Annotated in this window: 56 protein-coding genes and 1 tRNA gene (2 of these 57 only partly in view); 37 read left to right on the forward strand and 20 right to left on the reverse strand. The window is 71.4% G+C overall.

Annotation, left to right across the window (positions count from 1 at the left end):
* From Q9R26_RS06555 to Q9R26_RS06580, 6 genes are all read left to right on the forward strand, one after another.
* Window positions 1–451 carry the final stretch of a sugar ABC transporter substrate-binding protein gene (locus tag Q9R26_RS06555; RefSeq protein ID WP_311226836.1) on the forward strand. The gene continues 785 nt to the left of window position 1, outside the view, so only the last 451 of its 1236 coding nucleotides appear in the window; the start codon falls outside the window, past its left edge; the stop codon is at window positions 449–451.
* A 166-nt stretch (window positions 452–617) separates the two neighbouring features.
* Window positions 618–1592: a sugar ABC transporter permease gene (locus Q9R26_RS06560; RefSeq protein WP_311226837.1), complete on the forward strand. Its 975-nt coding sequence runs from the start codon at window positions 618–620 to the stop codon at window positions 1590–1592.
* Window positions 1585–2487: a carbohydrate ABC transporter permease gene (locus tag Q9R26_RS06565; RefSeq protein WP_311226838.1), complete on the forward strand. Its 903-nt coding sequence runs from the start codon at window positions 1585–1587 to the stop codon at window positions 2485–2487. Before Q9R26_RS06560 ends, Q9R26_RS06565 begins: the two co-directional genes overlap by 8 nt.
* 121 nt (window positions 2488–2608) lie before the next feature.
* Window positions 2609–3934, forward strand: a complete 1326-nt coding sequence (locus Q9R26_RS06570; RefSeq protein ID WP_311226839.1) for an alpha-L-fucosidase — start codon at window positions 2609–2611, stop codon at window positions 3932–3934.
* Window positions 3934–4254, forward strand: a complete 321-nt coding sequence (locus Q9R26_RS06575) for an L-rhamnose mutarotase (protein WP_311226840.1) — start codon at window positions 3934–3936, stop codon at window positions 4252–4254. The genes Q9R26_RS06570 and Q9R26_RS06575 overlap by 1 nt, the downstream gene beginning before the upstream one ends.
* On the forward strand, window positions 4251–5213 hold the full coding sequence (locus Q9R26_RS06580; RefSeq protein WP_311226841.1) for an aldo/keto reductase: 963 nt from the start codon (window positions 4251–4253) through the stop codon (window positions 5211–5213). Before Q9R26_RS06575 ends, Q9R26_RS06580 begins: the two co-directional genes overlap by 4 nt.
* Before the next feature lie 90 nt (window positions 5214–5303).
* Here the strand turns inward: Q9R26_RS06580 and Q9R26_RS06585 are convergent, their stop codons facing one another.
* The 6 genes from Q9R26_RS06585 to Q9R26_RS06610 form a co-directional block, all read right to left on the reverse strand.
* Window positions 5304–5579: a GlsB/YeaQ/YmgE family stress response membrane protein gene (locus tag Q9R26_RS06585; protein WP_027466577.1), complete on the reverse strand. Its 276-nt coding sequence runs from the start codon at window positions 5577–5579 to the stop codon at window positions 5304–5306.
* A gap of 96 nt (window positions 5580–5675) precedes the next feature.
* Window positions 5676–6353, reverse strand: a complete 678-nt coding sequence (locus Q9R26_RS06590) for a FadR/GntR family transcriptional regulator (RefSeq protein ID WP_110862381.1) — start codon at window positions 6351–6353, stop codon at window positions 5676–5678.
* Between the two features lie 100 nt (window positions 6354–6453).
* Window positions 6454–7239, reverse strand: coding sequence for an SDR family oxidoreductase (locus Q9R26_RS06595; protein ID WP_311226842.1), 786 nt, complete (start codon window positions 7237–7239; stop codon window positions 6454–6456).
* Window positions 7239–8087 (reverse strand): fumarylacetoacetate hydrolase family protein, encoded by an 849-nt coding sequence (locus Q9R26_RS06600; protein ID WP_311226843.1) that lies wholly within the window; start codon window positions 8085–8087, stop codon window positions 7239–7241. The genes Q9R26_RS06595 and Q9R26_RS06600 overlap by 1 nt, the downstream gene beginning before the upstream one ends.
* Before the next feature lie 42 nt (window positions 8088–8129).
* Complete coding sequence (locus tag Q9R26_RS06605; protein WP_311226844.1) at window positions 8130–9014, reverse strand: amidohydrolase family protein; 885 nt, start codon at window positions 9012–9014, stop codon at window positions 8130–8132.
* A gap of 138 nt (window positions 9015–9152) precedes the next feature.
* Window positions 9153–9422 carry a glutaredoxin family protein gene (locus tag Q9R26_RS06610; protein WP_017888006.1) on the reverse strand — a complete coding sequence of 90 codons (270 nt, stop codon included), beginning with the start codon at window positions 9420–9422 and terminating at the stop codon, window positions 9153–9155.
* Window positions 9423–9528: 106 nt separating this feature from the next.
* On the opposite strand from Q9R26_RS06610, the gene Q9R26_RS06615 reads away from it, so the two are divergent.
* The 6 genes from Q9R26_RS06615 (at window position 9529) to Q9R26_RS06640 (ending at window position 15711) form a co-directional block, all read left to right on the forward strand.
* The gene (locus tag Q9R26_RS06615; protein ID WP_311226845.1) at window positions 9529–11235 is read left to right on the forward strand and encodes an adenosylhomocysteinase; all 1707 of its coding nucleotides are present in this window, start codon (window positions 9529–9531) and stop codon (window positions 11233–11235) included.
* Complete coding sequence (locus tag Q9R26_RS06620) at window positions 11232–12635, forward strand: amidohydrolase family protein (protein WP_311226846.1); 1404 nt, start codon at window positions 11232–11234, stop codon at window positions 12633–12635. Before Q9R26_RS06615 ends, Q9R26_RS06620 begins: the two co-directional genes overlap by 4 nt.
* Window positions 12632–13150, forward strand: coding sequence for a cupin domain-containing protein (locus Q9R26_RS06625; protein ID WP_247737982.1), 519 nt, complete (start codon window positions 12632–12634; stop codon window positions 13148–13150). The genes Q9R26_RS06620 and Q9R26_RS06625 overlap by 4 nt, the downstream gene beginning before the upstream one ends.
* 83 nt (window positions 13151–13233) lie before the next feature.
* Window positions 13234–14055, forward strand: coding sequence for an ABC transporter substrate-binding protein (locus tag Q9R26_RS06630; RefSeq protein ID WP_311226847.1), 822 nt, complete (start codon window positions 13234–13236; stop codon window positions 14053–14055).
* A gap of 4 nt (window positions 14056–14059) precedes the next feature.
* Entirely contained in the window at window positions 14060–14938 is an 879-nt protein-coding gene (locus tag Q9R26_RS06635) for an amino acid ABC transporter permease (RefSeq protein WP_262139169.1), read from the forward strand.
* Window positions 14935–15711, forward strand: coding sequence for an amino acid ABC transporter ATP-binding protein (locus Q9R26_RS06640; RefSeq protein WP_209135236.1), 777 nt, complete (start codon window positions 14935–14937; stop codon window positions 15709–15711). The genes Q9R26_RS06635 and Q9R26_RS06640 overlap by 4 nt, the downstream gene beginning before the upstream one ends.
* On the opposite strand, the gene Q9R26_RS06645 is transcribed toward Q9R26_RS06640, so the two are convergent.
* The gene (locus Q9R26_RS06645; RefSeq protein ID WP_311226848.1) at window positions 15708–16673 is read right to left on the reverse strand and encodes an NAD(P)H-quinone oxidoreductase; all 966 of its coding nucleotides are present in this window, start codon (window positions 16671–16673) and stop codon (window positions 15708–15710) included. The two genes, Q9R26_RS06640 and Q9R26_RS06645, sit on opposite strands and share 4 nt — an antisense overlap.
* A 148-nt stretch (window positions 16674–16821) precedes the next feature.
* Here Q9R26_RS06645 and Q9R26_RS06650 point away from each other — a divergent pair, with 148 nt between their 5' ends.
* Both Q9R26_RS06650 and Q9R26_RS06655 read left to right on the forward strand, forming a co-directional pair.
* Window positions 16822–17229 carry a hypothetical protein gene (locus tag Q9R26_RS06650; protein ID WP_071404030.1) on the forward strand — a complete coding sequence of 136 codons (408 nt, stop codon included), beginning with the start codon at window positions 16822–16824 and terminating at the stop codon, window positions 17227–17229.
* Complete coding sequence (locus tag Q9R26_RS06655) at window positions 17229–17717, forward strand: hypothetical protein (RefSeq protein ID WP_311226849.1); 489 nt, start codon at window positions 17229–17231, stop codon at window positions 17715–17717. Before Q9R26_RS06650 ends, Q9R26_RS06655 begins: the two co-directional genes overlap by 1 nt.
* 93 nt (window positions 17718–17810) lie before the next feature.
* On the opposite strand, the gene Q9R26_RS06660 is transcribed toward Q9R26_RS06655, so the two are convergent.
* From Q9R26_RS06660 to Q9R26_RS06675, 4 genes are all read right to left on the reverse strand, one after another.
* On the reverse strand, window positions 17811–18689 hold the full coding sequence (locus Q9R26_RS06660) for an aldo/keto reductase (RefSeq protein ID WP_182065293.1): 879 nt from the start codon (window positions 18687–18689) through the stop codon (window positions 17811–17813).
* 67 nt (window positions 18690–18756) lie between these two features.
* Window positions 18757–20004, reverse strand: coding sequence for an FAD-dependent oxidoreductase (locus tag Q9R26_RS06665; RefSeq protein WP_259579190.1), 1248 nt, complete (start codon window positions 20002–20004; stop codon window positions 18757–18759).
* 141 nt (window positions 20005–20145) lie between these two features.
* Window positions 20146–20613, reverse strand: coding sequence for a DUF6264 family protein (locus tag Q9R26_RS06670; protein WP_311226850.1), 468 nt, complete (start codon window positions 20611–20613; stop codon window positions 20146–20148).
* A 10-nt stretch (window positions 20614–20623) separates the two neighbouring features.
* Entirely contained in the window at window positions 20624–21496 is an 873-nt protein-coding gene (locus tag Q9R26_RS06675; RefSeq protein ID WP_182065290.1) for a CoA ester lyase, read from the reverse strand.
* 206 nt (window positions 21497–21702) lie between these two features.
* Here Q9R26_RS06675 and Q9R26_RS06680 point away from each other — a divergent pair, with 206 nt between their 5' ends.
* Both Q9R26_RS06680 and Q9R26_RS06685 read left to right on the forward strand, forming a co-directional pair.
* Entirely contained in the window at window positions 21703–25527 is a 3825-nt protein-coding gene (locus Q9R26_RS06680) for an ATP-binding protein (RefSeq protein WP_182065289.1), read from the forward strand.
* A gap of 302 nt (window positions 25528–25829) precedes the next feature.
* Window positions 25830–26414, forward strand: a complete 585-nt coding sequence (locus Q9R26_RS06685; RefSeq protein WP_259579194.1) for a CDP-alcohol phosphatidyltransferase family protein — start codon at window positions 25830–25832, stop codon at window positions 26412–26414.
* 94 nt (window positions 26415–26508) lie between these two features.
* Here Q9R26_RS06685 and mscL read toward each other — a convergent pair whose 3' ends face one another.
* From mscL to Q9R26_RS06700, 3 genes are all read right to left on the reverse strand, one after another.
* Window positions 26509–27003 (reverse strand): large conductance mechanosensitive channel protein MscL, encoded by a 495-nt coding sequence (gene mscL, locus Q9R26_RS06690; protein ID WP_259579196.1) that lies wholly within the window; start codon window positions 27001–27003, stop codon window positions 26509–26511.
* Window positions 27004–27079: 76 nt separating this feature from the next.
* Entirely contained in the window at window positions 27080–27370 is a 291-nt protein-coding gene (locus Q9R26_RS06695) for an FmdB family zinc ribbon protein (RefSeq protein ID WP_209135225.1), read from the reverse strand.
* A gap of 1 nt (window position 27371) precedes the next feature.
* On the reverse strand, window positions 27372–27956 hold the full coding sequence (locus tag Q9R26_RS06700) for a 5-formyltetrahydrofolate cyclo-ligase (protein WP_209135223.1): 585 nt from the start codon (window positions 27954–27956) through the stop codon (window positions 27372–27374).
* A 114-nt stretch (window positions 27957–28070) separates the two neighbouring features.
* Between Q9R26_RS06700 and galU the strand changes: the two genes are divergently transcribed.
* The 5 genes from galU to Q9R26_RS06725 all read left to right on the forward strand — a co-directional run bounded on the left by galU (window position 28071) and on the right by Q9R26_RS06725 (window position 32148).
* Complete coding sequence (gene galU, locus Q9R26_RS06705) at window positions 28071–28961, forward strand: UTP--glucose-1-phosphate uridylyltransferase GalU (RefSeq protein WP_311226851.1); 891 nt, start codon at window positions 28071–28073, stop codon at window positions 28959–28961.
* 88 nt (window positions 28962–29049) lie between these two features.
* Window positions 29050–29709 carry a GNAT family N-acetyltransferase gene (locus Q9R26_RS06710; RefSeq protein WP_182065285.1) on the forward strand — a complete coding sequence of 220 codons (660 nt, stop codon included), beginning with the start codon at window positions 29050–29052 and terminating at the stop codon, window positions 29707–29709.
* A gap of 118 nt (window positions 29710–29827) precedes the next feature.
* Entirely contained in the window at window positions 29828–30961 is a 1134-nt protein-coding gene (locus tag Q9R26_RS06715) for a hypothetical protein (protein ID WP_311226852.1), read from the forward strand.
* A gap of 73 nt (window positions 30962–31034) precedes the next feature.
* Window positions 31035–31110 (forward strand) — tRNA-Ala (locus Q9R26_RS06720).
* A gap of 210 nt (window positions 31111–31320) precedes the next feature.
* Window positions 31321–32148, forward strand: coding sequence for a hypothetical protein (locus Q9R26_RS06725; RefSeq protein ID WP_209135219.1), 828 nt, complete (start codon window positions 31321–31323; stop codon window positions 32146–32148).
* Between the two features lie 105 nt (window positions 32149–32253).
* On the opposite strand, the gene Q9R26_RS06730 is transcribed toward Q9R26_RS06725, so the two are convergent.
* Window positions 32254–32637 (reverse strand): hypothetical protein, encoded by a 384-nt coding sequence (locus Q9R26_RS06730; RefSeq protein WP_182065282.1) that lies wholly within the window; start codon window positions 32635–32637, stop codon window positions 32254–32256.
* Between the two features lie 105 nt (window positions 32638–32742).
* Between Q9R26_RS06730 and Q9R26_RS06735 the strand changes: the two genes are divergently transcribed.
* Entirely contained in the window at window positions 32743–33807 is a 1065-nt protein-coding gene (locus Q9R26_RS06735) for an amidase domain-containing protein (RefSeq protein WP_311226853.1), read from the forward strand.
* 99 nt (window positions 33808–33906) lie between these two features.
* Here Q9R26_RS06735 and Q9R26_RS06740 read toward each other — a convergent pair whose 3' ends face one another.
* From Q9R26_RS06740 to Q9R26_RS06755, 4 genes are all read right to left on the reverse strand, one after another.
* A complete protein-coding gene (locus Q9R26_RS06740) occupies window positions 33907–35127 on the reverse strand; it encodes a hypothetical protein (RefSeq protein WP_311226854.1) in 1221 nt (406 codons plus the stop codon).
* A gap of 150 nt (window positions 35128–35277) precedes the next feature.
* Window positions 35278–37164, reverse strand: a complete 1887-nt coding sequence (locus Q9R26_RS06745) for a glycoside hydrolase family 2 TIM barrel-domain containing protein (RefSeq protein ID WP_311226855.1) — start codon at window positions 37162–37164, stop codon at window positions 35278–35280.
* An 89-nt stretch (window positions 37165–37253) separates the two neighbouring features.
* Window positions 37254–37709: a MaoC/PaaZ C-terminal domain-containing protein gene (locus Q9R26_RS06750; RefSeq protein WP_182065278.1), complete on the reverse strand. Its 456-nt coding sequence runs from the start codon at window positions 37707–37709 to the stop codon at window positions 37254–37256.
* Between the two features lie 20 nt (window positions 37710–37729).
* Window positions 37730–39202: a CHAD domain-containing protein gene (locus Q9R26_RS06755; protein WP_311226856.1), complete on the reverse strand. Its 1473-nt coding sequence runs from the start codon at window positions 39200–39202 to the stop codon at window positions 37730–37732.
* A 128-nt stretch (window positions 39203–39330) separates the two neighbouring features.
* Between Q9R26_RS06755 and Q9R26_RS06760 the strand changes: the two genes are divergently transcribed.
* On the forward strand, window positions 39331–40668 hold the full coding sequence (locus Q9R26_RS06760) for a phosphotransferase (RefSeq protein WP_311226857.1): 1338 nt from the start codon (window positions 39331–39333) through the stop codon (window positions 40666–40668).
* A 75-nt stretch (window positions 40669–40743) separates the two neighbouring features.
* On the opposite strand, the gene Q9R26_RS06765 is transcribed toward Q9R26_RS06760, so the two are convergent.
* A complete protein-coding gene (locus Q9R26_RS06765; RefSeq protein ID WP_182065275.1) occupies window positions 40744–41100 on the reverse strand; it encodes a DUF1844 domain-containing protein in 357 nt (118 codons plus the stop codon).
* A gap of 285 nt (window positions 41101–41385) precedes the next feature.
* On the opposite strand from Q9R26_RS06765, the gene infC reads away from it, so the two are divergent.
* From infC to Q9R26_RS06835, 14 genes are all read left to right on the forward strand, one after another.
* Window positions 41386–42060, forward strand: coding sequence for a translation initiation factor IF-3 (gene infC, locus Q9R26_RS06770; protein ID WP_311226858.1), 675 nt, complete (start codon window positions 41386–41388; stop codon window positions 42058–42060).
* A gap of 60 nt (window positions 42061–42120) precedes the next feature.
* Window positions 42121–42315, forward strand: a complete 195-nt coding sequence (rpmI, locus tag Q9R26_RS06775; RefSeq protein WP_056120818.1) for a 50S ribosomal protein L35 — start codon at window positions 42121–42123, stop codon at window positions 42313–42315.
* 27 nt (window positions 42316–42342) lie between these two features.
* The gene (gene rplT, locus Q9R26_RS06780) at window positions 42343–42726 is read left to right on the forward strand and encodes a 50S ribosomal protein L20 (protein WP_017887975.1); all 384 of its coding nucleotides are present in this window, start codon (window positions 42343–42345) and stop codon (window positions 42724–42726) included.
* A 65-nt stretch (window positions 42727–42791) separates the two neighbouring features.
* Window positions 42792–43643, forward strand: coding sequence for an RNA methyltransferase (locus Q9R26_RS06785; protein ID WP_311226859.1), 852 nt, complete (start codon window positions 42792–42794; stop codon window positions 43641–43643).
* A gap of 92 nt (window positions 43644–43735) precedes the next feature.
* Window positions 43736–44776 carry a phenylalanine--tRNA ligase subunit alpha gene (gene pheS / locus Q9R26_RS06790; protein ID WP_262139146.1) on the forward strand — a complete coding sequence of 347 codons (1041 nt, stop codon included), beginning with the start codon at window positions 43736–43738 and terminating at the stop codon, window positions 44774–44776.
* Window positions 44776–47268, forward strand: coding sequence for a phenylalanine--tRNA ligase subunit beta (gene pheT, locus Q9R26_RS06795; protein ID WP_311226860.1), 2493 nt, complete (start codon window positions 44776–44778; stop codon window positions 47266–47268). Before pheS ends, pheT begins: the two co-directional genes overlap by 1 nt.
* Window positions 47269–47345: 77 nt before the next feature.
* Window positions 47346–48443: an N-acetyl-gamma-glutamyl-phosphate reductase gene (locus tag Q9R26_RS06800; RefSeq protein WP_182065270.1), complete on the forward strand. Its 1098-nt coding sequence runs from the start codon at window positions 47346–47348 to the stop codon at window positions 48441–48443.
* On the forward strand, window positions 48440–49639 hold the full coding sequence (gene argJ, locus Q9R26_RS06805) for a bifunctional glutamate N-acetyltransferase/amino-acid acetyltransferase ArgJ (protein WP_262139143.1): 1200 nt from the start codon (window positions 48440–48442) through the stop codon (window positions 49637–49639). Before Q9R26_RS06800 ends, argJ begins: the two co-directional genes overlap by 4 nt.
* A complete protein-coding gene (argB, locus tag Q9R26_RS06810; RefSeq protein WP_182065268.1) occupies window positions 49639–50691 on the forward strand; it encodes an acetylglutamate kinase in 1053 nt (350 codons plus the stop codon). Before argJ ends, argB begins: the two co-directional genes overlap by 1 nt.
* Window positions 50688–51911, forward strand: coding sequence for an acetylornithine transaminase (locus Q9R26_RS06815; RefSeq protein WP_311226861.1), 1224 nt, complete (start codon window positions 50688–50690; stop codon window positions 51909–51911). Before argB ends, Q9R26_RS06815 begins: the two co-directional genes overlap by 4 nt.
* Window positions 51908–52831 carry an ornithine carbamoyltransferase gene (gene argF / locus Q9R26_RS06820; RefSeq protein WP_182065266.1) on the forward strand — a complete coding sequence of 308 codons (924 nt, stop codon included), beginning with the start codon at window positions 51908–51910 and terminating at the stop codon, window positions 52829–52831. The genes Q9R26_RS06815 and argF overlap by 4 nt, the downstream gene beginning before the upstream one ends.
* 18 nt (window positions 52832–52849) lie before the next feature.
* Entirely contained in the window at window positions 52850–54046 is a 1197-nt protein-coding gene (locus Q9R26_RS06825) for an argininosuccinate synthase (protein WP_311226862.1), read from the forward strand.
* A gap of 85 nt (window positions 54047–54131) precedes the next feature.
* Window positions 54132–55568 carry an argininosuccinate lyase gene (gene argH, locus Q9R26_RS06830; protein WP_311226863.1) on the forward strand — a complete coding sequence of 479 codons (1437 nt, stop codon included), beginning with the start codon at window positions 54132–54134 and terminating at the stop codon, window positions 55566–55568.
* Window positions 55565–55865, forward strand: the 5' portion of a protein-coding gene (locus Q9R26_RS06835; RefSeq protein WP_311226864.1) for a DNA-3-methyladenine glycosylase. 398 nt of this gene lie beyond the right edge of the window; only the first 301 of its 699 coding nucleotides appear in the window; it begins with the start codon at window positions 55565–55567; its stop codon lies beyond the right edge, outside the window. The genes argH and Q9R26_RS06835 overlap by 4 nt, the downstream gene beginning before the upstream one ends.

A 55865-nucleotide genomic window follows, 5' to 3' on the forward strand; every position in this document is an offset into this window, starting at 1 on the left:
GTACAGCGACGGCCCCTGGTCGATCATCAGCCAGAAGGCCAAGGTCAAGTTCGACCTGGGCATCACGACCATCCCCTCGGGCACGGACGGACCCAGCTCCTTCGCCGCGGGGTCGGGCTTCGGCATCTCGAAGCAGTGCGGGTACCCCGAGCAGGCGTTCAAGGCCATCACCACGATGACGAACGAAGCCACGCTCACCTCGCTCGCCGAGCAGGGGCGTGCCTTCCCGGCACGCACCGCGGCGCAGCAGGCCTGGTACGACAACGCCGGCATCGACGGGGTCGAGGACGCCCTGAAGACCGGACTCGAGAACGCCACCCCGTTACCCGGCAACAAGCAGAGCGATCAGCTCAACCAGCTCTTCGCGCAGTACGCCCTGCAGGCGGTGAACGGACAGACCTCCGGCAAGGAGACGATGTCGTCCATCGCGAGCCAGCTCGGCTCGCAGTGACGGGCGTCACCCCCTGACGGACGGGCGCGGCCCGCTTCGAGCGACGCGAAGCGTTGCGCGGGCCGCGCCGACGGAGCCTGCGGAGTCGGAGGTCGACCCCGCCCCGCGCCTCCGGGTCCGTCCCATCCCCTGACCAGGACCGCGCGAACGACGAGGAGGTCGTCGCATGACCACCATCCAGGACCCACCCGCCGAAGCGGCGCTGCCCGCCCCAGCGGTCGCGGTCGCGACCGGCGCGGCCCCGCGCCGGAAGGACAGCGGTACCGACGCCGAGCTCGGCCGCCGCTCCTGGTGGGGCGCCGCCTTCGCCGCTCCGCACTCGATCGGCCTCGTCGTGTTCACGGCCTTCCCGATCCTCGCCTCGCTCGTCGTGAGCTTCATGAACTGGCCGATGCTCGGCGAACGCTCGTGGGCAGGCCTGTCGAACTACGCGCAGCTGTTCTCTGACCCGATCTTCCGCACCGTGACGCTGAACACCGTGCTGTTCGTCGTGCTCTACGTGCCGCTCAACCTGGTCGTGTCGCTCGGGCTCGCCGCCTGGCTCACGCCGAAGATCCGGCACCGGCACGTGTTCCGGGTGCTGTTCTTCATCCCGACCATCACGCCGATCGTCGCGAACGTCGTCGTCTGGCGGATGCTCTACCAGCCCGGGGGCGCGATCGACGCGACCCTGCAGTCGACGGTCGGCGTGAACGCCCCGAACTTCCTGGCGGACGACAACTGGGCCATGCTCGCCGTCGTCGCGATGAGCGTCTGGCAGGGCTTCGGCTACAACATGCTGATCTTCTCGGCCGCGCTCGACTCGGTGCCCGAGAACCAGCTCGAGGCCGCGCAGCTCGACGGCGCAAACGCCTGGCAGATGTTCTGGCGGATCAAGTTCCCGCTCATCTCGCCGTCGATCTTCTTCGCCACGATGATGACGCTCATCACGTCGTTCCAGGTGTTCGTCCAACCGTTCGTCCTGACGAAGGGCGGGCCGGGCACCGCGACCGAGACGCTCGTGCAGTACATCTACAACACCGGCTTCCAGACGCAGCAGCTCGGGCTGGCGTCGGCCGGCGCGTGGGTGCTGTTCGTGATCATCCTCGGCATCACGGCCATCCAGTTCCTCGGACAGAAGCGGTGGGTGCACTATGACTGAGCTGACCTCGTCCAACCGGACGATCAACCCGCGGGCACTGCCTCGCACCTCGGGCGCACCGCACCGGAGCACCGGACGCGTCCGGCACGCGATCGGCTACGTCCTGCTCTGCCTGGTGGCACTGCTGTTCGTCTCGCCGCTCGTCTACATGGTGGCGACGAGCCTGAAGCCCTCGGCCGACGTGTTCACGACGCCGCCAACGCTGTGGGGGGCGTCGATCGAGTGGGGCAACTACGCACAGGCGTTCACGTACCTGCCGTTCGCCCGGTTCATCCTGAACGGCGTCTTCGTCGCCGCGGCCGGCACGGCGATCAACGTCACCGTCGCGGTGCTGTCCGGCTACGCGTTCTCGCGACTGCGCTGGCGCGGCCGGAACACGGTGTTCGTCCTGTTCCTGGCGACGCTCATGATCCCGCAGGACGTCCTGGTCATCCCGATGTACGTGATGATGCAGGGCTTCGGGTGGGTCGACACGTTCCAGGCGCTCATCATCCCGTGGGCGTTCACGGCACTCGGCGCGTTCCTGGTGCGGCAGTTCTTCCTCACCGTGCCGCAGGAGCTCGACGACGCCGCCCGGGTGGACGGAGCCGGAGCGATCCGGACGTTCTTCTCGGTGATGCTCCCGCTGGCCCGACCGACGATGGCGGTCCTCGCCGTGTTCTCGTTCATCGCGTACTGGAACTCGTTCCTCTGGCCGCTCGTCATCGTCAACGACGTCGAGGCCCGGGGCACGATCCCGCTCGGCCTGCAGCAGTTCTTCGGCCAGCAGGGGTCCGAGTGGAACCTGGTGATGGCCGCGTCGGTGATCTCGATGCTGCCGACCGTCGTCCTGCTCGTCCTGCTGCAGAAGCACCTCGTCAAGGGCATCGTCACCAGCGGCCTCGGCGGCCGCTGACCGGCGCCGACCGGCGACGGGCGCCGACCAGGCCACACCGCGCCCTGGTCGCGACCACGCCGTGTCGGAGGCCGCCCCGAACACCCGCACCGTTCCTCCCGTACGAAAGGAAACCCGCCCCATGACCATCACCGCACCTGCAGAGCCGCAGACCGCGACCGACGCGAGCGGCCTGCCCGCCTGGTTCACCCACGACCGGTTCGGCATGTTCATCCACTGGGGCCTGTACGCCCTGCCGGCCCGGCACGAGTGGGTGAAGAACCGCGAGCGGATCACCGACGAGGACTACCAGAAGTACTTCGACCACTTCGACCCGGACCTGTTCGACGCCGCCGACTGGGCCCGACGCGCACGGCAGGCGGGGATGAAGTACGTCGTCCTCACCACCAAGCACCACGAGGGCTTCTGCCTGTGGGACAGCGCGCTCACCGACTACAAGTCCACGAACACCCGCTTCGGTCGCGACGTCGTGCGCGAGTTCGTCAACGCCGTCCGCGCCGAGGGGCTGCGGGTCGGTTTCTACCACTCGCTCATCGACTGGCACCACCCGGACTTCACCGTCGACGGCGTGCACCCGCGCCGTGACGACGGTGAGCAGGCGATCGCGGCGTTCAACGAGGGCCGGGACATGGCCCGGTACCGCGAGTACCTGCACGGCCAGGTCGAAGAACTGCTCACCGACTACGGGCAGATCGACTACCTGTTCTACGACTTCTCGTACCGGGACAACGACCACGAGGACATCTGGGGCGGCAAGGGCCGCGACGACTGGGGGTCCGAGGAACTGCTCGCACTGACGAAGCGCCTGCAACCGGGGATCATCGTCAACGACCGCCTGGACATCCCCGGCGACCTGGTCACCCCCGAGCAGTACCAGCCGGACAAGCCCATGGAGGTCGACGGGGCGCCCGTGCCGTGGGAGGCGTGCCAGACGCTGAACGGGTCGTGGGGCTACGACCGCGACAACGTGAACCTGAAGCCGGTCGACATGCTCGTCCGCATGCTCGTCGACGGGGTCTCGAACAACGGGAACATGCTGCTCAACATCGGGCCGACGGGCCGCGGCGAGTTCGACGGGGTGTCCCGGCAGACGCTCGACGGCATCGGCACGTGGATGCACCAGCACGCCCGCTCGGTGTACGGTGCCGGACCGTCGCAGTTCATCGCGCCGCGGAACACCGTGTACACGCAGCGGGGCGACCGGCTGTACCTGCACCTGTTCGCGTGGCCGTTCGAGCACGTCCACCTGCCCGACCTGGCCGGCCGCGTCGCCTACGCCCAGCTGCTCAACGACGCGTCCGAGATCCACTTCCGCGAGATCCCCCCGGGCACCCGGGCGCAGAACACCGGGCTCGGCGGGCAGCCGGCCGGAACGCTGACCCTGACGCTGCCGATCGTGCGGCCCGACGTCGCCGTGCCGGTCGTCGAGCTGTTCCTGCGCGACTGATGCAGCGGATCCTCTCGCGGACCCGGCTGCGGGCCGGACGGGAGTCCGACTACGAGCGGGCGCACGCGGCCATCCCGCCGACGCTGGCCGACCGGTTGCGGTCCGTCGGGGTGGCCAACTGGAGCATCTGGCGCGACGGGCAGGACCTGGTGCACCTGATCGAGGTCGAGGACTACCGTGCGATGCGCCGCGCACTGGCGGACGACCCGGTCAACGCGGACTGGCAGGCGGTGATCAACCCCCTGCTCGAGGCGGACGACGACTACTCGGGCGACGACGACGGGATCCCGCTCGTCTGGACCCTGGAAGGACAGGCATGACGACCCTCGCCCAGGAGCTCGACCGCGGACCGTTCTGGCTGGGCGGCGCCGGGATCGGCAACCTGCTCCGGCCGGTGTCCGACGACGACGCCCGGGCCACGGTGGACGCAGCGTGGGACGCCGGTGTGCGCGGCTTCGACACGGCACCGCACTACGGCCTCGGGCTGTCCGAGCGGCGGCTCGGGGCGGCGCTCGCCGGGCGCCCGCGGGAGTCATTCCTGGTGTCGACCAAGGTCGGACGGCTGCTCGTGCCGGGTCGTGGCGACGGCGACGACCTGGCCTCCGGCGGCTTCGCGGTGCCGGACGACACCGTGCGGCAGTGGGACCCGTCACCGTCGGGCGTGCGGCGCTCGCTCGACGAGTCGCTCGGCCGCCTCGGGTTCGACCACGTCGACGTCGCCTACCTGCACGACCCGGACGTCTACTCGCTCACGGACGGCCTGACCCAGGCGCTGCCGGCACTCGCCGAGCTGCGGGACGAGGGCGTCGTGCGGGCGGTCGGGGTCGGATCGAACTCGGTCGAGGCGCTGTCGGCAGCCGTCGAGACCGGGCTCTGCGACGTGGTCATGCTCGCCGGCCGGTACACGCTGCTCGAGCAGCCAGCTGCGGCGCTCGTCGACCGGTGCGCGTCGCTGGGCGTCGCGGTCGTGGCGGTCGGGGTCTACAACTCGGGGTTGCTCGGCCAGGAGCGGCCCGCCGTGGGTGCGACGTACGACTACGCCGAGGCCTCCGCGCAGCTGCTCGCCCGAGCCAACGCCGTCGCCGACGTCTGCGAGCGCCACGGAGTCACGCTGCCCGAGGCCGCGCTGGCCTTCCCGCGCCGGGCTGCGGCGGTCGCCGCGATCGCGCTCGGGGCGCAGTCCGCCGACCAGGTGCGCTCGAACGTCGCACGCGCCGCCGCCGACGTGCCGGACGCGCTGTGGGACGACCTGCGCGCGGCGGGTCTGCTCGCGGCCTGAGCCACGGACGACGAAAGTCACCCCGAACCACGTCGTTGCGTGGTTCGGGGTGACTTCCTTGGTGCGCCGGTCGGACCGGCAGCGTGGTGCCTAGCGGCGCGAACCGCGGCCGGCGACTCGCGTGTAGATGAACAGCACGATGATCGCGCCGATGATCGAGCCGATGATGCCGGCCGGCTGGAAGAAGCCGTCCATCGGGTCGTGCTGGAAGATCAGGAACCCGAGGAACCCGCCGACGAACGATCCGACGATGCCCAGGACGATCGTCATGAGGATGCCGATGTTCTGCTTGCCGGGGATGATGAGCCGGGCGAGAGCGCCGGCGATGAGTCCGATGATGATCAAGCTGATGATGAGACCGAGCACGGTGTCCTCCTCGTGGGTGCGGTTGCCGCGGCATGGTTGCCGGAGTCAGGGCCGAGGACCGACACAACTCCGAGGTTCCTGGGAGCATTGCCGGGTTCAGTCGAGGGAGCGCCGCAACCAGCGCTCGACCCCTTCGACGTGCGACACGACGAGGGCCTGCACGAGCTGCGGATCACGGCGCCGGATCGCGTCGACGATGGCGGCGTGCTCGTCGAGGGTCCGCTGCACCGACCCGTTCTGCGTCAGTCCGCGCCACACCCGCACCCGCACCGTCTTGCTCGACAGCGCGTCGAGCAGCCCGGACAGGTACTGGTTGCCGCCGATGCCCGCGATGGTCGAGTGGAACAGCAGGTCGTGGGCGACGAGGTCCTCGACGCCGGTGTCCTCGCCGACGGACTGCATCAGGGTCGCGAGCTCGTCGATCTGCTGTTCCGTGGCGCGGGCCGTCGCCAGGACGGCGGACGCCGGTTCCAGGATGCGGCGCACCTCGAGCAGGTCGACGAGCGACCGGTCGTGGTGCATGTCGACGACGAACGACACCGCCTCGAGCAGGACACCCGGTTCGAGCGACGTCACGTAGGTGCCGTCGCCGCGTCGGACGTCGAGCACGCGGATCAGCTCGAGCGCCTTCACGGCTTCGCGGAGACTGTTGCGGGACAGTCCGAGCGACTCGCTCAGTTCCTTCTCGGGCGGGAGGCGCTGGCCGGGTTGGAGCTCGCCGCTCACGATCATCTGCTGGATGCGTGCGATCGCATCGTCGGTCAACGACGCCACGTCACCACCTCCTGTGGACCCGGCCGCGTGCGCGACGGGACGTCCCGACGATACCCGGGACGGGCCTCCAGGCCGGTGCGGCGGCGCCGCGGGGCGACCATCAGGCCGGCCGCAGCCGGAGCGCCTGCATCCCGCCGTCGACCGCCAGCTCGACGCCCGTCGTCGACCGGGCGAGCGGGCTCGCCAGGTAGGCGACCGCCTCGGCGACCTCCGCCGCCTGGACCAGGCGTCCGTGCGGCTGACGTGCCTCGAGCGCCGCGCGTTCGGCGGCCGGGTCGTCGGCGGACGACAGGAGTCGTGCGACCCACGGGGTGTCGGCGGTACCGGGGTTGACGGCGTTGACGCGGATGCCTTCGCGGATGTGGTCGGCGGCCATCGCGCGGGTGAGTGCGGAGATCGCCCCCTTCGTGGCGGAGTAGAGCGCCCGCTGGGGCAGTCCGGCGGTGGCCGCGACGGAGCACGTGTTGACGATGCTCGCGCTGTCCGACGCTCGGAGGTGGGGGAGTGCGGCGCGGGACAGGCGCACGGCTCCGAGCACGTTGACCTCGTACACGCGGCGCCACTCGTCGTCGGTGTTGTCCTCGACCGTCCCCTGTGCGCCGATGCCGGCGTTGTTGACGAGCACGTCGAGACCGCCGAGCTGGTCGACTGCCGAGGCGATCGCGGCACGGACGGACTCGTCGGACGACACGTCGCAGGTGACGGAGACGAGCCCCTCGGCGGTGGACGGCTGGAGGTCGAGCACGGCGACCGCTGCGCCCCGCTCGTGGAGGGCGGCCGCGATGGCCGCGCCGATGCCGGAGGCGCCGCCGGTGACGATCGCGCGGAGACCCGCGTGGGTGCCGGGCGTTCCGGTCGTGCCGGTCTGGGCTGTCGTGTCGTCCATCATGCGGCTCCCACCGTCTGGCGCTGCGAACCCAGCCCGTCGGCGGTGAGCTCGACCACGTCGCCGGACTGCAGGTACGGCGCGTGCCCGGCGAGGGCGACCCCGGCCGGGGTGCCGGTGCTGATGACGTCGCCCGGGTACAGCACCATGAACTGCGACAGGTACCGGACGATCTCGACGGGTCGGAAGATCATGTCGGCCGTGGTGCCGTCCTGGCGGACCACTCCGTTGACGGTGAGCCGGAGCGCGAGCGCCCCAGGGTCGATCTGCTCGGGGGTGACCAGCCACGGGCCGAGGGGGTTGAACGTCTCGCAGGACTTCCCCTTGTCCCACTGCCCGCCCCGCTCGAGCTGGAACGCCCGTTCGGAGACGTCGTTCGCGATGGCGTACCCGGCGATGCAGGCGCTCGCGGCCTCGTCGGAGTCGCAGTAGCGGGCGGTCCGCCCGATGACGACGGCGAGCTCGATCTCCCAGTCGGTCTTCTCGCTGCCACGGGGGATCAGGACCTCGTCGTCCGGCCCGATCACCGTCATCGGGTCCTTCATGAACACGATCGGTTCGGTCGGGATCTCGGCACCGGTCTCAGCGGCGTGGTCCCGGTAGTTCAAGCCGATGCAGACGACCTTGCCCGGACGGGACACCGGCGCACCGCGGCGGAGGCCCTCGGCGTCGGGCAGTGCCCGGACGTCCCCGGCGCTCCGCGCGTGCCGGACCCGCGCGATCGGGTCGGACGCCAGGAAGGCCCCGCTGATGTCGGTCGTGATCGGACGCAGGTCGAGGACCTCGCCGTCGGTGTCGACCGCGACGGGGATCTCGCCGCCCGCGGGGCCGAGTCGTGCGAACTGCATCGTTCCTCGCTCTCCGGCTGCACCGGCGCAACCAGAGACATCCTATGTCTGCCTCGGGCCTCGGACAAGGTTGCGGGTGCTCAGGGTCCTCCGATGCAGGTACGTGCGCTCCGCCGTACCGCTCAGCACCGACTGCCGTTCGTCCTGGGTCAGGTCGGCCAATGCCTCGGTGGTCCGCCGCACCACGTCGTCGTAGGTCGTGGCGAGCGTCGAGACGGGCCAGTCCGACCCGAACAGTGACCGCTCCGGGCCGAACCGCTCGACCACCGCACGGACGTACCGGTCGACGGGCTGCCGTCGCCACACCGAGCCGGCCTCGGTGAACAGTCCGGACACCTTGCAGGCCACGTTCGGACGCGCGGCGAAGTCGTCGATCCGGCTCACCCACCCGGGATCCCCGCCCGCGATGTCGGGTTTGCCGGCGTGGTCGAGGACGAACGAGCCCTCGGGCACGGCGTCGAGCAGCGCGACGGCAGCGCGGTGCTCACGCGCGCGGACGAGCACGTCGAACACCAGGCCGGCGGCGGCCACCGCACGGACACCGCAGATGACCTCGGGGCGAGCGAGCCAGTCCGGGTCCGGTTCGTCGTGCGCCTGGTGCCGGATACCGACGAGGCGGTTGCCGGCCGACCGGTCGCCACCGGGTCGCGCGATGAGGGCGGCGATCCGATCGACGACGTCCGGGGCGGTCAGGTCCACCCAGCCGACGACCCCGACGACCGGCTCGGGCTGCTCGAGGAGCCAGGCGGTCTCGCCGGAGTCGTGCACGGCCTGCACGACGATCGTCCGGGTGACGTCGGTGCTCCGGGCGGCGGTGCGGAGGTCGTCCACGTCGAACCGGCGGCGGATCGGAGTGACCGAGTCGTCCATCCAGGGGTACGACCGGTCGGCGGGATCCCAGAGGTGGTGGTGAGCGTCGATGATCACGCGATCATGATGCCCGATTCATCCGATGTCCGCCCGGGAGGCGCCGGTGCGGCGAGTTCGCGCGCTCAGCGCCCCCTCACGCGCCACAGTGCCCGTGAGGTGTCGCTGTGTGCGTGGAGTCGCATCGGTGGATGCAGCTCAGACGACGCCGGAGGCCTCGAGCTCGGCCCGCAGCTCGGCGTCCGACGGCTCGACGAAGTGCTTGCCGTTGGGCAGCACCACGACGGGGATGTTCTTCCGGCCGCTGATGGCCTCGGCACGGTCGGCCGCGGACAGGTCCTGCTCCACGTCGACGTACTCGTAGTCCACGCCGAGGGTGTCGAGCAGCGCCTTGGACCGACGGCAGTCGCGGCACCAGTCGGCGCCGAACATGGTCACGCGGTCGGGGGCAGTGGTCGCATCGCTCATGTGCAGAGAGTACGTCGGAGCGCCCCCGGGCATTCCCGACGCCCACGCCGGAGGGCTGCAGGCCTTCGCAGCAGGCGCCTGCCCGGCCTCGCCCTACGATTGGCACATGCCGCCAGCATCCGACCCCGCGACGCTGGCCTGGGCATCGGCGGCCGTGCGGCGGTTCGCCGCGGCGACCAACCTGCTCGTCGCCGCCCGCCGGTTCCGCATCGTTGGCGGCGACCCCCGGGACGCCGCGGCACTGCGGCACCTGCTGACCGCACTCGGTGCGCGCGAGGCCGAGCAGGCGGACCAGCACCAGCCGTCCGACCTCGTCGACCAACTCTGGTGCCTCGGTACCCCCGACGAATCGACCCCCGCGGTCGAGCAGGCCGCCGACCGCCCGCGCGGCACCACCCTGGTCGTCATCGACGCCGGCCGACACCTGCCCGCCGTCGACGAGGACGCCTTCGGCCCCGTCGCACCCGCCCGCCCCGGCGTGCTCGCCGTCCCGATGCTGTCCGACGACGTCTTCCTGGTGTCCACCGGCCGCGACCCCGAGGACGACCCCGCAGCGGACGCCCGCCTGCGCTGGGCACGACGGTCGATGCCGGTCGCCCGGTCGGTCGCCGCGGAACTCCGCGACGGCGGGCTCCTGCGCGGCACACGCATCGGCGTCGCGATGTTCCTCGAGCCCAAGACGGCGGTGCTGAGCCTGCTGCTCCGTGACGCCGGTGCCGAGGTCGTCGTCTACGCCCACGCCGACGAGACCGACGACGCCGTCGCCGACGCACTGCGGTCCGCCGGACTGACGGTCTTCGCGAGCAGCACGGCGACGCTCGCGGAGCAGAAGCAGCTGGCCCTCGCGATGCTCGACACCGCGCCGCACATCCTGCTCGACGACGGCTCGCACGTCATCCGGCTCGCCCACCAGGAGCGCCCCGACCTGCTGCCGACGATGCTCGGGGCCGCCGAGGAGACCACGAGCGGCCTGCGGCCCCTGCGTGTACTGGCAGCGCGCGGCGAGCTCGGCATCCCGGTGATCGCGGTGAACGACGCCCGCACCAAGACGTTCTTCGACAACCGGTACGGCACCGGGCAGTCGACGGTGTTCGCGGTGCTCGACCTGGTCGACGGGCTCGCGTCCGGCACACACCGCGTTGTCTCGGGAGGCGCGGCGGTCGTCGCCGGGTTCGGGCACGTCGGCGAGGGGGTCGCCCTGGTGCTCACCGCCCTCGGGTTCCGGGTGACGGTCGCCGAGACCGATCCGGTCCGCGCCCTGCAGGCGCGCTTCGCCGGGTACACCGTGGCCCCGCTCGTCGAGGCGGTGCGGGACGCCGACCTCGTCATGAGCGCCACCGGGGTGTCGGACACCATCGACCTCGACGTGCTCCGTGCCTGCGCGGACGGCGCGGTCCTCGCCGTCGCCGGTGGGGTCGACCAGGAGATCGCCATCGACGACGCGCTCGCCGCCGGGGCCCGGCGCCGGGACGTGGGGCCGAAGGCCGAGCGGTTCGTGTTCCCCGGGGCCGACGGCGGGCCGATCGTGCTCGACGACGGCGGCTGCATCAACATCACCGCGGCCGAGGGCAACCCGGTCGAGATCATGGACCTGTCGTTCGCCGTGCAGCTCGGCGCCGTCCGGATGCTCCTGGAACGCGGCGACGAGCTGGAGCGTGCCGTCGTGCCGATCGATCCCGCGGTCGACGACGTGACCGCCCGCACGGCGCTCGCCGCCTTCGGGAGCCCAGCCGTTCCTCCCGTCCGCCTTCCCGAGCAGCCTGCGGACCGCGAGCCGGACGTCCGGACGCACCGTTTCGGAGACCCGGCGTGAGCGCCCGACCGCACCCGGTCACGGTGCACTCGGCGCGCGTCGTCGTCCCGATGACGGCGCCGCCGATCGCGGACGGCGCGGTCGCGGTGCAGGACGGCCGCATCCTGCACGTCGGCGACCGGTCGTGGGTCATCGACCAGCTCGCCGGGTCCGGCGCTGCCTTCACCGAGCGGCAGTGGCGTGGCGCGCTCCTGCCCGGACTCGTGAACGCGCACTCGCACCTGCAGTACACCGGGATGGCCGGTGTCGGCCGGCGCCAGTACGACGGGTTCGAGGACTGGGCCGCAGCGTTCAACGTCGACTACGCCGAACCGCACGACTGGCGGGCCGAAGCCGCGGACGGTGCACGTGCGTCGATCCTGGCCGGCGTGACGAGCATCGCGGACATCGTCACCGACATCGAGGCCTCGACCGCGCTGCAGGACGCCGGGCTCGGCGGCATCGCGTACTGGGAGGTGATGGACTGGGAGAACGACGCCTGGCAGTCGCACGGTCGCGACCAGGTGCTCGACGACCTCGACCGGATCCCCACGACACCCGGTGCCGGCCTGTCGCCGCACGCGCCGTACTCGCTCGAGGTCGCCCCGCTGCTGGAGCTTCCCGACATCGTGCGGCAGCGCGGCCTGCGGCTGCACCTGCACCTCGGTGAAGCGGCGTTCGAGGGGGAGCGCACCGCCCTCGGTCCGGTCCCCGGGCTCGACGGGGTCGACGGCGTCGGCCACGGGAACGACTGGCACCTGGCGAACGTGCCGTCGTTCCGCGCGCTGCGAGCCCTTGGCTTCGGTGCGAGCGCGACCGCGTTCGTCGACCGCCTCGGCGTGCTCGGGCCGGACTGCCACATCGCCCACGGCGTGTACATGACCGCCGCCGACCGGGCGCTCCTGCGTGCCCGCGGCACGGCGGTGGCGCTGTGCCCGCGATCCAACGCCGTCATCGGCCTCGACCCGCCGCCCGTCGCCGACTACATGCGCGAGGGGAGCCCGATCGCCATCGGCACCGACTCCCTGTCCTCGTCGCCGTCCCTCGACCTGATGGCCGACGTCACCGCGCTGCACCGGATCGCCCGCGCCCAGGGCTACGGGCACCGCGACCTGCACGAGCGACTGCTCGCCGCGGCGACCCTCGGTGGTGCGCACGCGATGGGGCTGGCCGTCGGACCGGACCGCATCGGGCACCTCGCCGTCGGGGCGCGTGCCGACCTGGCGGTGTTCGACGTCGACGCCCGCACGGTGCCGGACGCGCTCGCCGAGCTCGTCGAGGACGGCGCCGGGCGGGCGGCCGCCACCGTGATCCGCGGGGTCGTCCGCGCCGCGGCGGGCGTCGTCACCGAACCGGCCGAACCGGCAGCACCGTCCACGGCGGTCGCTCCGCCGCCAGTCCCTTCCCAGGAGGAACGATGACCGAGTCCGCACCCCACCCCGGCATGGCCGCACGCCGAACCGTCACCGGTGAGCTGATCGAGTGGCTCGACGTGCCGAAGCGCGCGATCGCCCTCGGCATGGAACCGCACCCGGAGGGCGGCTGGTACGTCCGCACCTGGACCTCGCCGGCGACGGTCACCACCCCTGCGGGGGAGCGTCCCGCCGCCACCCTGATCCACTTCCTGCTGCCCCCGGGCGAGGCCTCCGCCTGGCACCGGGTCACGAGCGACGAGATCTGGATGTGGCACGGGCCGGACACCGTCGACCTGCAGCTCGGCGGCGACGGTGACGTCCCCGAGCCCGGCGCGACGATCACCCTCGGCCCCGACGCCGGCCGCGATCGGGTGAACGACGCGCAGGCGTTCGTGCGCGGCGGGGTGTGGCAGCGGACGATCCCGGGCGACGGCGAGGTGCTGCTGAGCTGCCTGGTGTCGCCGGGCTTCTCGTTCGACGACTTCACGATGGCCGACGACGGGGACGCTGCCGCCGAGTAGCACCGTGACACCGTTTCGCGTTGGTATCCCACCGCGAAGTACACTTCGACCTGCCCGCACCCCCCTCGCACGAAGGCCCGACCGTGACCCGTCACCTCCGCTTCACCCTCGCCGTCGCCACCGCCGCGGTCGCCGCCCTCGCCCTGTCGGCCTGCTCCGCCGGGGGCAGCAGCAACGCCGACGGCACCGTGACCGACGGCAAGCTCACGATCGCCACCGGTGACCCGGCCTACTCGCCCTGGGTCGAGGACAACAAGCCGCAGTCTGGCAAGGGCTTCGAGTCCGCCGTCGCGTACGCGGTCGCGAAGGAGATGGGCTACAGCAAGTCCGACGTCGTCTGGAAGCGAAGCACCTTCGACAGTGCCATCGCGCCGGGCCCGAAGGACTGGGACCTCAACGTCCAGCAGTTCTCGATCGACGCGAAGCGCAAGAAGGCCGTCGACATGTCGAGCGCCTACTACACGACGACACAGGCGGTCGTGACGACGTCCGGGTCGAAGGCCGCCGATGACACCACGATCGCTGCGCTCAAGCAGGACGCGATCGGCGTCGCGACCGGTTCGACGAGCATCGCGAGCGTCAAGGACGTCCTCGGGGTCACGCCGCAGGTGTTCAACTCCAACGACGACGCCGTGCTCGCGCTCAAGTCCGGGCAGATCGACGCGATCGTCACCGACCTGCCGACGGCGTTCTACATGGCCTCGGCCCAGGTCGACGACGGCACCGTGTCCGCGCAGTTCCCGTCCGACGGCAAGGGCGACGAGTTCGGCTTCGTCCTGCCGAAGGACTCGGAACTCACGAGCAAGGTCGACGAGGCCCTGAAGACCCTCGACGACGACGGCACCCTGCAGGACCTGCAGACCAAGTGGCTCTCGTCGGAGACCGGTACGCCGGTCCTGAAGTAACCGGATGACCCTGCCAGCAGGGGCCGGCACCCCGGTCGCCGCACCCGCGCCGAGCCAGGTCGAGCTCGAGCGTCGGCTCTACCGTCGCCAGCGCGGCCGTCGCTCCGTCGTGGTGTCGGTCGTCTCCACGCTGGTCGTGCTCGCCGTCGTGTACTTCGGCGTCGTGAACACCCCCGGGTGGGCGGCGGTGCAGCAGTCGTTCTTCGACCCGCAGACCGCGGTCGACACGTTCCCGGACATCCTGGTGGGCCTCTGGCTGAACGTCCGGATCCTGTTCTTCAGCGCCATCGGCGTCGCCGTGTTCGGCACGCTGCTCGCGGTCGTCCGCGGCCTGCGCAACCCGGTGTTCTTCCCGCTGCGGATGCTCGCGACCGGCTACACGGACCTGTTCCGCGGCCTGCCGCTCATCATCGTGCTCTACCTGGTCGGCTACGGCATCCCCGGGCTCGGGGTGTTCCCGCGGCTCCCCGCCGAGGTCTGGGGCACGATCGCGATCACCCTGACCTACTCGTCGTACATCGCCGAGGTGCTCCGCGCCGGCATGGAGGCCGTGCACCCCTCGCAGCGCCTGGCCGCCCGGTCGCTCGGACTCTCGCACGCCAAGACCCTGCGGCTCGTGGTGCTGCCGCAGGCGATCCGCAAGGTCACCCCGGCGCTCATGAACGACTTCGTGTCGATGCAGAAGGACGTCGGTCTGGTGTCGATCCTCGGGGCCGTCGACGCGGTCCGCTCCGCCCAGATCGCGCAGGCCGAGACCTACAACTTCACGCCGTACTTCGTCGCCGGGCTGCTGTTCGTGGTGATCAGCCTGCCGCTGATCCGCGTCACGGACGCGATCGCGCGTCGCCAGCAGCGGCGCGAGCAGATCGGAGGGACCGTATGAGCGAGGCCGGCCTGGAGGCCCGTGGTGCGTCCGGTGCGGACACCGCGGTCCTCGAACTACGCGGGTTGCGCAAGGCCTTCGGCGAGCACGAGGTCCTGCGCGGGATCGACCTGACGGTCCACCGCCACCAGGTCATCTGCGTCATCGGGGCCTCGGGCTCCGGCAAGTCGACGCTGCTCAAGACGGTCAACCTGCTCGAGGGCATCGACGACGGCGAGATCCTGCTGCAGGGCACGGACATCGCCGACCCGCGCGTCGCCGTCGACGCCGTGCGGGCGCGCATCGGCGTGGTGTTCCAGCAGTTCAACCTGTTCCCGCACATGAGCGTGCTCGACAACGTCACGCTCGCGTCCCGCCAGGTGCACGGCATCGGACGAGCCCAGGCCGAGGAGACCGCGCGCCGGCTGCTCGACCGGATCGGGCTCGCCTCGTTCGCTGATGCGTACCCCGACCGCCTGTCCGGCGGGCAGCAGCAGCGCGTCGCCATCGTCCGGGCGATCGCGTCGGACCCGGAACTCCTGCTGCTCGACGAGGTCACGAGCGCCCTCGACCCGCAGCTCGTCGGCGAGGTGCTCGACCTGGTCACGGAGCTGAAGCGACAGGGTTCGACGATCCTGATGACGACGCACGAGATGCACTTCGCGCGGAACGTCGCCGACCGGATCGTGTTCCTGCACCGCGGCGAGGTCGTCGAGCAGGGTTCCCCCGCCGACGTCCTCGACCACCCGCAGCACCCGGCGCTCGTCGAGTTCCTCGCCCGCGTGCACGCCTAGGGCGTCAGCAGCACCTTGCCGATCACCTCGCCGTCGCGCACGCGGCGGTGGGCCTCCTCGACCTCGGCCAGGGGCAGCACCGAGTCGATGACCGGGCGCACCCGGCCGTCGGCGACGAGCGGCCAGACGTTGTAGCGGACCGCCTCGACGATGGCGGCCTTCTCGGCGAGCGGCCGTGCGCGCAGGGTCGTGCCGCTGATCGTCGCGCGCTTCCGCATCAGCACCCCGAAGTCGAGCTCGGCGGTGCGGCCGCTGCCGGAGGCGATGACCGCGACGTGCCCGTTCGGGGCGAGGGCCTGCAGGTTCCGCTCCAGGTAGGACGGTCCGATGACGTCGAGCACCACGTCGACACCCACGCCGTCGGTGAACGCCAGGACGCGTTCCACGAAGTCTTCCGTGCGGTGGTCGACCACCAGGTCGGCGCCGAGATCACGGGACGCGGCGACCTTGCGGTCGCCGCCGCTCGTCGCGATCACGGTCGCACCGAGGGCCTTCGCCCACAGCACCGCGTGCGACCCCATGCCACCAGTACCGCCGTGCACCAGGAGCGTCTGCCCCGGTCGGAGCCCGGCGAGCATGCCGATGTTGGAATAGACGGTGCAGGCGGCCTCGGGCAGGCCGGCCGCATCGACCAGGTCGACGCCCTCGGGGACCGGCAGCACCTGGGTGACCGGCGCGACCACGAGTGCCGCGTACCCGCCGCCGGAGAGGAGCGCGCACACCCGGTCGCCCACCGCCACGGTCGTGACACCCGCACCGACGGCCCGCACGGTGCCGGAGACCTCGAGCCCGAGGATCGCCGACGCCCCGGGCGGCGGCGGGTAGTTGCCCGCACGCTGCTGCAGGTCGGCGTTGTTGACGCCGGCCGCGGCGACCTCGATCAGGACCTCGTCCGTGCCGGGTTCTGGGTCGGGCAGGTCGGTGACGGACATGGTGGCGTCGTCGAACGTGATGGCTCGCATGCCCTCGACGGTACGCGCCACCCGCCTCCGGCCGCCTGCCGGTCGCCCACAACCACCGCCGGTCTCCCTGTGGATGTTCCCTGTACGCTCGATGACGGATCTGCACCTCATCCGGGGGAGTGCGGACAGATCGAGGGGACTCTCCACCATGCCCAAGAAGCTCATCGCGCTGGCCACCGCCGGCCTCGCACTCACGCTGCTCGCCGGCTGCTCGACCGGGCCGTCCAAGGCCGAGCAGTGCACGCAGTTCGAGAAGACCGTCAAGTCCGCCGCCCAGGGCGTGCAGTCCGAGGCCGCGAACCTGCAGTCCGACCCGGACGCCGCCGTCACGAAGCTCAAGGAGCTCGACGAGAAGATCTCCGACGGCGTCGACGACCTGTCGGACGACGACCTGAAGGCCAAGGGCGACGCCTTCGAAGAGGCGTACGGCGACCTGGTCGACGACATCGAGGACATCGCCGACGACCCGCAGTCGGCCGACGTCTCGGCCCTGACGAAGTCCAGCACCAAGGTGCAGGACGCCGGCAACGCGTTCCAGAAGGAGTGCAACTCCTGATGCGTCGCATCCTCACCGCACTGGCCACCGCCGGCCTGGCACTCACGCTGCTCGCCGGCTGCTCGGGCGGCGACGGCGGTTCCTCCGACGGCGGCTCGTCCGGCCGCGACTCGGGCTCGTCCAGCGCCCCGTCGGCCTCGAAGACCGCCGCTGCGGCACCCGCCCAGACCAAGGGGGAAGCCTGCTCCCTGCTCGAGAACGAACTCGCGTCGTTCCTGAAGGAGCAGGGTTCGAACTCTGCCCCGGCCGAGCCGAAGGCCCGCGCGGCGCTCATCGACGAGTTCGTCCAGCGCATCGACTCGGCGCTGGAGAAGGTCTCGAACGACCAGGTCCACGACACGTTCGAGGACTTCTCCGGCGCGGCGAAGGGCTACAGCTCCGCCATCCGCTCCGGCGCGGCCGAGGACAGCACCGAGGTCACGAAGGCCCAGTCCGAGGTGCAGACCACGCTCGACCAGGTCTCGGCGGTCTGCCCCGCCAAGAGCTGAGCGAGCGCCCGCCCAGCCACGCATGACGACGCCCCGCCGCTCCTGGACCCGGAGCGGCGGGGCGTCGTGCTTCCCCGTCCGGGGGAACGGGCGTCAGACGGCTGCGGGCTGCGAGGCGTCGAGGCGTGCGACGTCCTCCGGCCGGAGCCGCACGGTCGGCGCGGTGATCGAGTTCAGGATCGACTGCGGCCGGGACGCACCGGGGATCGGCACGACGACGTCGCTCTTCTGCAGCTCCCACGCCAGGGCGATGACCTGCGGGGTGACCCCACGGTCGCGAGCGATGTAGGCGAAGTCCTCGAACGCCGTCCCGAGGTCCGCCGCGCTCCCGATGCCACCGAGAGGGCTCCACGGCAGGAACGCGATGCCGAGCTCGTCGCACAGTTCGAGCTCCGGCTCACTCGACCGGAACTTCGGCGAGTACTGGTTCTGCACCGACGCCAGGCGTCCGCCGAGCACCTCGTTCGCGGTGCGGATCTGGTCCGGGTCGGCGTTCGAGATGCCCGCCATCCGGATGACGCCCTCGTCGAGCAGCTCGGCGAGCGCCCCGATCGAGTCGGCGTACGGCACCGCCGGGTCGGGCCGGTGGAACTGGTACAGGCCGATCTGCTCGACGCCGAGCCGCTTCGCCGAGGCCTTCGCCGCCTCCTTCAGGTACTCCGGGTGCCCGTTCTGCGCCCAGTTGCCGGCTTCGGGACGCAGGTGTCCGCCCTTCGTCGCGATGAGCACGTCCGAGGTGTCGTCGTGGTACTCCCGGACGGCCCGCGCGATGAGCTCCTCGTTGTGCCCCACCTCGTCGTGGCCGCCCAGGTGGTATGCGTCGGCGGTGTCGATGAGCGTGACACCGTTCTCGAGCGCTGCGTGGATCGTGGCGATGGACTGACGCTCGTCCGGTCGGCCCTCGATCGACATGGGCATCCCGCCCAGACCGATGGCACTGACGGACACGTCTCCGATGACTCGTTGCTTCATCGGCCCAGCATGCGCCCAGCCCCGGTGCCGACGCCCAGTTCCCGCACCGACGCGCCACGGGCGTCCGTCACCGACGCGCCCACTCCGGCGCGTGTTCCGGCAGCGGGCCGAACGCGATGCCGCGGGCGTAGACGCCCCGGACCGGCGGGACCCAGCGCGCGAGGAGCACCGGCAGCAGCGGTGGTCCGTCCCGCAGGTGCCCGGCGAAGGCGCGCTCGAACACGACCCGGTGCAGCACCGCCTGCGCGGCCTGCACCAGGGCGGCTGGTGGGGTCCGGCGACGCTGGACGGCTGCGAGCACGCGGTCCAGGGCGCCACCGCGGAGCCCCCGCCGGAGCGCCGGCACCAGGATCGTCGCGGTCGCCACCGCGTCCTGCACCGCGAGGTTGATGCCGACGCCACCGGCAGGCGACATCGCGTGTGCGGCGTCACCGATGCAGAGCAGCCCCGGGCGCCACCACCGGCGCAGGCGGTCCATGCGGACGTCGAGCACGTGCACGTCGTCCATCGAGGCGATCGCGTCGACCCGGTCCGCGAAGTCCGGTCGGAGCCGCGCCACACGGGCCCGGAAGGCCGTCACCCCCGCGGCACGCAGGGCCGCGTCCGAACCCTTCGGCGCGAAGTACGCGACCTGGTGGTACTCCGGCCGCGGGAAGCTCAGCAGCACGTCCCGGTCCGAGAACGCGGGGGTGAGGGCGCTCGCCGCGTCCCCGGGGTGCCGGGGCAACCGGAACCACCAGGTGTCGAAGGGCACCCGGAACGCTCGCGGCACGAGCCCGGCGGCGCGACGCAGCACCGAGTTCCGCCCGTCGCAGGCGATCACGACGTCGGCGCGGAGTTCCTCGGGTTCGCCGGTCCCGTCCCGCGGCCGCAGGTGGACCCCGGTCACGACCCCGTTCTCCTCGATGAGCCCGGTCGCCGCCAGGCCCGTCGAGATGCGGAACGACGGCTCCTGACGGGCTGCGGTCACGAGCAGGTCGAGCAGGTCCCACTGCGGCACCATCGCCACGTGGTCGTACGGAGGTGCGAGACGCGAGAAGTCACCGAGCAGCAGCCGGGAGCCGTCCGGCATCGGCAGCGAGAAGTCGTCGAGACGTGACTGCGGCAGCGCCCGGAACGGTGCACCGAGTCCGAGTTCGTCGAGCAGACGGATGGTCGAGGCGTGCACCGTGTCGCCCCGGAAGTCCCGGTTGAAGTCGTCGTGCCGCTCGAGCACGCGCACCTCGACGCCGGCGCGGGCGAGCAGCAGCCCGAGGACGACCCCTGCGGGGCCGCCACCGACCACCGCGACCGTCGTCCGCGACACCGTCACCATGCCCGGGACGCTACCCCGGTCCGGACTGGAGGCGCGTGGCGGCCCCGCCCCGCGCCTCCAGTCCGGAACGCACGCACGTTCTCCACCCCGACACACGTCGGACGACGGTGTCCGGTCGGAAGGGTGGTGTCGGTGCGCCGGTCAGGCGCCGGCGGACACCGACGACGAAGCGGAACCGCTGTCGACGGCGTCCACGAACACGGCCCCGCCCCAGGCGATGACGACGATCGCGAGCACGAAGCCGATCGCCGCGATCCACCACGACGGCTTCCGCCGGATCCACGCGCCGATCGACAGCACGATCGTGGTGACCCCGATGACGAAGGCGCCACCGACCGCGATGGCCGCGCCACCGAAGTACCCGCCGGGCGTGCAGCCCGACGCGGCGTCGCACTCGGCCGTGGCCGAGGCGATCGCGACGATGCCGACGACCGCCGTGATCGCGGTCATGACGGCACCGAACACCAGGAGCAGCACCGTCGAGATCCGGTCGGCGAGCTTCGCCGGCGGGAACAGCGTGGTGCCACCGCGCTCCCACGCCGCGCGCTGCGCGTCCGTGGGGCCGGAGGAGGACTGCGGCGGAGGGCCGGGGACGTTGGACCAGGTCATGCGTGCAGTCCTACCGCGCCTCGACCCCGAACGCCTGTGCGAGCCGCTGGATCTTCTGCGCCCGACCGAGCCGCGGCAGGTCGGAACCGTCGCGGATGACCCGGCCGCGGGCCTCGAAGTCGTCGAGGAAGTCCTGCGCCCAGGCGACGTCGGTCGGCGTGGGGGAGATGACCTCGTTGATGACGGGGAGCTGCTCGGTGTCCAGGCAGAGCTTGCCGGTGAGGCCGAGCGACACGGCCACCTGCGACTGCTCGCGGAGGATCGGGTGCGACGACCCGACCGTGGGGCCGTCGATCGGACCCGGCAGGTCGCCGACGCGCGAGGCGACGACCAGCTTCGACCGCGGGTACGCCATCGCGAGCGTGTCGGCGCTGGTCCCGGTGTCGCGGCGGTAGTCGCCGGAACCGAAGGCCAGGCGGAACGCGCCCTGCGCCCTGGCGATCGACACGGACTCCTCGATGCCCAGGGCCGACTCGACGAGGGCGATCACCGGCGTCTGGCCGCCGAGACGGTGCCAGGTGTCGGTGACCTGGGCGGGGGACTCGGTCTTGGCGAGCATGACGCCCTGCAGCCCGGGCAGGCCCCGGAGCTCCTCGACGTCGTCCGCCCAGAAGTCCGTGGTGACGTCGTTGATCCGCACCCAGGCCTCGCCACCGCCGGCGAGCCAGGCGGCGACGCCCTGCCGGGCCGAGGGCTTCGCGGCGGGGTCGACGGCGTCCTCGATGTCCAGGATGATCTGGTCGGCGCGGGAGCGCTGGGACTTGTCGAACCGGTCGGTGGCGGTGCCGGACACCAGCAGCCACGACCGTGAGATCTCGGCGGGGACCGATCGACGCCGGTTCGGCGTGGGGGCGGACGGAGTGGTGCGGTCGTCGATGGCCATGCCCCGTTGGTACCACACCGGACCGGGCTGCCGTCGGATCGGGCGCGCCGCACGTCGGGTCGGACGGTGGCGCACGTCCGGCCGGACGGCGGTCACGTCCCGCCGGACGGCGGTCAGGTCCGTGCGGAAACCCCGAAACCTCGGTTCATTGCCAGAGAGGCCGTCCGGTTCCGCCTACAGTGTCGGATGTGTGGCGAGCGGACAGGGTGACCGACGGTGAGGACGACGTGAACGACGACGTCCCCGTCGAGGGTGCCCGCGCGCGCCCCGACGACGACCGAGACGAGCAGCAGGACGTGGACCAGGAACGGACCGACGAGCCGGACCGCACGCTCCGCCCGGAGCTGCAGATGACGAGCCCGCAGGCGATCAGCCTCGGCGACCCGCGGCTGCAGGCCGGCAACGCGGCCGAACCGACGTGGGACGGCTGGCGCACCCAGCTGACCGGCGTCGGCGGCACGAGCCCGCTCACGCACTTCAGCGACCACCCGCGCGCCCGCATCGAGCTCTCGACCACCCACCCGGGCGGTCTCGCGCAGTTCATCACCGGCAAGACGACCCTGCTGTCGAGCCTGATCCGCGACGAGGTGGCGCTCCGTGCCGCCCGCGTGGCTGCCGGACACGTCGAGGCGAAGGGCACCGAGCTCGCCACCGTGCGCGGCATCGACGCCGTGAAGCTCGGCATCGGCATGGCCGACTGGCAGCACGGCGACGAGCAGTTCCGCGGCCCGGTGCTCCTGCGCCCCCTCGCGATCCGCCGGCACGGACGCGACTTCGAGGTGCGCCTGCTCGGCGAACCGGTGCTCAACCCGGGTCTCGCCGACGCGCTGCACGAGCAGTTCGGGGTCATCCTCGACGCACAGTCCTTCGTGGCCCTCGCGCAGCAGGACGGCTCGTTCACGCCGAACCCCGTCATCGACCGCCTGCGTGGCCTGACCGCGCACATCCCCGGCTTCTCGGTGCACGCCCGCCTCGTGGTGTCCACCTTCGCCGAGGTCGCCACCGGCATGGTCGAGGACACCGGCGACCTGTCGCACCCCGTGCTCGACGCCCTCGCCGGCAACCCGAGCGCGAAGTGGCAGGTCGAGCAGTCCTACCACCCGGTCGAGCAGACCCCGTCGGACGAGCGCAGCCCGGAGACCGACACGCTCCTGCTCGACGCCGACGACGAGCAGGAGAACGTGATCGCGCAGATCACGGCCGGCAACTCCATCGTCGTGAAGACCCTGCCCGGCACCGGTGGCACCCAGACCATCGTGAACGCCCTGGGCGGCCTGGTCGCCGCGAACAAGCGCGTGCTCGTCGTGAGCCCGCGCCGCGCGACCCTGCGGGGCATCGCCGCCCGCTTCGGTGAGGTCCAGCTGCCCGGGGTCGCGGTCACGCCGTCGACCCTGCGCCGCGACGTCGTCCGCGCCATCGCCCGGAACGAGAAGGCCGCGCGTCCGAACCTCCGCGAGGTCGACGACGCCCTGGTCCGCCTGCGCAAGGTGCTCAAGGACTACCGCGGCTCGCTCACCCGCAAGGACCCCGACTTCGGCGTCTCGGTGCTCGACTGCCTGGTGGAGCTGTCGCGCCTGTCGCTGCTGCCCGTCGCCCCGTCGACCACCGCGCGCCTGTCGAAGCAGTCCGTCGCCTCGATGGTCGAGGGCCGCTCGCGCGTCGCCGAGACGATGGTCAGCGCCGCGAACCTCGGCGAGTTCCGCTACGGCCCCGACGACTCGCCCTGGTACGGCGCGAAGTTCGGTTCGAGCGACGGTGCCCAGCGTGCGCACCGCATCGCGAAGGACCTCGACGCCGACGGCCTGCCGACCCTGCTCCGCCGCGCCCACGACCTGGTGAGCTCGACGCACATGCGCCAGTTCACGACGATCAACGAGCTCGGCATCTACCTGCGCCTGCTCACCGAGATCCGTGACACGCTCGACCGCTTCCTGCCGGTGGTCTTCGACCGCTCGGTGTCCGAGCTCGTGGCCGCCACCGCCCCGCGCGGCGAGGGCGCCCCGATGTCGTCGACCAACCGTCGCCGGCTCAAGAAGCTCGCCCGCGAGTACGTCCGCCCGGGCGTGCACGTGTCCGACCTGCACGAAGCCCTGACCCGCGTCCAGCAGCAGCGGGTGCTCTGGCAGCGCTACGTCGCCGCCGGCGTGAACCCCGAGGTGCCCACGGGCATCGCCGACGTCCAGGTGCTGTTCTCGAACGTCGCCGAGGACCTCGCGCGCCTCGACGAGCCGCTGGGCCGCACCGAGCGTGACCGCCAGCTCGCGAACACCCCGGTCGACCAGCTCGTCCCGACCATCGCCGAGCTGGCCGCCGAGTCCGACGTCCTGCACAACCTGCAGGAGCGCACCGAGCTCATGCAGACCCTGCGCGACCTGCAGCTCGAGCCGCTCATCACCGACCTGGCGAACCGGCACGTGCCGGACGTGCAGGTGCCCGCCGAGCTCGAGCTCGCCTGGTGGCAGTCCGCCCTCGAGACCATGCTCGAGTCCGACCGGGCGCTGCTCGGCGCGAACACCGACATGCTCGACCGGGTCGAGGCCGACTTCCGCCTGGTGGACGACGCCCACGCGGCCGGGGTCTCCCAAGGCCTGGCGTGGCAGCTCGCCGAGAACTGGAAGGTCGGTCTCGTCGACTGGCCGGAAGAAGCGACGGCGCTCAAGACCCAGCTCCGCGACGGCGCGATCACCTCGCGCCTGTTGCAGGACTCCGCACCGCACCTGTCCCGGTCGATCGCACCGGTCTGGCTCGCCAGCCCGTACGAGGTGCCGCAGATCGCCGACACGATGCCCTTCGACACCGTGATCCTGGTCGACGCCGGTGCCGTGACGATCGCCGAGACCGTCGGCGCCGTGCGTCGTGCCCGCCAGACCGTCGTGTTCGGCGACCCGGTGACCCAGACGCCGTCGCCGTTCCGCATCGCCGTGGACCCCGAGCACCGGGCGCTGCAGGTCGACGAGGGCACGCTCGACGCGTTCCACGCCGACTCCGCCCTGGCGAAGCTGTCCACCCTGCTGCCGACCCTGTCGCTGTCGCGGTCGTACCGCGCCGGCGGCGAGGACCTGGCCGAGCTCGTGAACCGTCGCTTCTACGGCGGCAAGATCGAGTCCCTGCCGTGGGCCGGCTCGTTCCTCGGGCACGGCTCGATCGCGCTCGACTACGTCAGCGACGGCAAGGCCGTGCCCGACCCCGAGTCCGGTGCCGTCGAGAGCGTCGACGCCGAGGTCGACCGCGTGGTCCGGCTCGTCATCGACCACGCGCGCACCCGTCCGACAGAGTCGCTCATGGTCATCACCGCGTCGGCGAAGCACGCCGTGCGCGTCGAGCAGGCCGTGCTGACCGCCGCCCAGGGCCACAAGGACCTGACCGAGTTCGTCATCGGTGACCGAGCCGAGCCGTTCATCGTGGCGACGCTCGAGCAGTCGGTGGCGCAGAGCCGCGACCGCGTCGTGTTCTCCATCGGCTACGGCCGCACCCCGCACGGCCGTGTGCTGCGCGACTTCGGTCCGCTCGGCAAGCCCGGCGGCGAGCGGCTGCTGGCGGTCGCGATGACCCGCGCGCGTCGCTCGATGGTCATCGTCACCTGCTTCCAGCCGTCGGACATCGAGGCCGAGCGCATGGGCCACGGCACCGTCGCCCTCGCCGAGATCCTGGCCGAGGTGCGTGCCCGCACCACCGCCGAGTACGTGCCGGACGACTCCGATCCGCTGCTCGTCGACCTGGCCCGGCGCCTCGAGATGCGCGGCATCCCGGTGGCGCTCGGACACCGCGGCAAGCTCGGCCTCGTCGCCGCGCACGGCGGGGTGTGCGTCACGATCGAGACCGATGCGTCGCTGGTCAAGGGATCGCTGCGCGAGTCCCTGCGCCTCCGGCCGGAGGTCCTCCGTCGACTCGGCTGGCACTACGTGCGCGTGCACGCCTTCCAGCTGTTCTCCGACCCGGACCGCGTCGCGAACACCGTCGCCGCGGTGCTCGGTGTCGACCGCGGCGCCACGCAGGAGATCTCGATCCCACCGATCCCCGCCCGCCGGTGAGCCGCCGGGCCTCGCGGCCCGCCGGTCCGGTGACGCCGGAGACGGACCAGCTGGTGGGCACGTGGACGCGGGCCGACGACGCGTCGTCAGCCGCGCCTCCCGTCCGTCCCACCGCTGACGGAGGCGAGACGGACGAGCCGCCTGGAGGCCCGGTGCGGCGCCGCAGACGCGTCACCACCCAGCCGGTGGCGGGCTACGACCCGACGCCGCCGCCGGAACCGGCGCGCCACCGCGACGGTGAGAACGACGACCAGCTCCGGCGCGACGTCCCCCCGCACTGGTAACCGGTAGCCTGGCCCGTGATGACTGACACCGCGCGGCAGCGCCCCGACTGGCAGACCTGGCCGAACCTGATCACGCTGTTCCGCCTCGTGCTGATCCCGGTGTTCATCGGCCTCGTCGTCGCTGGCCACCCGGGGTGGGCGCTCGTCGCCCTCGTCGTGATCGGCGTGAGCGACTGGGCCGACGGCTTCATCGCCCGGAAGTTCGACCAGGGTTCCAAGCTCGGCAAGGCGATCGACCCCGTCGCCGACCGGCTGGCCATCATCGCGATCGTGCTGTCCCTGGTGCTCGTCGGCCTGCTGCCCTGGTGGGTGGTGGCCGTCGTCGTGCTCGTCGACCTGGTGCTCGTCGTCCTGTCGAGCGTGCTGTTCCACGGCAACCCGGACCTCGACGTCACGTGGACGGGCAAGATCCGGTCGGCCCTGTTGTTCGTCGGGCTGCCGGTGCTGCTGTTCTCCGCGGTGCACACCGTCGACGAGAACGCGCCGTGGGTCCGGGTGGTCGCCCTGGTGTTCGTCTACCTCGGCACCGCGGGCCACGTGCTCGCCGGCGTCCAGTACGCCGTCGCGATGTTCGCGAAGCGCCGCGCGGTCCCCGCCGCCTGACGAGGCCCCTCTCCGCAGAGCACCGGTGTCGACGCTGCGCACCGCGGTCCGCGGGTGTGCAGCGCGCGAACACCGGTGTCTCGCGGCGCCGGGGCTAGAACTTCGTCGACCCGCCGATGCCGGGGCCCTCGGGAGCGTTCGACGGGGCGATGTGCGCCCCGGTGCTCGTGGCGCCGCCCGTCTGCGGGCGGAGCAGGTCGCGGATCTCGAGCAGCACCTCGACGTCGGTCGGGGGGACGTCCTGCGGGGTCTGCTGCTCGTCGTTCTTGACGCGCTCGAACGCCACCTTCTTCAGGTGGTTGACGGGCACGACGAGCGCGAAGTAGACGACCGCGGCGACGATGACGAAGTTGAGCACTGCGCCGATGATCGCGCCGAACTGCAGTTCCGCGTCACCGCCGGAGACTGTGGGGATCGCCACGACCAGTGCCTTGTCCAGGCTCGAGGCGTTGAACACCGCACCGATGAGCGGGTTGATCAGGGCGTTGACGATCGTGGTGACGATCGCGGTGAACGCCGCACCGATGACGACTGCGACGGCCAGGTCGATGACGTTGCCGCGGAGCAGGAACTCCTTGAAGCCCTTCATGCGAGGGTCTCCTTCCGGGTCGAGGACGGCCGCCGGGTGGCGACGCGCCCAACCTATCCGGGGAGCGCAGTCCGCGTCAGGACGATGCGGGCTTCGGCGTGCTCGGCTTCGACTCGGCCTTCTTCGCCGGCTCGGCCGTCTTCGGTTCGGACTTCGCGGGGGTGCTCGACGAGCCCTCGGATCCCGGGGTCGGGCGCGAGTCGGTGCGGTAGAAGCCGCCGCCGTTGAAGGTCACGCCGACGGGGGAGAACACCTTGCGCAGGACGCCGCCGCAGACCGGGCACTCCGTCAGGGTGGCGTCGGAGAAGGACTGCTTGATGTCGAACGCGTTGTCGCACTCGGTGCAACGGTACGAGTAGGTGGGCACGTCAGCTCCGGAACGTGATGATGCGCGACGGCGTGATGATGCCGTCGACGGGTTCGTCGTGGGGTTCGCGCGGGACCTCGTCGAGGTACTCCGCGTCGAAGATCACAGCATAGACGGGCGGGCGGTTCGCCATGGACCCGAGGGTCTTGTCGTAGTAGCCGCGCCCCCAGCCCATGCGGACACCGTCGTGCCCGACCGCCGCCGCCGGGGCGAGGATCGCGTCGACGTCGTTGATCGCGAGCGGGGACAGGACCTCGCCGACGACCTCGGGCAGGCCGAGCACGCTCTCGGTCTCGCTCTCGCCGTCGCCCACGGCCCAGTCGAGCAGGCCGTCCTCGCGGGTGACCGGCAGCAGCACGCGGATGCCCTGCCCGAACGCCCAGTTCAGGAACGGCCGGACGTTCGGCTCGTCCGGGGCGGACAGGTACAGGGCGAGGGACGTCACCTGGCGCTCCTCGACGAAGCGCTGCAGGGTCGCGGTCAGGGTCTGGGTGTCCGCGTCGCGTTCGGTCGTGGTCCGGGTGCGCCGCCGCTGCCGGAGTTCGGCTCGCAGGGCGCGCTTCTCGTTCCCGAGATCGGCGATCATGCGCAGGAGTCTACCGAGGGGTACGGTTGCGGCTTCCCGCCGGGAACCCGCGGGGTGCCGTGTCCCCCGGAGCGACGACATGCCCTCGAAAGGGGGATCGGATACGGTCTGACCATGGGCTTCCAGATTTCGAAGGCGGTGATCCCGGCCGCAGGGCTGGGTACCCGCTTCCTCCCCGCGACCAAGGCGATGCCGAAGGAGATGCTCCCCGTCGTCGACAAGCCGGCCATCCAGTACGTGGTGGAAGAGGCTGTCGGCGCCGGGCTGACCGACGTGCTGATGATCACCGGGCGCAACAAGAACGCGCTCGAGAACCACTTCGACCACGTGTCGGAGCTCGAGGAGACCCTCCGCAAGAAGGGCGACCACGAGAAGCTGCAGAAGGTGAACCAGTCGACGGACCTCGCCGACATGCACTACGTGCGACAGGGCGACCCGCTCGGCCTCGGCCACGCGGTGCTCCGTGCCAAGATGCACGTGGGCCGCGAGCCGTTCGCCGTGCTCCTCGGTGACGACATCATCGACGCCCGCGACCCGCTCCTCAAGCGCATGATCGAGGTGCAGGGCGAGAAGAACGCCACCATCGTGGCCCTGCTCGAGGTCCCCGAGTCGCAGACCCATCTGTACGGCATCGCCACGGTCGAGCCGACCGACACCGCCGACGTGGTGAAGATCACCGGGCTCGTCGAGAAGCCCCCGCAGGGCGAGGCACCCTCGAACCTGGCCATCATCGGCCGCTACGTCATCCGTCCCGAGGTCTTCGACGTCCTCGAGAAGCAGGAGCCGGGCAAGGGCGGCGAGATCCAGCTGACCGACGCGCTCATGAAGATGGCGAGCGCCGAGGAGTGGACCGGCGGCGTGTACGGCGTCGTCTTCCGTGGACGCCGGTACGACACCGGTGACAAACTCGACTACATCAAGGCGATCGTGCAGCTCGCCTCGGACCGCGATGACCTCGGCCCCGACCTCAAGTCGTGGCTGAAGGAGTTCAACGCGGGCGAATAGTCGGCCATCCCGCTCGGGTCCGTCACACCACGGACCCGGGCGGGACACCCCGTCCCGCACAGCGGCGGGACCCCGGAGGAACCCAGCGATGACGACGATCCCGACCCTGTCCCACGGGCGGGTCACCATCCGGCCCCTCCGGCTCCGCGACACCCGCGACCTCGACGCGGCACTCGCGACGAACCGCTCGTGGCTCCGCACCTGGGAGGCCACGAACCCCTCCGGACACGTCTCCACCGACGTCCGGGGCAGCATCCGCGCGCTCCAGGCCAACGCCCGCGCGGGACTCGGACTCCCGTTCGCGATGGAGCTCGACGGCCGCTTCGTCGGGCAGCTCAACGTCTCCGGCATCTCCTACGGCTCGCTCGCGAGTGCCTCCATCGGCTACTGGGTCGTCGAGGACGCCGCCGGCCACAACGTGACGCCGATCTCGGTCGCCCTCGCCGTCGACCACTGCTTCCGCTCGCTCGGCGTGCACCGGATCGAGATCTGCATCCGGCCGGAGAACGCTCCGAGCCTGCGCGTCGTCGAGAAGCTCGGCTTCCGGTACGAGGGACTCCGTCGCCGGTACATCCACATCAACGGGGACTGGCGCGACCACTTCTGCTTCGCGCTGGTGGCGGAGGAGGTCCGCGGGGGCGTCCTCGAGCGCTGGGTCCAGGGGCGGGTGCCGCCCGGCGCGGGGACCGTTCCGCTCGCCGCACGCGACGAGGCGGCACTGCCGCTGGACACGACGCCCCGCATCTGACGTCCCGGGTCCGACGGGCCTGGAGGCGCGGCTCGCCTCCCACGGATTCCGCCCCGACATGCGCAACACGCGTCCGGCAATGACGCGGCGCGGGAACCGCCGCCCCTACCGTGTTCGCATGGCAGGAATCGGCTCGTGGGGTGGCGGCATCGTCCTGCTCGTCGCGGCCGTCCTCTGGCTCGTCTACCTGATGCCGTCGTGGGCCGCCCGTCGCCAGTACCTGGCCACCGAGCGGAACGCCATCCGGCTGCAGCAGACCCTCCGGATCCTCGCGCAGACCGCCGAGCTGCCGGACGAGGTCCGCATCGAGATGAACGCGAAGTCCCTCGCTCAGGCGCAGCGCGTCGCCCGGTCCGAAGAGGCCAAGCGCACCGCCATCGTCCGAGCCCACGAGGCCGCGCGGCAGCGTGAGATCACCCGCCGCCTGGCCGAGCAGGCCCCCGTGCTCGAGCGGGCGTCCGCCGTGCCGGCCCTGACCGCGATGCGCATGCGCCGTTCCCGGCTCGGGGCGACCCTGTTCGGCACGCTCGGCATCGTCGTGGCCCTCGTGGTCTTCGTCGCTGCACCGTCGCTCTGGCTCGTCGGTGTCGCCGGACTCGTCGCCGCCGGTGGGTCCGCAGCGGTCCTGGCCCAGCTGCACCAGGTGGCGACGGCGCGGAAGCAGCGTCTCGCGGCCGCCGAGACGGGCGCGACCCGCGCCTCCCGGCCGTCCACCGCATGGACGGACCCGGCACCGCCCCTGTCGACCGAGCAGCCTGCCGAGCCCGCAGCAGACCGCTCGTGGACCCCGAACCACGTGCCCAAGCCCCTCTACGTGGAGCGGCCGACAGCACCGGCCGCGTCGCCCGAATCGTCGGCGGAACTCGCCGCCCGGCTGAAGGAGCGCGTCGCTGCGGCCAAGGCGGAAGCCGAGGCCGAAGCCTCGGCCATCCGCGCCGGCGAGTCCGACCCGTCACTGGCACGGGTGTCGCGGATGCGACCCGAACTCGAAGAGGCTGCGGCGTCGCTGTCCGCGCACGACCAGGGGCGTCTGGCCGAACGGCTCGGGCTCCGTGCTCCCGCAGCCCCGTCCGCGTCGGGCGGCGTTGCTCCCGGCGCTCCTGCTCCAGCAGCTCCTGCTCCTGCTCCCGCTCACGAGCCCGACGAGCCCGCCGGGCCGCCGAGCAAGTGGGCCGGCATGGGTGTCCTCGACGATGACGCCTACCAGCAGGCCGACCTCGACGCGATCATGCGACGGCGCCGCGCGGTCTGACCCGCGGCACGCCCGAAGGGCCACCTGCGATTTCGGCTGGGCCGAACGAGGGTGCTAGTGTGGTCGAGCACTTGGGGCTATGGCGCAGTTGGTAGCGCGTCTCGTTCGCAATGAGAAGGTCAGGGGTTCGAATCCCCTTAGCTCCACCAGGTGGCAACCACGAGAACGGCCCGGAACCCAGGTTCCGGGCCGTTCTCGTTGTCGGCCGTGTCGGGGCGATCGTCCTCCACAGGCCCAGTCGGGTGCACCGTTCGACACAGTTCACGGACAGGGGTGGTGTGTTGTCCGACGCACCGCCCTAGACTCCCCGTGCGCCGGTGGGGCGCGGCCGACCGGTTCGGCCCGATCAGGGGGAGAGCATGTTCCGTATCAGTCGTCTCGTCGCGACCATCGCGACCACGGTGGTGGTGGCCGCCGGCATCGCCGTCGCCGGCCCGTCGTCGGGCGCATCCGCAGCGGTCACGCCGCTGGGTGTCGACATCTCCTGGCCGCAGTGCGGCAGCCAGGTGCCGACCGACCAGGCGTTCGGCATCGTGGGCGTCAACGAGTCCCTCGGCAACACCACGAACCCGTGCCTCGCCGAACAGCTCGCCTGGTCGGCGAAGTCCGTCGGGGGTTCGGCCCAGCCGAAGACGCAGCTGTACGCGCTGTTCGCCAACCCGGGTCTCAAGGCGTCGGTCTGGCCCACGTCGAACCGCTACCAGGGCACGGTGCCCACCAACCCGTTCGGCAAGTGCGTGACCAAGGGCGGCAAGAAGCAGGTCACCCTGGCGTGCTCGTTCATGTACGGCTACGCCCGCGGGTACGACGACGTCCAGAGCCGTGGTGTCCCGAACCCGTCCGCCTACCGCTGGTGGATCGACGTCGAGACGGGTCTGTCGTACCAGCGTGACACCGCCCAGAACCGCGCGGCGATGCAGGGCATGATCGTCGGGCTCAAGACCGCCGGCATCAAGCGGATCGGCCTCTACTCGACCGGTTCGCAGTGGAAGACCATCGCCGGCACGGTCAAGTCGAACAGCCCGCTCTACGGTCGCTCGAACTGGATCGCGCTCGGCCGGAGCACGGTCACCAAGGCGCGGAAGGCCTGCTCCGGCACCCCGCTGCCCGGCGGCACCATCGCGATGGTCCAGGTCGAGGTGCCCTACGGTTCCGGCACCATCGACCGCAACGTCTCCTGCACCTGATCGCTCTGACCTGACCTGACCGACGGACGGGAGGCCCGGTGCCAGCTGGCACCGGGCCTCCCGTCCGTCTTGGGGTCGCGTCGGCCCGTCCCCGAGGTCGACGTGTCAGCCGGCGATGCTCTCCGTCAGCACGCCGGACTGCGCGAAGGTGGTGTGGATCGCGTTCGCGGCCTGCTCGAAGGCACGGTTGCCGCGCGAGATGCCGAGCGCGCCGCCCTTGATCGCGGACTTGCCCGAGCCGCGCAGCAGTCGGGCGACGGTCCGGCCGTCCGGAGCGATCATGATCTGCACGTCCAGCCGGGTGTGGAACGTGCGGTCGTTCGCCATCCCACCGATGAGCAGCGTCAGGCCGAGGCTGCCGCGGGTCGCGCGGAGTGCACCCTGCTCGGCGTCGTCGACGGTGTAGCCCTCGCGGGCCAGGGCCTCGCGCACCTGTGCACGGGCGGTCTCGGGGTCGGTGGCGACGAAGAAGTCGTGGCTCTCGGGCATGTGTGTTCCTTCCGAACGGGTCCGCTGGGACACGGAGGACGCTCGCCCCCGAACACGATCATGCCGTGTCGGAACGACGGAGGTGTCGCTTACGCTGGTCGTGTCATGACTGCCTCGATGAACCGCCGCGCACTCCTGTCCCTCGCCGGCGTCGCCGGGATCGGGCTCGCCGTCGCGGCGTGCTCCTCCGGCAGCGACAAGGGCGGCGACTCGGGCAACGGTGGGGGCGGCGGGCGCGGGAACTCCGGTGGTGGGGACGCAGCGTCCACCCCGACGGCGAAGCCCGTCGCGAAGGCCGTCACTCCGGCTCAGGTCCCACTCGCCGGCGGCGTCACGATCACCGTGACGGGGACCGGACTCGCCGCCGTCAAGGGCGTCACCGTCGGCGGTGTCGCTGCGCGCGACGTCACAGCGACCGCGTCGAAGGTGACCTTCACGGCCCCGCACCAGGCGATGTACACGGCCGGTGACGCCGACGTCGAACTCTTCACCGAGTCGATCGAGCCGAGCCCCTCGGTCAACCGGTCCTCCGACGGCAACGGCAGCGCCGCGAACGACGGGCAGAGCGGCGCCACCCAGGACACCGCGACCACCACGCCGACGCCGACCGCCGCAGCGACGCCCGCTGCGGGCAGCGCGGTCGCCTCGACCACCCTCGCCTACGCGGCACTGACCGACGTCGACCGGCAGCTCGCCTACGCGATGCGGTACTGGAAGGACTACAACCTCGCCGAGTACGGCACGATGAACCCCATCGGTGGCGACTGCGCGAACTACGTCAGCCAGACGCTCATCGCCCGCGGGTGGGAGCAGCGGTCCGACTGGTACAACCGTGCGGCCGGTGCCGAGCACAGTGCGACGTGGACCTACTGCCCGACGATGGACCCGTGGCTCGAGACCAACGCGGCGGAGTTCGGGCTCACCCGGCGGTCGTCCGACGAGCGCGACAAGGTCAGAGTCGGCGACATCGTGTTCTTCGACTGGAACGCCAACGGGTCACCGGACCACACCACCATCGTGTCCGAGGTCTTCACCGAGCCCGACGGCACCATCCGCATCAAGTCGGCGAGCCACAACCAGGACGGCCCCTACCGCGACCTCGACGAGATGATCACGGTGCAGCACCCCGGCGGCTCGGCCTGGTTCCACACCTTCGACGCGGAGCGCTGACGGGGCCCGCAAGACACCGGTGTTCGCGCGTCGCACCGCGGTCTGCGCGTGTTCAACCGGTGAACACCGGTGTCTTGCACAGCCGACTGACCGCACCGCTCACGGGTAGCCGAGGAACCACAGCAGCACGATCGCGACCGGCTGCAGGCACACCCCGACGACCAGCCACGTCACCGCCCGCCGCCGGGTCCCCACGAAGACGTCCGAGCCGAGCAACGGCGCCATCGGCATGAGCAACCGCGGCAACGACTGCTGCGGCAGGAACACCGCCACCAGGTACAGCCCGTAGGAGGCCGTGAACGCGAGCACGTCGGTGCCCAGGGCCCTGGTGCTCCTGCGCGCGAAGAACCACACGGCGCCGGCGAGCACCACCACGACGAGCACGATGCCGAGCGGCCCGAGCCACGTCGACGCCATCGTGAACCACGGCGTCAGCGGCGCGAAGTGCTGGCGGCCGACGAACCCCACCCACCACGACAGCTCGCTGTCCAGGTACGCGTTCGGCCGCCCCGTCACGGCCGTCGCGATGACGGGCCACGCCAGCCCCGCAGCAGCGACGACCAGGCCCGACACCACGATCGCGAACCGGTCGCGCCACGGGAACGCGTCCCGCTGCCGGCACCACGCCACCCACCGCAGGACCAGGTGCACGGCCAACGCCAGCGCCAGCGCGAGGACCCCGGGCTTCGTGAACGCCGCCACGACACCGAGCGGCGCGATCAGCCAGTACCGACGCCGGACCAGGGCGAGCAGGGCGCCGAACAGCAGCACGAGCAGCAGGCTCTCCGCGTAGGCGACCTGCAGCAGGAACCCCGTCGGTGCGAACGCGAACAGTCCGGTCGCCCAGCGGGCCCGGTGCGAGCACCCGACGGCGAGCACCAGCCGGTACAGCAGCACGCAGGCGCCCGCTCCGGCCATCGACGCCACCACGACCCCGGCGACCCAGAACGACGCTCCGGTCAGCGTCATCACGACCCGCACCACGGCGGGGAACACCGGCAGGAACGCCCACGCGTTCGGCAGGACGTGCCCGGAGTCATCGGTCGGCAGTGTCGCCGGGTACCCGTGCTCGGCGATGATCCGGTAGAACGAGGCGTCCCACGAGCCCGAGAACGTGAAGAACGAGGGATCGTGCCGGTACGAGGCGAACGGCCAGCCGTTCGCGGTCGCCAGCAGGTACACGGTCGCCAGCAGCACGGTGCTGACCACCCGCGAGCCCGCCCAGATCAGCAGCGGTGCGGTCCAGGCGCTGCGCCGTCCGGTCAGCAGGCTGCGGAACCCCCGCCTGGAGGCCCGGCTCGCTTCCGCCACGTTCGTCACCCGCCCGATCCTCCCAGACCGCGGGCCGCACCCCGCATCGCGAGTCGCCACCCGCCCGGCGCGAGGCGACCCGAGTGGACCGGGAGCAGCAGTGGTCTGGTCCGTCTGCCGGACCCGACCACTGCTGCTCACGAAGTGCGAGCCTCCCGGCTAGTGCCCCGTGACCGCGCGACGGATCTGCTCGATCGGCACCTTCGGGGACCGGTCCGCGTTGAGCAGGCCGTTCGTCTCCTGCATGGTGTCGGTGAGCTGCGTGTAGCAGGACCCGGCGAGGAACGAGCTCGCACGGATCGCGTCGTACAGCGCGGTGATCCGGGCCACCCAGTCGTCGCCGTCACTGGCCGACGTGTAGCCCCAGCCGTCCTCGCGCTGGACGCCCGGCTGGTAGTTCACACCCCCGAACTCGGTGAGCATGACCGGCTGGCCGAGGTCTTCGGCACCGCCGACGAGGATGCGGCGATCCGCCGGACCGATGCCACCGAGGAGCCGGGTCCGTGCGGTCTCGTCCGCGTAGGTGGCCGCGAGCCGGGGTCCGTCGCCCTCGTAGTCGTGGATCGTGACGATGTCGGAGTTCGTGTGCTCCCACCCGTCGTTGGAGATCACCGGACGCGTCGGGTCCAACGCCCGCGTGACGTCAGCGAGGGCCCGGGCGTAGGCCTGCTGCGCCGGGTCGGTGGCGATGTGCTGCACGCCCCAGCTCTCGTTGGCGGGCACCCAGGTGACGATCGACGGGTGCGAGGCGTCACGCTCGACGGCGTCCATCCACTCGCGCACCAGACGCTGCACGGCGCGGGGGGAGAACGCGTACGCGCCGGGGGCCTCACCCCACACCATGAGTCCGAGTCGGTCGGCCCAGTACAGGAACCGCGGGTCCTCGATCTTCTGGTGGTTGCGGGCCGCGTTGAAGCCGAGCTCCTTGATGAGTTCGACCTCGCGGCGGAGTGCTGGACGGGACGGGGCAGCGATGTGCGACTCGGGCCAGTAGCCCTGGTTGAGGACACTGCGGACGTCGTGGCGTCGGCCGTTGAGCAGGAACGCGCCGCCGTCGACCCCGACCGTCCGGATCCCGAAGTAGCTGGCGACGGCGTCGAGCGCGCCCGTGCTCGCCGTCGTCCCGGAGCCGGAGCCGGAGCGCGGCAGCAGCGTGACCGTGGCGTCGATCAGCCGGGGCGTGTCCGGCGTCCAGTGCAGCTCGTCCTCGGCCTGCCCGTTCGTCTGCCGTGCGATCGGCACGACCACGTCGAACTCGTCGCCGGTCTCGCCGACCGTGGTCTCGATCGTGGCGAGGTGCTCGTCGCGGTCGTCCCATCGGGCCTCGACGCGCAGGCGCTCACCGCCCGTACGGTGTCCGTCGAGCCGGACCGTCAGCCGCATGGTCGCGTGGTCGACGTTCGTCCAGCGCAGGGACGCGATCGAGGCGGTCGGCACGGCCTCGAGCCAGACCGTCTGCCAGATCCCGGTGGTCCGGCGGTACCAGATCGCGTGCGGGTCCTCGTGCCAGTCCTGCTTGCCGCGCGGTTGGGTCAGGTCGTGCGGGTCGTCCTCGGCGCGGACCACCAGGGTGTGCACGGCGTCGGGGTCGGTGGCCAGCGCCTCGGTGACGTCGAAGGAGAACGGGGTGTGGCCGCCCTCGTGTCCGCCGATGAACTGCCCGTCGATCCAGACGCGCGCGCGGTGGTCGACGGCGCCGAAGTGCAGGACGAGCCGGGGCGCGCCGGTGCCGAACCCGGCGGCGTCGAGCTCCGAGCGGGTGATCGCGCGGGAGTACCAGACCACGGGCTGGAAGCCGGGTTCGTCGATGCCCGAGGCCGGGGACTCGGGCGGGAACGGGACCACGATGTCCCGGGCGTCGGTGAAGCCGGTGCGCCAGGCGTCGTCGTCGCCGTCGTTCCGGAACGACCACGTGCCGTCGAGGTCGGCCCAGGCGGTGCGGAGCATCTGCGGCCGGGGGTACGTGCCGTCCTGTCGCGAGGCGAGGGGGAGGCCGGGGGCGGAAGCGGAGTCAGGTGCGGCCACGATGCCGTCGAGCGTGCTCATGCGTCCATGCTCCCGTGCTGGTACATCGTTGTAAAGAGGGCGCCGGGATTGCGCGGAGCAGGTTCCGCTGGCGCTCGTCGAGCGGTCGATCAACCGATCGCGGCGTCGCGGGTCAGGACCATGACGTCCATCCGTCCCTGCTGGACGACCGTGCCGTGCTGGTTCCGCAGGGCCACCGCTCGTTCGACGATCCCGGTCGTGCCCGAACTCGTCAGCCGGGTGCCGAGGACCTCGACGGTGCAGGTCACGGTGTCCCCGATGAACACCGGCTCGGTGAAGCGCCACTGATCGATCCCGAGCAGTGCCACCGCGGACCCCTCGAACACGCCCGTGCGTGCGATGAGCCCGAGGCACAGCGAAGTGCCGAGCAGCCCGTGCACGATCCGCTGCCCGTACCGGGTCCTCCCCGCGAACTCGACGTCCGTGTGCACCTGGTTGTTGTCGTTCGTCCACGAGGCGAACGACACCACGTCCGCCTCGGTGATGGTGCGCCCCGGCGTGGTGAAGGTCTGCCCGGCAGCGAGGTCCTCGAAGTAGTGCGGCACGGCCCGATTCTCGCACCCGGTCAGAGCCGCGCGAGCAGCTTCCGCGATCGGTGCAGCCCCTGCGTGCTGGCCGCTTGCTCGGTCGTCGCCAGGACGCCGTACCCGAACGTGTCCTCACCGTGCTGCGCCGCCACGGCTGCCAGCCGTCGGTACGCATCGGCCGCGTGCGCGGCGTCGAGCGTCTCGCCCAGGGTCTCCTGCACCCGTCGCAGTCGACCGAGCCGGCGTTTCCCGACGTCGGGAAGATCACCGGCCGCCTGCAGGGCGTAGCGCAACCGGCGCGCGGCCTTCCGGACCTCGTGCAGGGTGTCGAGGTCATCGCCGGTGTCACCGAGCAGCCGACCGACGCGTGCCCGCTCGTGCCGGATGCGCCGGGTGACGAACGTCACCCCGTCGTCGTCCGCGTGCGGGCCTGCCGGCGCCCGCAGCAGCAGGTCGTCGAGGGCGTCGAGTGTCCGGAACCAGGCGTCGGAACGCAGCGCTCGCCGCAGCTCGGCCGCAGCGACGCCGCGGCGTTCCGCGGTCTCCGAACCGATGCGGTCGAGGGTCTCCGCGTCCACGTACCCGTCGGGGGCACGTGCCGCCGACCGGGACAGGCCGGCGTGCAGCACCTCGGCGTCGCGAGCGGTTCCGGCGACCCGCCCGGTCTCGGCCAGGGCGGCACGGAGTTGCTCCGTCGCCTGGCGGTCGAGCGCGCCGCGGAACGCCGCGAGCACACTCCGCAGGCGTCGCAGCACCTTCCGCAGGTCGTGCACGGCCTCGGGTTCGTCGGTTCGTACCCGGGGGTCCGCCGCCACGAGGTCACGCCGCAGGGCATCGAGCACCCGCAGGACGAACCCCGCGGCGGTGTCCGGCCGGGGGCGCTTCGCTCGGCCGCGTCGGCGCTCCGGGGCGGGCTCCGGGCCCCGGGGGAGCGGAGCCGACGCGACGTCCACCGGATCGGTCGCAGCGTCGTGCAACGCTCGTCCGGCCGCTCGTGCCGTGGCACCGTCGTGTCCGTCGTCAGTCAGGGCCCACCACCGCGACGACCGCAGCACGGTGGTGTCCGGGTCGCCGTCGTCCACGCGCACGTCGGCGACCTCGGCCCGCACCCGGCCGTCCCTGCCGCGGAGGGTCACGAGCGTCGTGGTGGTGTCACGGACCAGGACCACCCGCAGCGGACGACCACGCAGGAAGACCTCAACGGCGTCCCGTGGGGGACCGTCGGAGGCGCCGTCGAGCGGTTCCGGGCCGACCCCGTCGGCACCCCGGTCGATCGTCCAGGTGCCGTCCGACAAGCGTGTGAGCACGACGCCCTCGGCGGCGAGCACCCGGTCGTCGGAGTCCCACACCGTCTCGCGCACCGTCACCGCTTCATGGCGGCGCACGTCGGCGGCGAACGGCTCGAGTGCGGGGAGCCTGCGGTCGTCGAGGACCCGCCAGGTCCGGCGGGGGTCGGGGAGCGCACGTGCAGCGTCAGCGGCGGGGGGAGGAACGGCAGCGGATCGGGGCATGCCGCAAGTGTCGTCCGATGCACCCGTGTCAGACCGGGGGCAGCGGGGTTCTGTGGACGGAGCGCTCCCCGTCCCGTCCTGTGGGGGACTCGGCACCTCGCCAGGGCACGGCGCGTAGGTTCCGCTGCATGAGCGACGGAGCACCCAGCGCCCCCGACACCCGCGCAGACACCAGCGCAGTCACGAGCGCAGACACCAGCGCAGTCACGAGCGCCCCCGACACCAGCACGCCGAGCGACCGCGACCTCGAGTCCTGGATCGCCGACCGCCGCTGGTACGCCTCGAAGGGCTCCGTGCCACACCTCCGGACGATCTCCACCGACGACGGGACGCGGCTGGTGCTCGACGAGGCCCCCGCGGTCCCCGTCCTCTACCAGTCACCGATCACCAGCGACCGCGACGGCGCGATCGTCGACGCCACCACCGACCTCGCGTGGGTGTCGGCACTCGCCGCACGCATCGACGCGGCACCGGACAGCCTCAGCCCGATCGGCCGGGTCACCGCGGCCCGTGTCCTGACGGGCGAGCAGTCCAACACGTCGGTCATCTGCGACACCGAGTCCGGCGACCGCGTCATCATCAAGGTCTTCCGCGTGCTGCACCACGGCGACAACCCCGACGTGACCACGCAGCTCGCCCTCACGGCGGCGGGCAGCACGCGGGTGCCGCGGGTCTACGGTGCGCTCCGCGCCGACTGGCCCGACGTCGGACGCCCGGACGGCACGGCGACCGGACACCTCGCCTTCGCCCAGGAGTTCCTGCCCGGGCTCGACGACGCCTGGCGCGTCGCCCTGCAGGAGGCGCAGGTCGGCGCCCCGTTCGGTGACCGCGCCGAGCAGCTCGGCACCGCGCTCGCCGACGTGCACCGCACCCTGGCCGGAGCGCTGCCGACGGAACCGGCAGACGCCCCCCGACGGGACGCCGCCGTCGCGACGATGCACGCCCGGCTCGACACCGCCGCCCGCGAGGCCCCGGCCGTCGCCGACCACGCCGACGCCGTCCGTGCGGTCTACGACCGTGCCGCCGATGCCGCGTGGCCGGACCTGCAGCGCATCCACGGTGACCTGCACCTCGGACAGGTCCTGTCGGCACCGGACCCCCGCGGGTGGGTCTTCCTGGACTTCGAGGGCGAACCGCTCCGCCCCCTCGACGAACGCTCGCTGCCGGACGTCACCCTGCGCGACGTCGCGGGCATGCTCCGCTCGTTCGACTACGTCGCGGGTGCGCTGGCGCACGACGCCGAACCGGTCGACGCGGCCGCCTGGGCGGCCGAGGCGCGAGCCCGTTTCCTCGAGGGCTACCAGCAGGGCGCCGGCGCGGACCTCGCCGCCCACAGCGCACTGCTCGACGCCTTCGAGCTCGACAAGGCGGTCTACGAGGTCGTCTACGAGACCCGCAACCGACCCGACTGGGTCGGCATCCCGCTCGCGGCCGTCGCGCGCCTGGTCGGCGACAGCGGGTCCTGAGCGCGACCCACGGACGGACGGGAGGCCCGTGGCGACACCGCCACGGGCCTCCCGTCCGCCATCTGGTGACGTCGTCTAGTTGACGGGACCCGTGTACTTCTCGCCCGGTCCGGCACCGATCGGGTCCGGGATCGCCGACGCCTCGCGGAAGGCGAGCTGCAGCGACCGCAGCCCGTCGCGGAGCGGGCGGGCGTGGTGGTCGCCGATCTCGGTCGCGGCGGCCGTGACCAGTCCGGCCAGCGCGGTGATGAGCTTCCGCGCCTCGTCCAGGTCGGTCTGCTCCTGTGGGTCGTCGGCCAGGCCGACCTTCACGGCCGCGGCACTGAGCAGGTGCACCGCAACGGTGTTGATGAGTTCGACCGCCGGCACCTCCGCGATGTCCCTGGCGGCGTCGATGCCGATGCTGTCCTCGTCGGTCGGGGTGTCGCTCACGGTGCTCCTCTGCTAGGCTTGCCCGCGGCAGATGCTGTCCGTGTGCCCTCAGGTATTCCTGAGAGTGTCCGGACGGTGTCACGAAAGAGGAGTCTCTCCCACCCGCGGCCGCGTTCCACCAGGCTACCGGGTCACCACCGCTCCGCGAGTGCACGAGTTGTGCTCGTCGGTCGGGTCCGACGGACCCGATGCAGGGCGGCTGCCGAACGGGTCGACATCCCGTGCGTCAGATCTCCTCTCTCGTGCTGTCGTCCAGGGCAAACGCCCCGGACGGCCACCACCTGATTGAAGGAGCTCCGCATCACCGATCCCCGTACCAACGACCGAATCCGCGTTCCCGAAGTCCGACTCGTCGGTCCGCAGGGTGAGCAGGTCGGCGTTGTCCCGATCGCCATGGCACTGCGTCTCGCGCAGGAAGCCGAACTGGATCTGGTCGAGGTCGCGCCGAACTCGAAGCCGCCCGTGGCCAAGATCATGGACTACGGCAAGTTCAAGTACGAAGCCGCTCAGAAGGCCAAGGAAGCCCGTCGCAACCAGGTGAACACGGACCTGAAAGAGGTCCGTTTCCGCCTGAAGATCGACGTGCACGACTACGAGACGAAGCGCAAGCGCGCCGAGGGGTTCCTCCTCGGTGGCGACAAGGTGAAGGCGATGATCCTCTTCCGTGGTCGCGAGCAGTCGCGTCCGGAGCAGGGTGTCCGACTCCTCCAGAAGTTCGCGGAAGAGATCGCCGAGTTCGGTGTCGTCGAGTCCCGTCCGACCCAGGACGGCCGCAACATGACGATGATCATCGCTCCGCTCAAGAACAAGTCCGACGTCAAGGGCGAGCAGAACGCCAAGCGTGCTGCGCAGAAGGCCGAGCGTCGTGCCACCGAGCACGCCGCGAAGGGCAAGGACGACGCCGAGGCCGGTTCCACGTCCGAGGCAGCCGCGAAGTCCACGGACGCCGCGGCCGAATAGGTCCCCGGACCGACCCCGCAACGACGCGGCCCCCCATCCATCCCACGGAAAGGCACCACCATGCCCAAGCAGAAGACCCACTCCGGGTCGAAGAAGCGCTTCAAGGTCACCGGTACCGGCAAGATCATGAAGCAGCAGGCCGGTATGCGTCACAACCTCGAGGTCAAGAGCGCCAAGCGCAAGGCCCGCCTGAACGAGGACCAGGTCCTCTCCAAGGCTGACGCGAAGAACGTCAAGAAGCTCCTCGGCCACTGAGCCCCCGGATCGTAAAGGAATAGTGCAATGGCACGAGTAAAGAGAGCGGTCAACGCCGCCAAGAAGCGCCGCGTCATCCTCGAGCGCGCCGAGGGCTACCGCGGCCAGCGTTCGCGCCTGTACCGCAAGGCCAAGGAGCAGGTCACCCACTCCCTCGTCTACGCGTACCGCGACCGTCACGCGAAGAAGGGCGAGTTCCGTCGCCTGTGGATCCAGCGCATCAACGCTGCGTCCCGTGCGAACGGCCTGACCTACAACCGCCTCATCCAGGGTCTCAACCTGGCCGGCGTCGAGGTCGACCGTCGCATCCTCGCCGACCTCGCGGTGAACAACCCCGAGACCTTCACCGCGCTCGTCGAGACCGCGAAGAAGGCCCTCCCGGCCGACACCTCGGCCCCGAAGGCTGCGTAGTCAGTTCTTCTGCTCGCGAAACCCCCGCCGCACGGCGGGGGTTTCGTCGTTCCTAGACTTGGGTCGTGAGCGATCTCCTCGAGAACCCCCGTGCCGGACGCGTGAAGGCCGTGGCGGCCCTGGCCAAGAAGGACGTCCGGGCCGAGACCGGCCTGTTCCTGCTGGAAGGGACCCAAGCGGTCCGCGAAGCGCTGGAGTACGCCCCGGAGCTCCTGCGTGAGCTGTACGTGACCCCGACCGCCGCTGCCCGCTACGGGCTCGACGACGCGCCGGTGGACACCTGGTTCGTGACCGAGCAGGTGCTCGACGCGATGGCCGACACGGTCACGCCGCAGGGCGTGGTCGCGGTGTGCCAGCAGTTCCCGACGTCGGTGAAGGACGTCTTCCCGGACCGCGCTGCGGCTGCCGCCGACCGGGAGGCCCGTGATGCGTCCGACGAGCAGGCCGCGTTGCCCGGACTGGTCGCCATCCTCGAAGAAGTGCGGGACCCGGGGAACGCCGGCACGATCATCCGGGCCGCCGACGCGGCCGGTGCCGACGCGGTGGTGCTGACCGGACGCTCGGTCGACCCGTACAACCCGAAGGTGGTCCGGTCGACGACCGGGTCGCTGTTCCACGTGCCGGTGTCCGTCGGCGTGACCCTGGCCGACACGATCGAGCGGGCGAGGGCCCTCGGGTACACGGTGCTCGCGGCGGACGTCTCCGGCGACGACCTGCCGGTGGTCCGTGCCGAGGGGATGCTCGACGGACCGACCGCGTGGGTCTTCGGCAACGAGGCCCGCGGGCTGACCGCCGAGGACCTCGCCCTCGTCGACCGGGCCGTCAAGGTGCCGATCTACGGACAGGCGGAGTCGATGAACCTCGCCACCGCCGCGTCGGTCTGCCTGTACGAGTCGGCCTTCGCGCTCCGGAACTGACGCTCCTCCACGGACCGGTCGTCGGCGTCGGCCATCCACCGTCCGCTCGGTGCAGGTGGGTGGTATCCCGACGGCCGGTAGGCTTGGGTCTCGTGTCAGAACCTCTCGAGATCAGTGAATCGGCCGTCGCCGACGCGGTGGACGCGGCCCTCGCCGCCGTCCGTGCCACGACGACGGTCGCCGAACTGAAGCAGGCCAGGGCCGAGCACACCGGTGAGCAGTCACCGTTGGCGCGGATGAACGCATCGATGCGCAGTGTGCCGCCGGAGCAGAAGGCCGCGGCGGGCAAGCTCGTCGGGCAGGCCCGTGGGCGGGTGAACGCGGCGATCGCCGAGCAGGAATCCGTGCTCGCGGTGGCCGAGGAGCGCGCACGGCTCGAAGCCGAGCGCGTCGACGTCACCGCGTTGCCGGTCCACCGCGCCGTCGGCTCCCGCCACCCGCTCTCGCTGCTGAACGAAGCCGTCGCCGACATCTTCGTCGGCATGGGGTGGGAAGTGGCGGAAGGCCCCGAGCTCGAGCACGAGTGGTTCAACTTCGACGCGCTCAACTTCGACCAGGACCACCCGGCCCGGGCCATGGCGGACACGATCTTCGTCGAGCCCGTCGACCGGCACCTGGTCATGCGCACCCACACCTCCCCGGTGCAGGTGCGGTCGCTGCTGTCGCGTGACCTCCCGCTGTACGTCATCGCGCCGGGCCGCGTCTACCGTGCCGACGAGCTCGATGCCACGCACCTGCCGGTCTTCACCCAGGTCGAGGGCATCGCGATCGACAAGGGCCTGACGATGGCGCACCTGCGCGGCACGCTCGAGCACTTCGCCCGGCAGATGTTCGGCGCCGAGGCACAGATCCGGCTCCGCCCGAACTACTTCCCGTTCACCGAGCCCAGCGCCGAGATGGACGTCTGGCAGCCGAACGCCAAGGGCGGCGCGCGGTGGGTCGAGTGGGGTGGCTGCGGCATGGTGAACCCCAACGTCCTGCGTGCCGCCGGGATCGACCCGGACGAGTACCAGGGCTTCGCGTTCGGCATGGGCATCGAGCGGACACTGCAGTTCCGCAACGGCCTGAACGACATGCGTGACTTCCTCGAGGGCGACATCCGCTTCTCGCAGCAGTTCGGAACGGTGGTCTGATGCGCGTCCCACTCCGTTGGCTCGGTGAGTCCGTCGACCTCCCCGAGGACGTCACCCTCGAGCACGTCCACGCGGCGCTCGTGTCGGTCGGCTTCGAGGAAGAGGACGTCCACACCTTCGACCTGACCGGTCCCATCGTGGTCGGCCGGGTCCTGGAGCGCGTCCCCGAGCCGCAGAAGAACGGCAAGACCATCAACTGGTGCCAGGTGGACGTCGGTGAAGCCGAGCCGCGCGGCATCGTCTGCGGCGCGCACAACTTCGACGTCGGCGACCTCGTCGTCGTCACGCTGCCCGGCGCAGTCCTGCCCGGGCCGTTCCCGATCGCCGCCCGCAAGACCTACGGACACGTGTCAGACGGCATGATCGCCTCGGCCCGCGAGCTCGGGCTCGGTGACGAGCACGACGGCATCCTGCGGTTCGCCGACCTCGGCATGGACCCCACCGTCGGCGCCGACGCCATCGCGCTCCTCGGCCTCGACGACGCCGCGGTCGAGATCAACGTCACACCGGACCGCGGCTACGTGCTCAGCATGCGCGGGGTCGCCCGTGAGTACGCGCACGCCACCGGAGCCAGCTTCCACGACCCCGTCGACCGCGTCGCGCCGCGTGCGGCCGAGGGCTTCCGGGTCACGATCGACGACCAGGCCCCGATCCGGGGTCGCGTCGGAGCGTCGACGTTCGTCACGCGCGTCGTGCGCGGGATCGATCCGGCCGCGAAGACACCGGCCTGGATGGTTTCGCGCCTCTCGCTTGCCGGGGTGCGCTCCATCTCCCTGCCCGTCGACATCACGAACTACGTCATGTTCGAGCTCGGCCAGCCGCTCCACGGCTACGACCTGCAGACCGTCGCGGGCGGCCTCGGCGTGCGCCGGGCGATCACTGGCGAGACGCTCGAGACCCTCGACGGCACGGTCCGGAAGCTCGACCCGGAAGACCTCGTGATCACCGACGACGACGGCCCGATCGGCCTCGCCGGCGTCATGGGCGGAGCCCGCACCGAGATCTCGGCGAGCACGACCGACGTCCTGATCGAGGCCGCCGGGTTCGACCAGGTCTCCATCGCCCGCACCGCTCGTCGCCACAAGCTCCCCAGCGAGGCATCCCGTCGCTTCGAGCGTGGAGTCGACCCGCAGGTGGCCGAGGCCGCGGCGAACCGTGCCGTCGAGCTCCTCGTCGAGCTCGCCGGCGGCACCGCCGACGCCCTCGGGTCCACGCTCGTCGACACCGAGCCGCGGGCGACCGTGACGATGCGGCTCTCGCGTCCCGCCGACCTCGTCGGCGTCGACTACACCGACGCCGAGGTCATCGACACGCTCCGTGCGATCGGTGCCACGGTCGAGGCCGACGACGAGCAGCTCTCGGTCACCCCGCCCACCTGGCGTCCCGACCTGACCGACGACACCACCCTCGTCGAAGAGGTCGCGCGCATCGTCGGCTACGACCGGATCCCGAGCGTGCTGCCGGTCGCTCCGCCCGGTCGGGGCCTGACCCGGCACCAGCAGGCTCGTCGTCGGGTCGCCGCGGCGCTGGCCGCCGCGGGCCTGACCGAGGTCGTCACGGCACCGTTCGTGTCGGTGGCCACGCAGGACGCTTACCCGGGGATCGACCCGCAGGGCGGACCGAGCGTCGTGCTCGCCAACGCCCTGGACAGCGAGCAGAACCTCCTGCGCCGGAGCGGCGTCCCGGCCCTGGTCGACGCAGCCCGTCGCAACGTGTCGCGCGGGCTCGTCGACGTCGCGCTCTACGAGACGTCCCGGGTGTTCCTGCCGGTGACGGGCGTGACGCTCGGCACCGATGAGGTCCCGGCGGGTGCCGCCCGGCCCGATCGTGCGGCGCTCGAGGCGCTGGACGCCTCGCTGCCCGCCCAGCCCTTCCACGTCGCCGCACTGCTGACCGGCCACCGGGTCGTCAAGCAGCCCGGCACCACGGCGGAACCGTTCGGCATCGCCGACGCGATCGATGCGGCCCGCCAGGTCGCCTGGGCCGTCGGTGTCGAACTCACCGTCGCGCAGACGACCCACCCGTCCCTGCACCCGGGCCGTGCCGCGTCGCTGCTCGTCGACGGCACGGTCGTGGGCCTCGCCGGAGAGCTCCTGCCCGAACTGGCCGAGGCCGCCGTCCTGCCCCGCGTGGTGGCGGTCGTCGAGCTCGACCTCGACGCGCTGGTCGCCGCGGCCCCGGAACTCGTCGCGGTCGCGCCGATCGTCTCGTACCCGGCAGCCACGCAGGACCTCTCGCTCGTCGTCGACGCCGGTGTGCCGGCCGGTGACGTGCTGGATGCGGTGCGCTCTGGCGCCGGAGACCTGTTGGAGTATGCTCGGCTCGTGGATGACTACCGGGGCTCCGGCGTGGACGAGGGACAGAAGTCCCTGACGTTCGCCCTGCGCTTCCGTGCCACGGACCGCACGCTGACCGCTGCCGAGGCCACCGAGGCCCGTGACGGCGCTGTCCGACGTGCCGGCGAGCGATTCGGGGCGACCCTGCGCGACTGACCCACACGGGATCAGCACCGCCCGGGGTCGCCGCCTCCGACTCTCTCGACGACCAGTCCGACCAAAGGTGGAATCCCATGTCCGTATCCGTCGCCGTGGCGGGAGCCTCCGGCTACGCGGGTGGTGAGCTCCTGCGCGTGCTCTCCGCCCATCCCGAGTTCGAGGTCAGGACGGTGACGGCGTTCTCGAACGCCGGGCAGCCCCTGATCGCGACCCAGCCGCACCTCCGTTCGCTGTCGCACCTGACCCTGGCGGAGACGACGGCCGAGACGCTGCGCGGGCACGACGTGGTGTTCCTGGCGCTGCCGCACGGCCAGTCGGGTGCGATCACCGCGGAACTCGGCGATGATGCGCTCGTCGTCGACTGCGGCGCAGACCACCGTCTGACGGACCCGGCGGCGTGGGAGCGGTTCTACGGCGGCGACTACTTCGGTGCGTGGTCCTACGGGCTGCCCGAGCTCCTGCTCGCGGCGCCCACCCCGGGTTCGGCCGATGAATGGCGCGAGGTCGACGACATCGCGTCGCAGGGCAAGCAGCGTTCCGCCCTGGTCGGCACGAAGCGCATCGCGGTCCCCGGCTGCAACGTCACCGCGGTGACGCTCGGCATCCAGCCGGGCGTCCAGGCCGGTCTCGTCGAGTCCGACGACCTCGTCGCCGTGCTCAGCGTCGGTCCGAGTGGCGCCGGCAAGAAGCTCAGCACCACCTACCTGGCCTCCGAGATCATGGGGTCCGCCAGCGCCTACGCCGTCGGTGGCTCGCACCGGCACGTCCCCGAGATCCAGCAGAACCTGCAGGTCGCGGGGGCCGCCGACGTGACGATCTCGTTCACGCCGGTCCTGGTCCCGATGTCGCGGGGGATCCTGGCGACCACCACCGCGAAGCTCTCGCCCGGCGTCAGCGCACGCGACGTCCGGCTCGCGTGGGAACAGGCGTACGCCGACGAACCCTTCGTGCACCTGCTGCCCGAAGGCGAGTTCCCCCGGGTCGCGGACACCATCGGTGCGAACACCGCGCTCGTCGGCATCGCCGTCGACGAGGCCGCCGGCCGCGTCGTCGCGGTGACCGCGCTCGACAACCTCGCCAAGGGCACGGCCGGCGCCGCCGTCCAGTCGGCGAACATCGCCCTCGGTCTCCCCGAGACCACGGGCCTCAGCGTGGACGGAGTCGCACCGTGACCGACGCAGGCACGACCACCCAGACCGAGCCGGGCCTCCAGGGCGTCACCGCGGCAGCGGGCTTCCGCGCCGCCGGTGTCACCGCAGGCCTGAAGACGAGCGGCAAGCCGGACGTGGCCCTCGTCGTCAACGACGGGCCCGACGCAGCCGTGGCCGCCGTCTTCACCAGCAACCGAGCCCAGGCGCACCCCGTCATCTGGTCCCGCCAGGTCGTCGGGGACGGCGTCGCCCGTGCCGTCGTCCTGAACTCCGGCGGCGCGAACTGCTTCACCGGCCCGTTCGGCTTCCAGACCACGCACCTGACGGCCGAAGCCGTGGGCGATGCCCTCGGGATCGGAGCCGGCGACGTCGTCGTCTGCTCCACCGGGCTCATCGGTGTGGGCGACCAGACCTTCCGCGACAACGTGCTCCGCGGCGTGGAGCTGGCGAGTGCGGCACTCAGTGGCGACGGCGGTCCCGACGCGGCGACCGCGATCATGACGACGGACACGAAGGCCAAGCAGTCCGTCGTGACCGAGGACGGCTGGACCGTCGGCGGCATGGCCAAGGGCGCGGGGATGCTCGCCCCGGGTCTCGCAACGATGCTCGTCGTCATCACGACCGACGCCGTGCAGACTCCGGACCAGCTCGACCAGGCGCTCCGCGCCGCCACCCGCATCACGTTCGACCGGGTCGACTCCGACGGCTGCATGTCGACGAACGACACGGTCGTCCTGCTGTCGTCGGGTGCGAGCGGCGTGACGCCCGAGGTCGGTGACTTCCAGGAGGCCCTGACCGCGGTGTGTGCCGACCTGGCCCGCCAGCTGCAGCAGGACGCCGAGGGCGCGAGCCACGACATCGCGATCGAGGTCGTGCACGCCGCGACCGAGGACGACGCCGTGACCGTCGGTCGGAGCGTCGCCCGGAACAACCTGTTCAAGGCGGCCGTCTTCGGCAACGACCCGAACTGGGGCCGGGTGCTCGCAGCGATCGGCACCACCGACGCCGAGTTCGACCCGTACGCGGTGGACGTCAGCATGAACGGCATCCGGGTCTGCCACGCGGGCGCACCCGACGAGCCGAGCGACTCCGTCGACCTGACCCCGCGTGACACCCACGTGCGCATCGACCTCGGTGTCGGCGCGCACTCGGCCACGATCCTGACCAACGACCTCACGCACGACTACGTGCACGAGAACAGCGCGTACTCCAGCTGATGGCGAACGACACCGAAGGGGCCGGGACGCCCCTCACGAAGGAAGAAGAACACGAGTTCGCCGCGGTCAAGGCCGCGACGCTCATCGAGTCGCTGCCCTGGCTGAAGCGCTTCTCGGGCAAGGTCGTCGTGGTCAAGTTCGGCGGCAACGCCATGGTGAACGAGGACCTGAAGCGCGCCTTCGCCGAGGACATGGTCTACCTGCGCTACGCCGGCCTGCACCCCGTCGTCGTGCACGGCGGCGGCCCGCAGATCTCCGCCGCCCTCAAGGAACAGGGCATCGAGTCCGAGTTCCGCGGCGGCTACCGTGTCACGACGACCGAGGCGATCACCGTCGTCCGCGACGTCCTGGCGGGGGAGGTCAACCGCGAGATCGTCGACTTGATGAACGAACACGGCGAGGGTCTGGCCGTCGGCGTGTTCGGCGACGGCGGCTCGCTGTTCACCGGCGAGAAGAAGGGCGTCGTCGTCGACGGCCAGGAGTACGACCTCGGCCACGTCGGGGACATCACCCACGTCGACCCGTCGGGTGTGCTCGCCGCGATCGAGGCCGGCCGGATCCCGGTCGTCTCGAGCATCGCGATCGACGACGCGCACCCCGACCAGGCCCTCAACGTGAACGCGGACGCGGCGGCCGGAGCCCTGGCGATCGCGCTCCGGGCCTCGAAGCTCATGATGCTCACCGACGTGCCCGGTCTGTACCGCAACTGGCCCGACCGTGACTCGATCGTCGACCTCATCGCGGTCGACGAGCTCCGTGCACTCCTGCCGAGTCTCGAGTCGGGGATGATCCCCAAGATGACCGCGTGCCTCGACGCCGTGGTCGGCGGGGTCGGCGGTGCGACCATCATCGACGGCCGGATCCCGCACTCGATCCTGCTCGAGGTCTTCACCCTGCGGGGTGCGGGAACCGAGGTGATCCCGGACCCGAGCCGACGAACCGAGAACCAGATGACCCACGCCGAGATCGGCCGTCGCGTGGCGTCGCCGTCGATCGACAGCAGTACCGGCCAGCACGTGGCGGGTACGGACGAGAAGGGACACCAGCAGTGAGCACCGAGACGCAGACCGAGACCTGGAACGACCGGTTCGGGGCGTCGCTCATGCGATCCCTGACCCCGCCGAAGATCATGCTCGAGCGTGGCCAGGGCTGCCGCGTCTGGGACGTCGACGGCAACGAGTACCTCGACTTCCTCGCAGGCATCGCGGTGAACTCGCTCGGTCACGCGCACCCCGCGCTCGTCGAGGCGATCGCCGACCAGGCCGCGAAGCTCGTGCACGTGTCGAACTACTTCGCCACTCCGCCGCAGCTCGAACTCGCCGAGCGCCTCAAGCGCATCACCGGCGCGGGCGACGCGGGCCGTGTCTACTTCGGCAACTCCGGCGCCGAGGCGAACGAAGCCGCGTTCAAGCTGGCCCGCCTCAACAAGGGTGCGGATGGCACGAAGACCCGGATCATCGCGCTCAAGCAGGGCTTCCACGGCCGCACCATGGGTGCCCTCGCGCTCACCGGCAAGCCCGCGCTGCAGCAGGACTTCCTGCCGATGATCCCGGGCGTCGAGCACATCGACACCTCGATCGAGGCGCTCGAAGCGTCGATCGACGACTCCGTCGCCGCCCTGGTCCTCGAACCCATCAAGGGCGAGGCCGGCGTGGTCGACCTGCCCGAGGGCTTCCTGCTGGCGGCACGCCGACTGACCGCGGAGCACGGCGCACTGCTGATCCTCGACGAGATCCAGACGGGTGTCGGCCGGACCGGCAACTGGTTCGCGTTCCAGGGCCACGGTGTGACGCCGGACGCCATCACCGTCGCCAAGGGGATCGCCGGCGGCTTCCCCATCGGCGCCCTCGTCACGTTCGGCTGGGCGTCCGACCTGTTCTCGGCCGGGCAGCACGGTTCGACCTTCGGCGGCAACCCGCTCGGCACCCGCGTCGCGAACGCGGTGCTCGAGGAGATCGAGCGCGCCGACCTGGTCGCCGGCGCAGTGGTCAAGGGCGAGCGGATCCGAGACGGCATCCGCGCCATCGGTTCCCCGCTGGTGGAAGAGGTCCGAGGCACCGGCCTGCTCATCGGCGTCGGTCTGACCGGTCCGATCGGCCCGGCCGTCAACGCCGCCGCCCTCGAGCGTGGCCTCATCATCAACGCCCCCAACGAGTCGAGCCTGCGCATCGCACCGCCGCTCATCGTGTCCGACGCCGAGATCGACGAGTTCCTGTCGATCCTCGCCCAGAGCCTCGCGGCCGTCGCCGCAGCGCAGGAGCCCACCGCATGACCCGCCACTTCCTCCGTGACGACGACCTGAGCCAGGCCGAGCAGTCCGCGATCCTCGACATCGCCGACCGCATGAAGGCCGACCGCTGGGCGGAGCAGCCGCTGGCCGGTCCGCAGAGCGTCGCCGTGATCTTCGACAAGTCGTCGACCCGCACCCGGGTGTCCTTCCACGTCGGCATCTCCGACCTCGGCGGTAGCCCACTGATCATCTCGACGGCGAACAGCCAGCTCGGCGGCAAGGAGACCCCGTCGGACACCGCCCGCGTGCTCGAGCGCATGGTGTCGGCGATCGTGTGGCGCACCTACGGTCAGGCCGGGCTCGAGGAGATGGCCGCCGGCACGACGGTCCCCGTCGTCAACGCGCTGTCCGACGACTTCCACCCCTGCCAGCTCCTCGCCGACCTGCTCACCATCCGTGAGCACCGCGGTGCCCTCGCCGGGCAGACCGTGGCGTTCATCGGCGACGGTGCGAGCAACATGGCGCAGTCGTACCTGCTCGCCGGGGCGACCGCGGGCATGCACATCCGTGTCGCAGCCCCCGCCGAGTTCTCCCCGTCGGCGCAGGTCGTCACCGACGCCGAGGAACGCGCCGCCGTCACGGGCGGCTCCGTCCTCGTGGTGACCGACCCGGTGGCCGCGGTGGCGGGCGCCGACGTGGTCGTCACCGACACCTGGGTGTCGATGGGCAAGGAGTCCGAGAAGCAGTCGCGTCTCGACACCTTCGCGGGGTACCGCGTCGACGACGCGCTCATGGCGCACGCCGCCGACGACGCAGTCTTCATGCACTGCCTGCCGGCCGACCGTGGGTTCGAGGTGACCGCCGACGTCATCGACGGCCCGCGCAGCATCATCTGGGACGAGGCGGAGAACCGTCTGCACGCCCAGAAGGCGCTGCTGGCCTGGCTGCTCGCCAACGACTAGCCGACGGATCGAACACCAGTGGCTGACCGCGTCGTCCTCGCGTACTCCGGCGGTCTCGACACCTCCGTCGGGATCGGCTGGCTGCGCGACGCCACCGGCAAGGACGTCGTCGCACTCGTTGTCGACGTCGGCCAGGGCGGAGAGGACCTCGGTGCGGTCCGGCAGCGTGCGCTCGACTGCGGCGCCGTCGAATCGCTCGTCGTCGACGCCAAGGACGAGTTCGCCGACGAGTACATCGTGCCGGCGCTCCGGGCCAACGCGCTCTACCAGAAGCGGTACCCGCTCGTCTCGGCGCTGAGCCGTCCGCTCATCGCGAAGCACCTCGCGCTGACGGCGAAGCAACTCGGTGCCGACAGCGTCGCGCACGGCTCCACCGGCAAGGGCAACGACCAGGTCCGCTTCGAAGCAGCGGTCGCGGCGATCGCACCGGACCTGCGAACCGTCGCCCCCGTTCGGGACCTCGCCCTGACCCGCGACCGCGCCCTCGCCTACGCCCAGGAGCACCGGCTGCCGATCCAGCACTCGGAGCGGGAGCCGTGGTCGGTCGACCAGAACGTGTGGGGGCGGGCCGTCGAGACCGGCCTCCTCGAGGACCCGTGGAACGCCCCCGACGCCGACCTCTACGCGACCACGCAGGACCCGGCGCTCCCGCAGCAGCCCGACGAGGTCACGATCACCTTCGACCGCGGTGTCCCGGTCGCCCTCGACGGGCAGCGGTTCAGCGTGCTGCGCATGGTGCAGGAGCTCAACGCGGTCGCCGGCAAGCACGGGGTGGGGCGGATCGACGTCGTCGAGGACCGGGTGGTCGGGATCAAGTCGCGCGAGGTCTACGAGGCGCCGGCCGCGATCGCGCTCATCGCTGCGCACGAGGAACTCGAGAGCCTCACCCTCGAGCGCGACGTCGCCCGGTTCAAACGCGGCGTCGAGTCCGAGTGGGCCGACCTGGTCTACGACGGACTGTGGTTCGGGGGACTCAAGCGCAGCCTCGACGCCTTCGTCGAGCACACTCAGCAGCACGTCTCCGGCGACGTCCGGTTGCGGCTGCAGGGTGGGCGTGCCACGGTGACGGGCCGTCGGTCGGAGCAGAGCCTCTACGACTTCGACCTGGCGACGTCGGACACCGGCGACGCGTTCGACCAGTCCGTGTCCAGGGGGTTCATCGAGCTCTGGTCACTGCCCAGCAAGATCTCCGCCCGCCGCGATGCGGCGAACTGACCGACAGCCGCACCGCACCGACCGACGGCCCGCGGCCCCAGCCGCCCGGCCCGCCCCCAGTACCGACGAAACGACGCAGGACGACATGACCGACGAGAAGACCGACGCCACCAACACCGGTGCCCTCTGGGGCGGCCGCTTCGCCGACGGCCCGAGTGCGGCCCTCGCCGCGCTCTCGAAGTCGACGCACTTCGACTGGCAGCTCGCGCCCTACGACATCGCGGGGTCCCGAGCCCACGCCCGAGCGCTCCACACCGCGGGCTACCTGACCGCCGACGAGCTCGAGCGCATGCTCGCCGGCCTCGACCGGCTCGAAGCGGCGCACGCTGACGGCACACTGCAGCCGGGCGACTCCGACGAGGACGTCCACGGCGCCCTCGAGCGCCTGCTCATCGCCGACCTCGGTCCCGAACTCGGCGGCAAGCTCCGCGCGGGTCGCAGCCGCAACGACCAGATCGCCACCCTCGGCCGTATGCACATGCTCGACCACGGGCGTCGCATCGGCCGGCTCGTGATCGACCTCGTCGACGCGATCACCCAGCAGGCGACCGAGCACCCGGGCGCGATCATGCCGGGGCGCACGCACCTGCAGCACGCGCAGCCCGTGCTCTTGGCCCACCACCTGCTCGCGCACGCCTGGCCGCTGGTCCGCGACCTCGAGCGCCTCCGCGACTGGGCCGGCCGCGCGAGCGTCAGCCCGTACGGTGCCGGTGCGCTGGCGGGCAGTTCGCTCGGCCTCGACCCCGCCGCGATCGCCGCGGAGCTGGGCTTCGACCGCCCGGCGGACAACTCGATCGACGCCACGGCCGCCCGTGACGTCGTTGCCGAGTTCGCGTTCGTCCTCGCGCAGATCGGCATCGACGTCTCGCGGCTGTCGGAAGAGGTCATCCTCTGGAACACGAAGGAGTTCCGTTTCGTCCGGCTCCACGACGCGTTCTCGACCGGCTCGAGCATCATGCCGCAGAAGAAGAACCCGGACATCGCGGAACTCGCCAGGGGCAAGTCGGGGCGTCTGATCGGCAACCTGACCGGGCTCCTCGCGACCCTCAAGGGGCTGCCCCTGGCCTACAACCGCGACCTGCAGGAGGACAAGGAGCCGGTCTTCGACTCCGTCGCCACGCTCGAGGTCCTGCTGCCCGCGTTCACCGGCATGATCGCGACCCTGACCTTCGACACCGACCGGATGGCCGAGCTCGCACCGCAGGGGTTCTCGCTCGCGACGGACGTCGCCGAGTGGCTGGTCCGCCAGGGCGTCCCGTTCCGGGACGCGCACGAGGTCTCCGGCGCGCTCGTCCGGTACTGCGAGGAGCGCGGCATCGAGCTCGACGAACCGACCGACGACGAGTACCGCGCGGTGTCCGAGCACCTCACGCCCGACGTCCGTTCCGTCCTGACCATCGAGGGCAGCGTCGCGTCGCGCTCCGGCGTCGGGGGCACCGCACCCGACCGCGTCGCCGAGCAGCTCGCGTCCGTCACCCGCCGCGTCCGCGACCTGGCCGAGGGCGCACCCTTCTCGCGATGACCGAGGGGATCGCCGCGCTGCTCGCCGAGCCCGCACCGATCGCCGCGCCGGCCCTGCTCGGTGCCACGATCGCCGGGCGCGGCGTGGCGCTCCGCATCACCGAGGTCGAGGCCTACTCCGGCCCCACCGATCCCGGATCACACGGTCACCGGGGGATGACGGAGCGCAACCGACACCTCTTCGGCCCGCCCGGCACGCTGTACGCCTACCGCTCGTACGGCATCCACACCTGTGTCAACGTCGTGAGCGGGCCGGCCGGTACCTCGTCGGGCTCCCTGCTGCGCGCTGCGCAGGTCG

This window comes from Curtobacterium sp. BRB10, assembly GCF_031844325.1.
Classification (GTDB): domain Bacteria; phylum Actinomycetota; class Actinomycetes; order Actinomycetales; family Microbacteriaceae; genus Curtobacterium; species Curtobacterium poinsettiae_A.

What these genes read in the sequence shown, in the direction of transcription:
- Q9R26_RS06760 (WP_311226857.1), top strand. Translation starts at nt 39,331, where the DNA reads ATGAGCGACGGAGCACCCAGCGCCCCCGACACCCGCGCAGACACCAGC.
- Q9R26_RS06665 (WP_259579190.1), bottom strand. Translation starts at nt 20,004, where the DNA reads ATGGTGACGGTGTCGCGGACGACGGTCGCGGTGGTCGGTGGCGGCCCC.
- Q9R26_RS06660 (WP_182065293.1), bottom strand. Translation starts at nt 18,689, where the DNA reads ATGAAGCAACGAGTCATCGGAGACGTGTCCGTCAGTGCCATCGGTCTG.
- rpmI (WP_056120818.1), top strand. Translation starts at nt 42,121, where the DNA reads ATGCCCAAGCAGAAGACCCACTCCGGGTCGAAGAAGCGCTTCAAGGTC.
- galU (WP_311226851.1), top strand. Translation starts at nt 28,071, where the DNA reads ATGGGCTTCCAGATTTCGAAGGCGGTGATCCCGGCCGCAGGGCTGGGT.
- Q9R26_RS06715 (WP_311226852.1), top strand. Translation starts at nt 29,828, where the DNA reads ATGGCAGGAATCGGCTCGTGGGGTGGCGGCATCGTCCTGCTCGTCGCG.
- Q9R26_RS06710 (WP_182065285.1), top strand. Translation starts at nt 29,050, where the DNA reads ATGACGACGATCCCGACCCTGTCCCACGGGCGGGTCACCATCCGGCCC.
- Q9R26_RS06800 (WP_182065270.1), top strand. Translation starts at nt 47,346, where the DNA reads ATGTCCGTATCCGTCGCCGTGGCGGGAGCCTCCGGCTACGCGGGTGGT.
- Q9R26_RS06575 (WP_311226840.1), top strand. Translation starts at nt 3,934, where the DNA reads ATGCAGCGGATCCTCTCGCGGACCCGGCTGCGGGCCGGACGGGAGTCC.
- Q9R26_RS06645 (WP_311226848.1), bottom strand. Translation starts at nt 16,673, where the DNA reads ATGCGAGCCATCACGTTCGACGACGCCACCATGTCCGTCACCGACCTG.
- Q9R26_RS06700 (WP_209135223.1), bottom strand. Translation starts at nt 27,956, where the DNA reads ATGATCGCCGATCTCGGGAACGAGAAGCGCGCCCTGCGAGCCGAACTC.
- Q9R26_RS06640 (WP_209135236.1), top strand. Translation starts at nt 14,935, where the DNA reads ATGAGCGAGGCCGGCCTGGAGGCCCGTGGTGCGTCCGGTGCGGACACC.
- Q9R26_RS06610 (WP_017888006.1), bottom strand. Translation starts at nt 9,422, where the DNA reads ATGAGCGATGCGACCACTGCCCCCGACCGCGTGACCATGTTCGGCGCC.
- Q9R26_RS06735 (WP_311226853.1), top strand. Translation starts at nt 32,743, where the DNA reads ATGACTGCCTCGATGAACCGCCGCGCACTCCTGTCCCTCGCCGGCGTC.
- Q9R26_RS06730 (WP_182065282.1), bottom strand. Translation starts at nt 32,637, where the DNA reads ATGCCCGAGAGCCACGACTTCTTCGTCGCCACCGACCCCGAGACCGCC.
- Q9R26_RS06655 (WP_311226849.1), top strand. Translation starts at nt 17,229, where the DNA reads ATGCGTCGCATCCTCACCGCACTGGCCACCGCCGGCCTGGCACTCACG.
- Q9R26_RS06755 (WP_311226856.1), bottom strand. Translation starts at nt 39,202, where the DNA reads ATGCCCCGATCCGCTGCCGTTCCTCCCCCCGCCGCTGACGCTGCACGT.
- Q9R26_RS06580 (WP_311226841.1), top strand. Translation starts at nt 4,251, where the DNA reads ATGACGACCCTCGCCCAGGAGCTCGACCGCGGACCGTTCTGGCTGGGC.
- Q9R26_RS06635 (WP_262139169.1), top strand. Translation starts at nt 14,060, where the DNA reads ATGACCCTGCCAGCAGGGGCCGGCACCCCGGTCGCCGCACCCGCGCCG.
- Q9R26_RS06675 (WP_182065290.1), bottom strand. Translation starts at nt 21,496, where the DNA reads ATGGCCATCGACGACCGCACCACTCCGTCCGCCCCCACGCCGAACCGG.
- Q9R26_RS06595 (WP_311226842.1), bottom strand. Translation starts at nt 7,239, where the DNA reads ATGGACGACACGACAGCCCAGACCGGCACGACCGGAACGCCCGGCACC.
- pheT (WP_311226860.1), top strand. Translation starts at nt 44,776, where the DNA reads ATGCGCGTCCCACTCCGTTGGCTCGGTGAGTCCGTCGACCTCCCCGAG.
- Q9R26_RS06745 (WP_311226855.1), bottom strand. Translation starts at nt 37,164, where the DNA reads ATGAGCACGCTCGACGGCATCGTGGCCGCACCTGACTCCGCTTCCGCC.
- mscL (WP_259579196.1), bottom strand. Translation starts at nt 27,003, where the DNA reads ATGAAGGGCTTCAAGGAGTTCCTGCTCCGCGGCAACGTCATCGACCTG.
- Q9R26_RS06615 (WP_311226845.1), top strand. Translation starts at nt 9,529, where the DNA reads ATGCCGCCAGCATCCGACCCCGCGACGCTGGCCTGGGCATCGGCGGCC.
- rplT (WP_017887975.1), top strand. Translation starts at nt 42,343, where the DNA reads ATGGCACGAGTAAAGAGAGCGGTCAACGCCGCCAAGAAGCGCCGCGTC.
- Q9R26_RS06670 (WP_311226850.1), bottom strand. Translation starts at nt 20,613, where the DNA reads ATGACCTGGTCCAACGTCCCCGGCCCTCCGCCGCAGTCCTCCTCCGGC.
- argB (WP_182065268.1), top strand. Translation starts at nt 49,639, where the DNA reads ATGGCGAACGACACCGAAGGGGCCGGGACGCCCCTCACGAAGGAAGAA.
- Q9R26_RS06650 (WP_071404030.1), top strand. Translation starts at nt 16,822, where the DNA reads ATGCCCAAGAAGCTCATCGCGCTGGCCACCGCCGGCCTCGCACTCACG.
- Q9R26_RS06565 (WP_311226838.1), top strand. Translation starts at nt 1,585, where the DNA reads ATGACTGAGCTGACCTCGTCCAACCGGACGATCAACCCGCGGGCACTG.
- Q9R26_RS06685 (WP_259579194.1), top strand. Translation starts at nt 25,830, where the DNA reads ATGACTGACACCGCGCGGCAGCGCCCCGACTGGCAGACCTGGCCGAAC.
- Q9R26_RS06570 (WP_311226839.1), top strand. Translation starts at nt 2,609, where the DNA reads ATGACCATCACCGCACCTGCAGAGCCGCAGACCGCGACCGACGCGAGC.
- argH (WP_311226863.1), top strand. Translation starts at nt 54,132, where the DNA reads ATGACCGACGAGAAGACCGACGCCACCAACACCGGTGCCCTCTGGGGC.
- Q9R26_RS06725 (WP_209135219.1), top strand. Translation starts at nt 31,321, where the DNA reads ATGTTCCGTATCAGTCGTCTCGTCGCGACCATCGCGACCACGGTGGTG.
- Q9R26_RS06560 (WP_311226837.1), top strand. Translation starts at nt 618, where the DNA reads ATGACCACCATCCAGGACCCACCCGCCGAAGCGGCGCTGCCCGCCCCA.
- Q9R26_RS06600 (WP_311226843.1), bottom strand. Translation starts at nt 8,087, where the DNA reads ATGCAGTTCGCACGACTCGGCCCCGCGGGCGGCGAGATCCCCGTCGCG.
- argF (WP_182065266.1), top strand. Translation starts at nt 51,908, where the DNA reads ATGACCCGCCACTTCCTCCGTGACGACGACCTGAGCCAGGCCGAGCAG.
- Q9R26_RS06625 (WP_247737982.1), top strand. Translation starts at nt 12,632, where the DNA reads ATGACCGAGTCCGCACCCCACCCCGGCATGGCCGCACGCCGAACCGTC.